Source organism: Micromonospora sp. NBC_01412 (assembly GCF_045040215.1).
Lineage (GTDB): Bacteria > Actinomycetota > Actinomycetes > Mycobacteriales > Micromonosporaceae > Micromonospora > Micromonospora rubida.
Genome location: NZ_CP109528.1, coordinates 5,089,376 through 5,146,533, shown reverse-complemented (window position 1 = coordinate 5,146,533; position 57,158 = coordinate 5,089,376). Strand labels below are relative to the sequence as shown.

Annotated in this window: 51 protein-coding genes and 2 pseudogenes (2 of these 53 running past the window's edge); 24 read left to right on the top strand and 29 right to left on the bottom strand. The window is 73.3% G+C overall.

From position 1 onward, the window contains the following. Positions 1-890: the 3' portion of an NADase-type glycan-binding domain-containing protein gene (locus OG617_RS23530; protein ID WP_405095150.1), read on the top strand. Its footprint begins 319 nt before the window's first position; 890 of the gene's 1,209 nt are visible here — the last part of the coding sequence; its start codon lies off the left edge, out of view; it ends in the stop codon at positions 888-890. On the opposite strand, the gene OG617_RS23525 is transcribed toward OG617_RS23530, so the two are convergent. The 7 genes from OG617_RS23525 to OG617_RS23495 form a co-directional block, all read right to left on the bottom strand. Then, positions 805-3,696: a BTAD domain-containing putative transcriptional regulator gene (locus OG617_RS23525; RefSeq protein WP_405095149.1), complete on the bottom strand. Its 2,892-nt coding sequence runs from the start codon at positions 3,694-3,696 to the stop codon at positions 805-807. The two genes, OG617_RS23530 and OG617_RS23525, sit on opposite strands and share 86 nt — an antisense overlap. 173 nt (positions 3,697-3,869) lie before the next feature. After that, the gene (locus OG617_RS23520; protein WP_405095148.1) at positions 3,870-4,766 is read right to left on the bottom strand and encodes a hypothetical protein; all 897 of its coding nucleotides are present in this window, start codon (positions 4,764-4,766) and stop codon (positions 3,870-3,872) included. Positions 4,767-4,791: 25 nt separating this feature from the next. Further along, on the bottom strand, positions 4,792-5,070 hold the full coding sequence (locus OG617_RS23515) for a hypothetical protein (protein ID WP_405095147.1): 279 nt from the start codon (positions 5,068-5,070) through the stop codon (positions 4,792-4,794). A 231-nt stretch (positions 5,071-5,301) separates the two neighbouring features. Continuing rightward, entirely contained in the window at positions 5,302-5,985 is a 684-nt protein-coding gene (locus OG617_RS23510) for a TcmI family type II polyketide cyclase (RefSeq protein ID WP_405095146.1), read from the bottom strand. A 107-nt stretch (positions 5,986-6,092) separates the two neighbouring features. Next, on the bottom strand, positions 6,093-7,319 hold the full coding sequence (locus OG617_RS23505; RefSeq protein WP_405095145.1) for a cytochrome P450: 1,227 nt from the start codon (positions 7,317-7,319) through the stop codon (positions 6,093-6,095). After that, positions 7,316-7,636, bottom strand: coding sequence for a putative quinol monooxygenase (locus OG617_RS23500; protein ID WP_396679949.1), 321 nt, complete (start codon positions 7,634-7,636; stop codon positions 7,316-7,318). The genes OG617_RS23505 and OG617_RS23500 overlap by 4 nt, the downstream gene beginning before the upstream one ends. 179 nt (positions 7,637-7,815) lie before the next feature. After that, entirely contained in the window at positions 7,816-9,033 is a 1,218-nt protein-coding gene (locus OG617_RS23495) for a helix-turn-helix domain-containing protein (RefSeq protein WP_405095144.1), read from the bottom strand. A 221-nt stretch (positions 9,034-9,254) separates the two neighbouring features. On the opposite strand from OG617_RS23495, the gene OG617_RS23490 reads away from it, so the two are divergent. The 3 genes from OG617_RS23490 to OG617_RS23480 all read left to right on the top strand — a co-directional run bounded on the left by OG617_RS23490 (position 9,255) and on the right by OG617_RS23480 (position 14,809). Continuing rightward, positions 9,255-9,740, top strand: coding sequence for a peptidase inhibitor family I36 protein (locus OG617_RS23490; RefSeq protein ID WP_405095143.1), 486 nt, complete (start codon positions 9,255-9,257; stop codon positions 9,738-9,740). 155 nt (positions 9,741-9,895) lie between these two features. Next, a complete protein-coding gene (locus OG617_RS23485) occupies positions 9,896-12,628 on the top strand; it encodes a CHAT domain-containing protein (RefSeq protein ID WP_405095142.1) in 2,733 nt (910 codons plus the stop codon). A 36-nt stretch (positions 12,629-12,664) separates the two neighbouring features. Then, positions 12,665-14,809: a hypothetical protein gene (locus OG617_RS23480; protein WP_405095141.1), complete on the top strand. Its 2,145-nt coding sequence runs from the start codon at positions 12,665-12,667 to the stop codon at positions 14,807-14,809. A gap of 12 nt (positions 14,810-14,821) precedes the next feature. On the opposite strand, the gene OG617_RS23475 is transcribed toward OG617_RS23480, so the two are convergent. From OG617_RS23475 to OG617_RS23465, 3 genes are read right to left on the bottom strand one after another with little or no spacing between them, the layout of a single operon-like run. Further along, the gene (locus tag OG617_RS23475; protein WP_405095140.1) at positions 14,822-16,810 is read right to left on the bottom strand and encodes a caspase domain-containing protein; all 1,989 of its coding nucleotides are present in this window, start codon (positions 16,808-16,810) and stop codon (positions 14,822-14,824) included. Then, entirely contained in the window at positions 16,807-18,111 is a 1,305-nt protein-coding gene (locus OG617_RS23470; RefSeq protein ID WP_405095139.1) for a hypothetical protein, read from the bottom strand. The genes OG617_RS23475 and OG617_RS23470 overlap by 4 nt, the downstream gene beginning before the upstream one ends. After that, positions 18,108-19,649, bottom strand: a complete 1,542-nt coding sequence (locus OG617_RS23465; protein WP_405095138.1) for a vWA domain-containing protein — start codon at positions 19,647-19,649, stop codon at positions 18,108-18,110. Before OG617_RS23465 ends, OG617_RS23470 begins: the two co-directional genes overlap by 4 nt. Before the next feature lie 133 nt (positions 19,650-19,782). Here OG617_RS23465 and grpE point away from each other — a divergent pair, with 133 nt between their 5' ends. The 7 genes from grpE to OG617_RS23430 are packed head-to-tail and all read left to right on the top strand — an operon-like array spanning position 19,783 to position 30,164. Beyond that, entirely contained in the window at positions 19,783-20,442 is a 660-nt protein-coding gene (gene grpE / locus OG617_RS23460; protein ID WP_405095137.1) for a nucleotide exchange factor GrpE, read from the top strand. 54 nt (positions 20,443-20,496) lie between these two features. Then, positions 20,497-22,167 (top strand): Hsp70 family protein, encoded by a 1,671-nt coding sequence (locus OG617_RS23455; protein WP_405095136.1) that lies wholly within the window; start codon positions 20,497-20,499, stop codon positions 22,165-22,167. Between the two features lie 4 nt (positions 22,168-22,171). After that, entirely contained in the window at positions 22,172-24,832 is a 2,661-nt protein-coding gene (locus OG617_RS23450; protein WP_405095135.1) for a hypothetical protein, read from the top strand. A 1-nt stretch (position 24,833) separates the two neighbouring features. Beyond that, positions 24,834-26,027 carry a hypothetical protein gene (locus tag OG617_RS23445; RefSeq protein ID WP_405095134.1) on the top strand — a complete coding sequence of 398 codons (1,194 nt, stop codon included), beginning with the start codon at positions 24,834-24,836 and terminating at the stop codon, positions 26,025-26,027. Then, complete coding sequence (locus OG617_RS23440) at positions 26,024-28,429, top strand: GTPase-associated protein 1-related protein (protein ID WP_405095133.1); 2,406 nt, start codon at positions 26,024-26,026, stop codon at positions 28,427-28,429. The genes OG617_RS23445 and OG617_RS23440 overlap by 4 nt, the downstream gene beginning before the upstream one ends. A 3-nt stretch (positions 28,430-28,432) precedes the next feature. Next, on the top strand, positions 28,433-29,986 hold the full coding sequence (locus OG617_RS23435) for a TRAFAC clade GTPase domain-containing protein (RefSeq protein ID WP_405095132.1): 1,554 nt from the start codon (positions 28,433-28,435) through the stop codon (positions 29,984-29,986). Further along, the gene (locus OG617_RS23430) at positions 29,979-30,164 is read left to right on the top strand and encodes a hypothetical protein (protein ID WP_405095131.1); all 186 of its coding nucleotides are present in this window, start codon (positions 29,979-29,981) and stop codon (positions 30,162-30,164) included. Before OG617_RS23435 ends, OG617_RS23430 begins: the two co-directional genes overlap by 8 nt. A gap of 2 nt (positions 30,165-30,166) precedes the next feature. Here the strand turns inward: OG617_RS23430 and OG617_RS23425 are convergent, their stop codons facing one another. The 7 genes from OG617_RS23425 to OG617_RS23395 all read right to left on the bottom strand — a co-directional run bounded on the left by OG617_RS23425 (position 30,167) and on the right by OG617_RS23395 (position 37,497). Then, positions 30,167-32,041 carry an AAA family ATPase gene (locus OG617_RS23425; RefSeq protein ID WP_405095130.1) on the bottom strand — a complete coding sequence of 625 codons (1,875 nt, stop codon included), beginning with the start codon at positions 32,039-32,041 and terminating at the stop codon, positions 30,167-30,169. Continuing rightward, the gene (locus OG617_RS23420; protein ID WP_405095129.1) at positions 32,038-33,261 is read right to left on the bottom strand and encodes a hypothetical protein; all 1,224 of its coding nucleotides are present in this window, start codon (positions 33,259-33,261) and stop codon (positions 32,038-32,040) included. Before OG617_RS23420 ends, OG617_RS23425 begins: the two co-directional genes overlap by 4 nt. Beyond that, positions 33,261-33,938, bottom strand: coding sequence for a 4Fe-4S single cluster domain-containing protein (locus OG617_RS23415; RefSeq protein WP_405095128.1), 678 nt, complete (start codon positions 33,936-33,938; stop codon positions 33,261-33,263). The genes OG617_RS23420 and OG617_RS23415 overlap by 1 nt, the downstream gene beginning before the upstream one ends. Continuing rightward, complete coding sequence (locus tag OG617_RS23410; RefSeq protein WP_405095127.1) at positions 33,935-34,981, bottom strand: hypothetical protein; 1,047 nt, start codon at positions 34,979-34,981, stop codon at positions 33,935-33,937. The genes OG617_RS23415 and OG617_RS23410 overlap by 4 nt, the downstream gene beginning before the upstream one ends. Beyond that, a complete protein-coding gene (locus OG617_RS23405) occupies positions 34,978-35,757 on the bottom strand; it encodes a protein phosphatase 2C domain-containing protein (RefSeq protein WP_405095126.1) in 780 nt (259 codons plus the stop codon). Before OG617_RS23405 ends, OG617_RS23410 begins: the two co-directional genes overlap by 4 nt. Beyond that, on the bottom strand, positions 35,754-36,509 hold the full coding sequence (locus OG617_RS23400; RefSeq protein WP_405095125.1) for a vWA domain-containing protein: 756 nt from the start codon (positions 36,507-36,509) through the stop codon (positions 35,754-35,756). Before OG617_RS23400 ends, OG617_RS23405 begins: the two co-directional genes overlap by 4 nt. A gap of 169 nt (positions 36,510-36,678) precedes the next feature. Further along, positions 36,679-37,497, bottom strand: coding sequence for a hypothetical protein (locus OG617_RS23395; protein WP_405095124.1), 819 nt, complete (start codon positions 37,495-37,497; stop codon positions 36,679-36,681). Positions 37,498-37,976: 479 nt separating this feature from the next. Between OG617_RS23395 and OG617_RS23390 the strand changes: the two genes are divergently transcribed. After that, complete coding sequence (locus tag OG617_RS23390; protein ID WP_405095123.1) at positions 37,977-39,077, top strand: hypothetical protein; 1,101 nt, start codon at positions 37,977-37,979, stop codon at positions 39,075-39,077. On the opposite strand, the gene OG617_RS23385 is transcribed toward OG617_RS23390, so the two are convergent. Beyond that, positions 38,997-39,266, bottom strand: a complete 270-nt coding sequence (locus tag OG617_RS23385) for a hypothetical protein (protein WP_405095122.1) — start codon at positions 39,264-39,266, stop codon at positions 38,997-38,999. The genes OG617_RS23390 and OG617_RS23385 overlap by 81 nt on opposite strands. Before the next feature lie 389 nt (positions 39,267-39,655). Between OG617_RS23385 and OG617_RS23380 the strand changes: the two genes are divergently transcribed. Next, positions 39,656-40,354, top strand: a complete 699-nt coding sequence (locus OG617_RS23380; protein ID WP_405095121.1) for a Crp/Fnr family transcriptional regulator — start codon at positions 39,656-39,658, stop codon at positions 40,352-40,354. A gap of 78 nt (positions 40,355-40,432) precedes the next feature. On the opposite strand, the gene OG617_RS23375 is transcribed toward OG617_RS23380, so the two are convergent. Next, positions 40,433-42,016 carry a mucoidy inhibitor MuiA family protein gene (locus tag OG617_RS23375; RefSeq protein WP_405103920.1) on the bottom strand — a complete coding sequence of 528 codons (1,584 nt, stop codon included), beginning with the start codon at positions 42,014-42,016 and terminating at the stop codon, positions 40,433-40,435. Between the two features lie 304 nt (positions 42,017-42,320). Between OG617_RS23375 and OG617_RS23370 the strand changes: the two genes are divergently transcribed. The 3 genes from OG617_RS23370 (at position 42,321) to OG617_RS23360 (ending at position 44,542) form a co-directional block, all read left to right on the top strand. Then, positions 42,321-43,820: a SulP family inorganic anion transporter gene (locus OG617_RS23370; protein ID WP_405095120.1), complete on the top strand. Its 1,500-nt coding sequence runs from the start codon at positions 42,321-42,323 to the stop codon at positions 43,818-43,820. After that, positions 43,820-44,269 (top strand): MerR family transcriptional regulator, encoded by a 450-nt coding sequence (locus OG617_RS23365; RefSeq protein ID WP_405095119.1) that lies wholly within the window; start codon positions 43,820-43,822, stop codon positions 44,267-44,269. Before OG617_RS23370 ends, OG617_RS23365 begins: the two co-directional genes overlap by 1 nt. Before the next feature lie 102 nt (positions 44,270-44,371). Further along, positions 44,372-44,542: a hypothetical protein gene (locus OG617_RS23360; RefSeq protein ID WP_405095118.1), complete on the top strand. Its 171-nt coding sequence runs from the start codon at positions 44,372-44,374 to the stop codon at positions 44,540-44,542. A gap of 120 nt (positions 44,543-44,662) precedes the next feature. Here OG617_RS23360 and OG617_RS23355 read toward each other — a convergent pair whose 3' ends face one another. From OG617_RS23355 to OG617_RS23340, 4 genes are all read right to left on the bottom strand, one after another. Further along, positions 44,663-45,196 (bottom strand): GNAT family N-acetyltransferase, encoded by a 534-nt coding sequence (locus OG617_RS23355; RefSeq protein ID WP_405095117.1) that lies wholly within the window; start codon positions 45,194-45,196, stop codon positions 44,663-44,665. Between the two features lie 211 nt (positions 45,197-45,407). Further along, complete coding sequence (locus OG617_RS23350) at positions 45,408-45,647, bottom strand: hypothetical protein (protein WP_405095116.1); 240 nt, start codon at positions 45,645-45,647, stop codon at positions 45,408-45,410. Between the two features lie 2 nt (positions 45,648-45,649). Then, complete coding sequence (locus OG617_RS23345; protein ID WP_405095115.1) at positions 45,650-46,852, bottom strand: helix-turn-helix domain-containing protein; 1,203 nt, start codon at positions 46,850-46,852, stop codon at positions 45,650-45,652. Further along, positions 46,839-47,009 (bottom strand): hypothetical protein, encoded by a 171-nt coding sequence (locus tag OG617_RS23340; protein WP_396683423.1) that lies wholly within the window; start codon positions 47,007-47,009, stop codon positions 46,839-46,841. Before OG617_RS23340 ends, OG617_RS23345 begins: the two co-directional genes overlap by 14 nt. Positions 47,010-47,150: 141 nt before the next feature. Here OG617_RS23340 and OG617_RS23335 point away from each other — a divergent pair, with 141 nt between their 5' ends. Then, positions 47,151-47,909 carry a helix-turn-helix domain-containing protein gene (locus OG617_RS23335; protein ID WP_405095114.1) on the top strand — a complete coding sequence of 253 codons (759 nt, stop codon included), beginning with the start codon at positions 47,151-47,153 and terminating at the stop codon, positions 47,907-47,909. 83 nt (positions 47,910-47,992) lie between these two features. Continuing rightward, the gene (locus OG617_RS23330) at positions 47,993-48,574 is read left to right on the top strand and encodes an HD family hydrolase (protein WP_405095113.1); all 582 of its coding nucleotides are present in this window, start codon (positions 47,993-47,995) and stop codon (positions 48,572-48,574) included. Positions 48,575-49,050: 476 nt separating this feature from the next. On the opposite strand, the gene OG617_RS23325 is transcribed toward OG617_RS23330, so the two are convergent. Further along, positions 49,051-49,272 carry a hypothetical protein gene (locus OG617_RS23325; RefSeq protein ID WP_405095112.1) on the bottom strand — a complete coding sequence of 74 codons (222 nt, stop codon included), beginning with the start codon at positions 49,270-49,272 and terminating at the stop codon, positions 49,051-49,053. Positions 49,273-49,480: 208 nt separating this feature from the next. Then, positions 49,481-49,891: a hypothetical protein gene (locus tag OG617_RS23320; protein WP_405095111.1), complete on the bottom strand. Its 411-nt coding sequence runs from the start codon at positions 49,889-49,891 to the stop codon at positions 49,481-49,483. A 359-nt stretch (positions 49,892-50,250) separates the two neighbouring features. On the opposite strand from OG617_RS23320, the gene OG617_RS23315 reads away from it, so the two are divergent. Then, the gene (locus OG617_RS23315) at positions 50,251-50,793 is read left to right on the top strand and encodes a toll/interleukin-1 receptor domain-containing protein (RefSeq protein WP_405095110.1); all 543 of its coding nucleotides are present in this window, start codon (positions 50,251-50,253) and stop codon (positions 50,791-50,793) included. Between the two features lie 170 nt (positions 50,794-50,963). Here the strand turns inward: OG617_RS23315 and OG617_RS23310 are convergent, their stop codons facing one another. After that, positions 50,964-51,398: a hypothetical protein gene (locus OG617_RS23310; protein WP_405095109.1), complete on the bottom strand. Its 435-nt coding sequence runs from the start codon at positions 51,396-51,398 to the stop codon at positions 50,964-50,966. Between the two features lie 155 nt (positions 51,399-51,553). Here OG617_RS23310 and OG617_RS23305 point away from each other — a divergent pair, with 155 nt between their 5' ends. Beyond that, positions 51,554-51,835, top strand: coding sequence for an LPXTG cell wall anchor domain-containing protein (locus tag OG617_RS23305; RefSeq protein ID WP_405095108.1), 282 nt, complete (start codon positions 51,554-51,556; stop codon positions 51,833-51,835). Positions 51,836-52,014: 179 nt separating this feature from the next. Here the strand turns inward: OG617_RS23305 and OG617_RS23300 are convergent, their stop codons facing one another. Further along, positions 52,015-52,752, bottom strand: a complete 738-nt coding sequence (locus OG617_RS23300) for a TioE family transcriptional regulator (protein WP_405095107.1) — start codon at positions 52,750-52,752, stop codon at positions 52,015-52,017. 54 nt (positions 52,753-52,806) lie between these two features. Here OG617_RS23300 and OG617_RS23295 point away from each other — a divergent pair, with 54 nt between their 5' ends. From OG617_RS23295 to OG617_RS23280, 4 genes and pseudogenes are all read left to right on the top strand, one after another. After that, on the top strand, positions 52,807-54,396 hold the full coding sequence (locus tag OG617_RS23295) for a DUF6194 family protein (RefSeq protein ID WP_405095106.1): 1,590 nt from the start codon (positions 52,807-52,809) through the stop codon (positions 54,394-54,396). A 326-nt stretch (positions 54,397-54,722) separates the two neighbouring features. Next, positions 54,723-54,803 (top strand): annotated as a pseudogene (locus OG617_RS23290) (site-specific integrase); the annotation flags it as partial. Between the two features lie 81 nt (positions 54,804-54,884). Next, positions 54,885-56,117: an IS4 family transposase gene (locus OG617_RS23285; RefSeq protein ID WP_405103918.1), complete on the top strand. Its 1,233-nt coding sequence runs from the start codon at positions 54,885-54,887 to the stop codon at positions 56,115-56,117. 208 nt (positions 56,118-56,325) lie between these two features. Beyond that, positions 56,326-56,748 (top strand): annotated as a pseudogene (locus tag OG617_RS23280) (tyrosine-type recombinase/integrase); the annotation flags it as partial. Positions 56,749-56,895: 147 nt separating this feature from the next. On the opposite strand, the gene OG617_RS23275 reads toward OG617_RS23280, so the two are convergent. Together OG617_RS23275 and OG617_RS23270 are read right to left on the bottom strand one after the other, a co-directional pair. Continuing rightward, the gene (locus tag OG617_RS23275) at positions 56,896-57,138 is read right to left on the bottom strand and encodes a hypothetical protein (protein WP_405095105.1); all 243 of its coding nucleotides are present in this window, start codon (positions 57,136-57,138) and stop codon (positions 56,896-56,898) included. Positions 57,139-57,140: 2 nt separating this feature from the next. Next, a protein-coding gene (locus OG617_RS23270; RefSeq protein WP_405095104.1) for a helix-turn-helix domain-containing protein crosses the window boundary here: on the bottom strand, positions 57,141-57,158 show its 3' portion. Its footprint extends 1,185 nt past the window's final position; the window shows 18 of its 1,203 coding nt (coding positions 1,186-1,203); the start codon falls outside the window, past its right edge — the gene reads right to left on this strand; its stop codon occupies positions 57,141-57,143.

Here is a 57,158-nt window from a genome sequence, read left to right as displayed (position 1 = left end):
AGCCGGGCAGGGACGAGGCGGGCAGGGACGAGCCGGTGCGCGCGGGCGACGGCACGCCCCAGGCACTGCAGCCCGGGCTACCGAGCACCACCCGGGAGGCGCCGAGGCCGGTCGACCCGGCGCCCCGGCCGCCGGAGCCGACCTGCCCCCACTGCGGCAGGATCAACCCGCCGGGCCGCCGGATCTGCCGGTTCTGCGGGGAATCGCTGACCGCCCCGGCCGCGCCGGAGCCGGAGCGCGCCACCTGGTGGGAACGGCTGCGGGACCGGTGGGTCCGGCTGTGGGACCGGTTGCGCCGCCGCGGGCCCCGCCGCTCCGCCCCGAAGGACCGCCGGGCCGCCGGGGCGGCCCGCCGGCTGCTGCTGGTCGTGCTCGTGCTCTGCCTCGTCGGCGTGCTGGCAGTGGCCGGGCCGCCCCTGGTGCGGCGGGCCGTTGAGGCGGTACGCGACCACACCGAGAACCCGACGTCGCTCGTCCCGGCGGCGATGAGCGCGTCGTCGGAGCGGGTCGGCGCCGGCGCCGCCCGGCTCACCGACGGGGCGAACAACCGCTACTGGGCACCGGTCGGCACGCCCGCCGACGCCTGGGTGGAGGGCCGGTTCACCGAGCCGGTGCGGCTGCTCACCGTCATCATCACCCCGGGCGTCGGCCTCCGGCGGCAGGCGTTCCTCGAAGCCGGTCGGCCGCGCGGGCTCACCGTGGTCACCGTCGACGCCGGCGGGAAGCAGAAGAAGACCGACATCGAGCTGCGCGACGAACCCGGGGAGCAGCATTTCCCCGTCGAGGCGTCGAACGTGGTGCGGATCAGGCTGGTGGTCCGCTCGACGTACGGGACCGGCTTGGATCCGGCCGTGGCGATCGGGGAGGCGGAATTCTTCGGTCGACGTTGACCATGGCCCCCGGTGGCACGGTCTCCGCGGGTGCCGGGTCGAGGCCGAGGGAGACGAGCACGTCGGCGTACCGGCGGCGGGCGTGCTCGGCGGCGGCGGCGTTGCCGGCCCGGTCGTGCGCCGCGATCAGCAGCCGCCAGCCGGCGTCGTGGCACGGGTCGATCTCGACGCAGCGGGCCGCCATCGCGCCCGCCCCCTCGGCGCCGGCGCGCAGGGCGGCCTCGGCGAGCTGCGCCGCCGCGTCTGCGGCCTGCCTGCGCAGCGTCTCCCGCTCGGCCACCACCCACTCCGCCGGGCCGTCCTCCGGCAGCAGCTCTCCGGTGTACGCGGCCACGGCCGCCCGCAGGTCGTCGAGCGCGCGCGGGTCCCCGGTCGCCCCGGGGCGGGACGCCCGTTCCAGCGCGAGCCGGAACTCGGTGACGTCGCACGAACTCCCCGAGGGCAGCGCCAGCAGGTACGCGTCGCCGTCACGGTGCAGCAGGCTCCCCCCGTCACCGGCGGGCAGGTGGGTGTCGAGGAACCGGCGCAGGCTGGACAGGGCGACGTGCAAAGTACGGGTGGCGGTGGCCGGATCGGTGTCCGGCCACAGCGCGTCCAGGAGCCGGTCGCGGTGCACGGCCCGGCCGGCGTGCATGGCGAGGATCCGGGCCACGGCCCGGGCCCGGGGGCGCAGCGGCGACCAGTTCAGCGGCTCGCCGTCCAGGCAGATCCGGAAGCCGCCGAAGCACCGTACGGTCAGCGGGGCGGTGTCCGGCGCGGCGCCACACTCGGGGGTGACCCAGGCCGTCACCACCGCCCGGGGCAGCCCGGCGTGCTCGGCGGCGGCGTGGACGGCGGACAGGCCCACCGCCCGGCCGGGCCCGGCGGGCACGCCCGCAGCGAGGGCGAGCACCCGCGCCCCCGGCACCCCGGCGGCCCGGGCGGTGCTCTCCGCGCGGCGCACCTCGACCTCGGCGTCGGGCAGCCGGGCGCGCACGGCTGCCAGCGCGAGCAGGGACTGCGACCAGGCGGCGAGCACCCCGCTGTCCACGCCCCGGGCCCGGTCGAGCAGCCGGCCGGCCTCCTCCACATCCGGCCCGCCGCGCAGGGAGCGGGCCAGCGCGGCGCAGCCGGCCGCGAGCAGGGCACCCCACCGGTCCCCGAGCCGGTCGCACTCCTCGACGACGGAGGCGGCCTCCTTGAGGTCGGCCTCCGCCCCGGACAGCGCGGGCACCGCCCGGGCGAGGCGGGCCAGCCAGGGCAGTCCGGACCGGTCGGCGTCCAGGCCGACGGCGCCGACCGCGGCGGGTGCCTGCGGGTCCCCGCCGGCCAGCGCGACGGCGGCGCGCAGCAGCCGGCAGGCCAGCCCGACCAGCCCGGCGTCGGACGGCACCCACCGGTCCAGCACGCGCGCTGCCTCTGCGGCGTGCCCGGCCAGCAGCAGCGCGCCCGCCCGTACCAGCGGGTCGGCCGCCCCGGTCAGCCGTTCCGCCTCGCCGACGACCACCATCGGGTGCCGCCGGGTGGCCGTGCGCAGCCAGCCGGACCAGTGCCCGCGCCAGTGCGGGCCGTCGGGCAGCCAGGCCGTCACGTCGGCGCGCAGGGACCGGCATTGCGACCGGGCCGGCTCGCCGCCGAACATCTCCTCGGCCCGGCGCAGCAGCGGCACCGCCGCCGCCAGCTGGCCCTCGTTGATCCGGTGCCGGGCGTCGGCGAGCACCAGCCACGGGTCCTCGGCGATGAACCAGGCGGGCAGCACGTCCGACCACGGGTCGAGGCCCCGCACGGCGACGTCGCCGCCGGCGGTGTCGAGCAGCCGGTGCACGTCGGGCCACTGCTGGGCGCGGGCGAAGCACCGGGCCGCCTCCAGCGCGGCGCCCTCCGCGGCGAGCAGCCGTCCCGCGTGGGCGTGCCAGGCCCGCGCCTCGTGCTCCCCCAACTCCTCGGCGAGGGCGGCGATCAGGTGGGCGCGCAGCACCTCGTGGTACGCGAAGGTCCGGCCGCCGTCGTGGGAGACGGTGAACGCCTGCCGGCGCTCCAGTTCCTCCAGCGCGGCCTGCCCGTCGCCGTCGCCGTCGAGCAGCCGGTCGCACCGCTGTGCCGTGAGCACCTCGAACACGCAGGTGCGGACGAGGAACCGGCGCAGGTCGGGGGCGAGCTCCGCCAGCACCGTACGGGTGAGGTAGTCCCGGGACAGCGCCGAGCGCACGCCCAGCGAGGCCACCGCGCGGCGCCGGTCGGCCAGCGGCTGGCTGCGGGTGGACAGGTAGTAGAGCTTCAGGCCGGCCGCCCAGCCGCCGAGCCGCCGGGCCAGGGCCGCCACGTCGTCGGCCGGCAGGGGCTCCCGGTAGACGTCGCGCAGCAGCCGCTCCACCTCCCAGGTGCGGAACCGGAGCTGCTCGGCGTCGACGACGACGCTGTCGGAGAACTCGTGCCGGGTCAGGATCAGCGGCGGCATGCGGCGGGTGCCGACCAGCACCCGGACGCCCTCGCGGGCCAGGGCGAGGGCCCGGTCCAGCAGCACGGACTCCCCGGGCGTTCCCTCGACCAGGTGCAGGTCGTCGACGACGAGCAGGCCGGCACCGGCGTCGGGCAGCGTCGCCTCCACGCGCTCCAGCGCCCGCGCCGGTTCCGCGTCGGACGGCACGACGCGCAGCCAGCCCACCGGACCGCAACCGGTGGCCGCGTACTGGGCGAGCAGGGTGGTCTTGCCGGACCCGGCGGGGGCGACCACCAGGCCGAGGGAGCGGGGCCGGACGTCCAGCGCGGCGATGAGCCTCGACCGCGTGAGGCTCAGCGAAGGGCTGCGGGCGGGTTCCGTCGGCATCGCGCACACCTCCCCGAGGTAGACGGCCGTCGAGCCGGCCCGGGACGAGCGATGCCACTGATGGTAGTCATCAATACGCCCTGGTAGCTGCCCGCGATCGGACACCTCGGTCGGATTTCGGCAGGGCGCAGCGTCACCGGCGGCAGCGAGGCGCGGGTGCGAGCAGCACCGGATCAGCCGTCCCGGGCCGTCCGCAGCGCCTCGTACAGCGCGCCGGCGACCAGGGCGGGCACGTCCTCGGCCCGGGCGCTGTCGATGTACACGACCCGGTACCCCTCGGCCGTGTACAGCGTCCCGCCGCCCTCGACCAGCCGGCGCTGGTTCTCCCCGGACATGGCCTGACCGGGGTTGGCGACCAGCCAGCGCAGCGCCGGGTCCCCCCGGAAGGCGTCCCGGACGCCGGGGAGCAGGGCCAGGTAGGAGTCGCCGCCCTTCGGCTCCGGCGCGGAGAACGGGTAGATGGTGACGACGCTCTTGCCGCCGGCCGCCCGCACCAGCGGGGAGTCGGCGACGAGCCGGGCGTACTCGGCCCGGGACAGCACCATCTTCAGCATGGTGAGCGCGAACCCGGCCTGCCGGGTGGACGGGTAGCTCTTGACCGTCTCGTCGTCGGGGATCAGCCGGCCCAGGGGCTGTCGGGCGCCGGCCAGCGGCACGGTGTCGAGGCTCTCGTCGTTGCCCATCAGCGGATCCAGCAGGTACTCCTCGCCGACGACGGCACGGGGCAGGGCCGGGCGGATGTCGGGGTGGCCGTTGTCCCGGGCCCAGGCGAGGAACGCGGCCATCTCGATCCGCATCGCGACCCTGGCCCTGGCCGCGGCCGCCTCGTCGTCGTACGCCATGGTGTTGGTCGGGGTGAAGCGGAACGCGCTGTGGTAGCCGGCGAGGCGGTCGACCAGGGCGCCGGCGCCACCCGGCGACGCGCCGGACCCGGCGGTCGGCAGGGGCGCGTCCCCGGCGGGCCGCGCGGCGTCGTCGCCGCATCCGACGAGCATCCCGGTCAGGCCGGCACCGGCCAGCCGGAGGGCGTGGCGCCGGCTCAGCGCCCGGCCGGCGGGACGCCCGGTCACCGGTCACCGCCGAACTGCCGCCGGATCAGCGCGGCGTACGCGGCCTCGGCGAGCACGGCGGCCCGGCGGCGCAGCGGTCGTACTCGTCACCGCGGCCCACCAGGCGGGCGACCTGCCCGCCGTCGGGCGGCAGGTCGTGCAGGGCGGCGCACGCCTGCACCTCACCCCAGTGCCCGAGGTTGTGGACGACGAACACCACGTCGCCGGCGCCCACCCCCACGGCCACGAGGGCGAGCAGCACCAGCAGGTGCAGCCAGCGCAGACCGCGGTCGGCCCCGGCGACGGCGGAAGAGGGCTGTCCCACCACGCTTCACCATCCGCTCCGCTGTCGACGGTGGTCGGCTGAGCGTAGGTGGACGAGGGCGAGAAGGCTGTCGGGTCCGCGATCCCCGGCGCTGGGTGTGGGGACCGGCGCGGCCGGGTGGCCGCCCGGGCCCCGACAAGAGCGACAAGGGCCGGCGACCTGGCGCACCGGCCCGGCGGGCCGGGCGTGGCCGCCGGGCCGCGGGCACCGCCACGGCGGTACGCGTGGACCTCAGTCCTCGGCCCGCCAGCGGTAGAACTCCTTGGCCACCGCGTCCTCCGGGCCGCGCCAGGTCTCCGGGTTGTACGGGGTGATGAACGTGTTCAGGTCCTCCATGATCTTGGCGAAGGCCGGCTTGGCGTGGCTCTCCCGCATGGCCTGGGCGAACGCCGCGTCGGTGCGCTCCAGCAGGTGCAGGTAGACGTCGTCGATGGAGTACAGCCAGCGCCCGGTGACGCCCAGCTCGACCGGCAGCGACCCCTCGTCGGACTCGGCGAACACGCGGGCGACGTTGGGCTCCGCCCCGGGCTTGATCCGGGCGACGATGACGGTCATGTTCCCGTCGTCCGACTCCGACGCGGGCACCGAGCCCTCGGCCGGGACCCAGCTGTAGAACTCCTTGGCGACGGAGTCGGACGGGTTCTGCCAGTTCTTCGGATACGGCGTCACGTACGGGGCGATGGCCTCGGCGATCTGCTGGAACGCAGGCAGTCCCCGGGCCTTGCCCAGCGACGCCTTCGGGTCCACGTTGCGCTCGATCACGTGGATGTACAGGTCGTCCAGCGACAGCAGGGTCCGGCCGATCACGCCGAGATCCTGCGGTCGGGTCGTCTTGTCGTAGTAGCCGAAGACGTCGCCGACGATGCCCTCACTGCCGGGGACGATGTGGCAGACGATCACGGACCGGTAGATCATGGCTGCTCCTCAGGTGGGTGGACACGGATCGGGTGGACATGGACCGGGTGGACAAAAACCGGGCGGACACGGATCGGGCGACTGGGCGGGTAGGGCCATCGGGCGCGTCAGGCGGCGAACCGGACCGGCAGCTCCAGCAGGCCACGGAACGGCGACGCCGCCGGCAGCCGGCGCAGCTCGTCGACCGGCACCCCGAGCCGCAGCCCGGGTAGCCGGCGCAGCAACGTCCCGAGGCCGATCTGCGCCTCCATCCGGGCCAGCGAGACGCCCAGGCAGTAGTGCACGCCATAGCCGAACCCGATGTGCGGGGCGCGCTCGCGGCGGACGTCCAGCCGGTCCGGGTCGGCGAAGTGCTCCGGGTCGCGGTTCGCCGAGTTGATCGCCACGCCGACGACCGACCCGCGCGGGATGCACACGCCCTGGTACTCGATGTCCTCGGTGGCGATCCTGGGGCTGGCCACCGGCAGCGGGCCGTCGAACCGCAGCAGCTCCTCGATCGCCGACGGCAGCAGCTCCGGCCTGGCCAGCAACAGTTCGAGCTGGTCGGGGTGGGTGAGCAGGGCCACCGTCGCGTTGCCGATGAAGTCCGCGGTGGTCTGGTGCCCGGCGAACAGCAGCAGGAAGGTGGTGGTGACCAGTTCCTGCTCGGACAGCTCCCCGTCGCGGTCGCAGGCGTCGACCAGCGCGCCGATCATGTCGTCGGCGGGGTGCGCGCGCTTGTCCTGCACCAGGTCGGCGAGGTATTGGTGCAGGCGTAGTTGGGCCTCCTGCACGGCGGCCCGGTCCTTCTCGGGGCTGCGGTTGGCGGACCCGGACGTCCTGATCACCTGCGTCCAGTCGAGGACCCGCTCGTGGTCGGACTCCGGGATCCCGAGCAGGTCGCTGATCACCAGCATCGGCAGCGGGATGGCGAAGTCGCGCATCAGGTCGCACCCGCCCCGCGGGACGATCCGGTCGAGCAGCGTGTCCACGATCTCCGCCACCCGGGGACGCAGCGCCTCGATCCGGCGCGGCGCGAACGCCTGCGACACGATCCGGCGCAGCCTGGTGTGCTCCGGCGGATCCGAGTTGAGCATGTTCTTGTTCAACCCCTCCGAGTTCGGCCCGAAGATCCGCAGGTAGTGCTGGCCGGGCCCGTAGAGGTCCTTGGACAGCCTCGGGTCGGTCAGCGCCGTCCGGGCGTCGTCGAACCTGCTGATCAGGTACGAGTCGAACCGCGGCGAGCTGACCGGGCAGACGGGCCTGTCCGCCCGCAGCCGGGCGTAGCTGGGGTACGGGTCGGCGGCGAACTCGTCGGTGTAGAGCTCCGACGCGGGGATGGGGTGTTCGGTCATCGCGACTCCTCGGGCTCGCTCCGCAGGACGTGCAGGACCTGGTACGTATGCCGCTGCGCGGACTCGCGAAGCTCACGGACCACGCGCAGCAGCCGGTCCCGTTGCTCGCTGCGGCCGAAGGCGTCCAACCGCTCCCGGTCCGCCCAGTCGCTGATGATCAGATAGCTGCGCGGGTCCTCGGCGTCGCGGACCAGGTCCTGACGCAGGCACCCGTCGAGCATGCGGATCTGCTCGGCGGCCGAGAGCCACTCGGCCTCGAACCGCTGCTCGCATCCTTCCCTGGTGCGCATCGCGAGCACCGTTCGTACGCCCGTCATCCCGTGCCTCCGGGCACCCGCCGCATTCCGATCATGAGGTCTCCTTCGCCGGCCCTGTGCGAATGGAGTCTGCGGGGCCGGGCGTCACCCCAGCGTCACGGTGCGCCGGGAACTGTGGGCCACCGGTGACAGCCCGTTGACGCCCGCTCTGCCCGGCCGCCGCGCGCCGGGCCCGCCCCTCACCCCCGGCTGGGATAGCGGCAGGCGGACCCGGCCGCCTCGGCCTGCTGCCGCTGGTCGAGCGTCACCGGCACCGCCCCGCGCGGATCCTCCGGCCGAACCTGATGGGCCCGCACCAGACCGGTCGGGCTGTCCCCGCCGAGGCAGGCGGCAGCGACCAGGACGACCGGCCCATGGGCCGAGGTGCCCGGCAGCGCGTCGAACCGGACGCTCGCCCCGACGGTAGGATCCCGCACGTCAGCCAGGCTGACCTGTCGCCAGGTGCGCTCGCCGGACGACGCCGGGGCCCCCACCGAGGTGGCGAAGCCCACGACGTACAGGTCCCTGCCGGTGGCCCGCAACGTCACGTTCCCCGAGCGGCCAGCCCCGGTGACGACGGACAGTTCGAGGCTGGTCGAGGTCGGACGGCCGTTGCGGCAGTCCGACGCCCGCAGGTCACGCGGCGGGTTGCCGTGCACGACCGCAGAGGAGACGACCCCGCCGCCGGCCACCTTGAACCAGCGCACGTCCGGCATGCCGCCGGTGTTGTCGTAGACCTTTTCACCGACGCAGAAGCCGGTGAAGCCGACCGTGCAGTCCGGCGGGATGGTGGTCAGCACGGACTCGTCCCGGGCCGCCCCGTCGCGCACATGGGCGCCGCCCCCGTACGTCACGGCGGTGAAGGCGGTCCCGTCCGGCACGGAGGGGCAGCGCGCCGCGCCGGGTGCCGTCGGACCGTCGTCCGGCAGCTCGACCACCGTGACGACGGCCATGACGGTGACGATCGCGGCGGCGACTGCGACGACGGGTACGACCCACCGCGGGCGCGGCGGCCGGGGCGGCCCGTTCCTGCGCCGCCGTACACCGGACGGCGCAACCGCCGGCTGGCCCGGGCCCTCCGTGCCCGCGCCGTCACCCTCCTCCGGGTCGCCGTCCCGTTCCCCGGCGACCTGCCGAACGGGCTCCGTCGGGCGCACCCGCGCCGCCGTCTCGTGCCAGCTCCGCCGCCACTCGTCGGGGTCGCCCCCACACGCGCCGACGTAGGCCAGCAGTACCTCCAGGGTCGGCAGTCGGGCTCCGCCGGCCGCCTCCGACAGCGTCGTCGCGCCGTAGCCGGCGGATCTGGCGAGCTGACGGTAGGTGGGGTTACCCGCCTCGGCGCGGAGCTTGCGCAACTCGTAGGCGAGGGCCTGCACCGGGCCAGCGGTCGGATCGATGGGTCTCTCCTGCCGAGCCACTCAACTCCCCTTCACCCAGCACTCCGAGCAACTCCGACTCATCGTTACCGATGCTGTCCAGCCGGGCCGGGCGGCTGTCGCATTTCCGCCAGCGGCCCCGCATTGTCCGAAGTTGATTGACCCAGGCCCGTGGGCGTCCCGATCAAGCGGACCGGCGACTAGCAATGAACACGGGACGTCATCGACGATCCGCACCCGTTCCCGAGACGAGGGAGAAGACGATGAAGGCACGAATGGTCACGGCGATCGGCACGGGCCTCGGCACCCTGGGCCTGCTCGGCGCGTTCGCCGCACCGGCCGCCGCAGCGCCGCAGCGCAACTGCGCGGTCAACCTCGACACCGGGGCGATGACCTGCGCGAGCAGCGAGGACCGGGCGCTGCGCGCGGTCGGCGCCCAGGCCAGTCTGGTCATCGCCCGCACCTACACCGGGGCGAACTACACCGGCACGGTGCTGGCCTGGGTCCAGGGCCGGGAGTGCACGCCGGCCTACGACGCCGAGTTGCAGTGGGACGACCTGCGCAGCACCGCGGCGGGCGACCTGAACAACAAGATCAGCTCGGTGCACACCTATCACCAGTGCGACGTCAAGCTCTTCGACGGCATCAACTTCACCGGGGCGTCGTCGACCTGGATCGACCAGGCGCCCGTGCTCGGCAGCATCGGCGACGGGTGGGGCAACCGGGCGGGTTCGATCAAGTTCTCCTGACCGGCCGGCGGCCGGTTGACGACCGCCGAATTCGCACCACCACCGATGGATCACCAAGCGGGGCTCCCGGACGGATTCGTCTCCGTCCGGGAGCCGTCGTTGCCTGCCGTCCGTCAGGTCCAGTCGTCGGGGCTGAACGTGGCGAGGGGGAACGCGTGGACGAGGCGGCCGGCATCACCGAACGGTGTGTCGCCATCAGCCGGGCGGCCTTCGGGCGGGGCGATCTGGACGCGGCGATCGCCGACCTGCACCGGCTCCCCGCCGGGCTGGCTGTCCGGGGCGTCCTGGCGGCCGACCTGCTGCCCGCGATCCTGAGGTCCGTCTCGCCTACGGACCGGGACCGGATCCGACAGATCACCGCCCTGCTGGAGATCGCCGAACGACACCCGCCCGACACGGCGGAGTGGCCACGGGTGCGCGCGGCCGCCCGCTCCGTGGTGCTGCTGCGGGCCGGCGCCGACGGGGAGGTGGCGGACGACCGGGCGATGCTCACGGAGCTGGGCTCCCTTTTCGACCAGGTCGGCGGTGACGACAACCCGGCGACCGCGCCGCTGGTCGGCTCGGTCCGGAGCATGCTCACGTACCTGCAGGCTCTCGAGAACGGCGACGAGGCCGCGCTGCGGCGCTTCCCGGACGAGGCGCGCCGGATCCAGGACCGGCTGGCCGGCAACCCCGCCATGGCGCACCTCGCGGACGCCTTCGCCGGTCTCGTGGACGTCATCGGGGCAAACCATCGAAACGAGGACCTGCGGCCGTCCCTCGACCGGCTCCGGCAGTCCGTCGAGCACCGGCCACCGGACGACCCGCTGCGGAGCGCCTTCGAGGAGATGTCGGTCCTCGCCGGTCCGCTGGCCGCAATGTACGGCGACGGCCCGGACGCCCCGGCGCCCGCCCTCACCGACGAGCAGCTCGCCGACGTGTCCAGCCTGACGCTGCGCCCGGAACTCGGCGCGGAGGGCCGGGCGTCGTACCACGGGGGCGTCGGCAGCGCGGTCGTCTACTCCGGCTGGGGGGCCGATCTGGCCCGCGTCGAGCAGGGCATCGAGCATCTCCGCACGGCGGTGGCCCTCGCCGGCCCCGACAGTCCCAAGCGCCCGGTCCACCTGCTGGGGCTCGCGGTCGCCCTGTACCACCGTGGCGAACTCACCAGCTCCACCGGGGACGTCGAGGAGGCGGACGGGCTGCTCGAACAGGCGCGAACGCTGGCCGGCGGGCCGGCACACCCGATGTGGGGGGCCATCAACGAGATGCTGTCGTACACCCGGCGGCGGCGCGGAGCCGTGCCGGACCCGCACAAGGTGGCCCTGGAGGGGCTCCAGGAACACGCCTGGAAGGTGTTGCTCCAGTCCGACCTGCCGGCCGCGAGCCTCGCCGCGCGGCGGGCGGCACGGGAAGCGGTCGACGTCGCCCGGCAGTGCCTCGTGTTCAACGACCCGGCCGACGCCATCCGGGCCCTCGACGCCGGCCGGGGGCTCGCCCTCCACGCGGCCACCGAGGTCCGCAACATCCCCCGTCGCCTCGACGACGCCGGCCGGCCCGACCTCGCGCGCCGCTGGCGGGAAGCTGCGGCGACCGGCTCGGCGGAGAGCCTCCCGACCGACCTGCGCCACGAGGTGCTGACCGTGCTCGCCGCCCCGGGTGGCGGCGGGGCACTGCTCGACGCGCCGGGTCTCGACGAGATCCGCACCGCCCTGGCCGCCCTCGACGCCGACGCGCTCGTCTACCTGGTGCCGGGGGACGGGCCGGTGCCGGGCTTCGCGGTCATCGCGCCGCAGCGGGGACCGACCGGTTACATCCCCCTGCCCAACCTGCACGTCCGCGACGACCTCGACGTCGAGCGGTACCTCAGGGCCCTGGCCCGGCGGGACGCGGCCATCGCGGACCCGGGCCGGGACCTGACCGCATTCGACGATCCGACCGACTTCGCCGCCAGCCTCGACTCGATGTGCGACTGGGCCTGGCGGGCGGCGATCGGCCCGCTGGTGGAGCGGTACCTGCCCACGCTCGCCCGTCCCGACGCCGGCCGGCCGCCACGGGTGGTCCTGGTGCCGATGGGGGAACTCGCCCGGTTCCCGTGGCAGGCGGCCCGCCGGTCGGACGGCACCTACGCGGTGCAACTGGTCGCGTTCTCGCAGGCCGCCTCCGCGCGCATGCTGTGCCTGTCGGCCGCCCTCACCCCCGTGCCGCCCGCACCGGTCGGCCTGGTGGTGGGGGACCCGGACACCGGACGGGTGGCGCCGGCCCTGGCCGCTGCCCGGGCCGAGGCGTACGCCATCCACCGGTCCTTCTACCCCGGCGGGAAGTACGTCGGCCGGCGGGTGGACGGCTCGACGAGCAGATCCGGGCCCGGCAGCGTCGACGAGGTCCGGGAGTGGCTGACCAGCACCAGCCCGGGCTCCGGCGCCATGCTGCACCTCGCCTGCCACGGCGTCATCAACACCGACCCGGAGTCCGCCACCTCCTACCTCCTGCTGGACGGCGGCGGGCGGTTGACCGCCGAGGAGCTGGTCGAGCTGACGGCACGGTCGCCGGACCGCGACATCGGCCTGATCGTGCTCGCCGCCTGCCGCACCGGTCTGGCGATCAACGGGTACGACGAGGCGTACAGCCTGGGCACCGCGTTCCTCGCGGGCGGGGTGCGGTCGGTGCTCTCGACCCAGTGGGCGATCCCCGACCGGGCCACCTCGGTGCTGATGTACATGTTCCACCACCACGTGATGGCCGAGGGGCTTCCCGCGTGGGAGGCGCTGCGGCGGGCGCAGATCTGGATGCTCGACCCGGAGCGGTCGCTCCCGGACCGCATGCCGGCGCGGCTACGCCAGCAGTTGCACCACGAGGAGCTCGCCCATGTCGTCGCCTGGGCCGGCTTCGTCCACTGGGGATGGTGAGCCGCCGGCTGGTGGCCCGATCAGGAGAGGGAGACCGTGGAAGAGGACACCGAGAAGCAGCTGCGGGCCCGGCTGGCCCGGCTGACCGGAGCCGCCCGCACGCGCCCGCTGCTTGAACTCTTCCAGATCCTCGCCGACCGGTACTGGCGGGCCGGCCCCGGGCGGCCGGCCGGCCTGCCCGCGCTCAACGAGGCCATCGACTGCCTGACCGAGGCGTACGGCTATCTCCCGCCCGGCGACCCGATGCGGGCACAGGTCGCCAGCCAGCTGGGGTGGTTCCTCGGCATGCGGCAGATCGCGCACGGCGGGCCGGAGGGCGACCGGCAGCGGGCGATCGGACTGCTGGAGGAGGGGCTCGCGGCAACCAACCTGCCACCCATGTTCACGTGCGTCGCGCGGATAACCCTGGGCCAGCTCTACCTGGCCGCGGTGGTCCGCGGGTTGCAGTCGCTCGACATGTCGACCCTGCTGGCGGGAGCGGACCACGGGCCCGCCCGCACGGAGGCGGAACGGGCCATCGACTGCTTCCAGCAGGTGCTGGCCGGCGACCTGCTCGGCACGGAGTTGGTCGAGGGAACGCAGGCCATGCTGACGTGTGCCGAGACGGTACGGGACCTGTTCGTCGGGCTCGACTCCGGCACCGGCACCGGCATCGACTTCGAGCCGATGATGCGGGCGATGGCCGCGCTGCAGGAGGTGCAGCGACGGATGGCGGACGGGATGGAAGCCGGCACGATGCCCCGGCTGCCGAACCTCCTCGGCGGGCGGGCGACGGCCACCGTGGACCCGCTGGACTTCCCCGTCACGGTCCTGCACGGGCCGGAGCCCGCGTCCGGCGCCGGCGACCGCCGCGGCGGAGGCGATGACCCTGGCCCGCCGCGCGTCGAAGAGCCGCAGCGCGCCAGGCGGTCGGCGGCACCCGTCGACCTGGCGGCGCTGCGGCGTGCCCTGCGGGAGCGGGTGGCGGGCGGCGGCGACCCGTACGCCGCCCTCGCGGCCCTGCTGCGCCCGGACGCACCGCCGCCACCGGCCGGGCTGGTCGACGACCTGGTGGGACTGGCCACCTCCGTCACCCACGCGGCGGGCGCCACCGCCACCGCCGCCGACCGGGTCGTGCTGGCCGTGGCGCTGTACCTGCGCGGTCGCGACGACACCGACGACGGGTGGGGGGACGCCGACGACGACGTCCGGGCCGCCGCCGTGGCGTTGTCGACCGCCGCGGACGCCCTGCCCGCCGACCCGTCCGGCGCCGTTCCGCTCGCCGTCGACCTGGCGGGGCTCCTCGACGGGCGCAACCCCGAGGGGCGGGTCGGCGACACCCTCCACGACCGGTTCGTCCCGGTGGCGCAGGCGCTGCGCGGCGCCCGGGTTCAGGCGCTGGCCTGGTCCCGGCCGGACGGGACGCGCCTGCTGCTGCACACGGACGACGGCAGGTTCCGCGACGGCCGACCCGACGGTGCCCTGCCGCCCCGGGTCGTGGTCGTCGGCGCCGAGCCCCTGTCCGACGACGACGCCGTGGTCTCCCACGTCGCCTCCGCCCGGCAGGCGGGCGAGTTGGCCGGGCGGGTACCGCTCCGGGTCACCGAGGCCCCGGTGCTCGTGGTGGACCCCCGGGGCGGCCACGACGAGGCGAGCCTCGTGCGCCTGTGCCGCCGCCTCTACCCCCGGGCGGTCGTCCTGGGCCGCGCCGACGGGGGCAGCGACGGCCCCGGCACGCCGGAGGAGGTGCGTCGCCGCCTCGACGCGTCGATGCTGCACCTGACCTGCGGCGTCAGCGCCATCGGGGCGCTGGAGCTGGCCGGGCCGGCCGACCTGGACCCCGCCGCGATCACCGGGCGGACGACGCGCACCGCGACCGAGGGCGGCCTGGTCGTCCTGCCGCCCGCCGGCGACGGGTCCGTGCCGCTCGCCGAGGCGTTCCTGGCGGCCGGCTTCACCGGGGTGGTGGGCTGGACCCGGCCGGTGCCCCGCCCGGTCGCCACGCTGATGCTGGCCGTCCTGCACACCGGGCTGGTCCGCGGCGGGCTGCGGCCGGCCGCCGCCGTCCGCTCGGTGCGCCGGTGGCTGGCGTCCCCGGACCGCAGGACGCCGGCCGGGCTGGCACCGGCCCCCATGGACGTCACCGGCCCGGCCCTCGCGGACCCGGTGTACCGCAGCGCCATGCTGTACCACGGGATCTGAGCCGGCGGCGGCTCAGTCCCCGGGGCCGGGAACCTCGATCACGAGGGGGACGGTGACGGTCGCCCAGTCGTACGCGCCGTCCTCGGCGGACGCCACCAGGTCGCGGTGCTGGACGGCACGACCGACCCGGTCGAGGAAGCCCCGGATGGCGAGCGGCCCCCGGGCCGCGCCGCTCGGGTCGCCCAGCGCCGGCATCTCGAACGGCTCCGGGCTGAACTGCTCCTCCGCCACCACCAGCTTCAACCAGTCCCGCGCCCGCCAACCCGGTTCGGGCACGGAGCCGGCCGGCGGGGACGCCACCACCCGGCGTCCCCGCAGGGCCGCCGCACGCCCGCCCGGGGCGACGTGGTCGCCCGGAAACAGGTCGGCGTGGACCCGGAACCGCTCGGTCAGGTCCAGCAGGACGCAGAACAGCCGCCGGTCGCTGCGGTTGTGCAGCCGGACGAAGAATTTGGGCGGCACCCACCCGGCCGGGCCGGGCTCGTAGCGGAGCCTGACCACGCCGTCCCCGTCCGCCTCGACGGGCGGACGGGTGAGGGGCGCGATCGCCTCCCCCGGTCGGGCCGCGACCACCTCGACGGCCACCGCGCCCGCCAACCCGGTCACCGGGTTGGTGAGGTCGCGCAGCTGCCGCCACCGGGCGATGTGCTCCAGCTCCCGGACAGCCCGCCGCGCCCCGCCGCCGACGATGTCGGTCAGGTCCCCGGTCAACCGGGCGCCGTGCCGGTCCTCCACCCGGGCCACGCCCGGGCGCGGCGTCCGTACCCGCAGTTCCGGGACCGTGTCGGTGCCCGCCGGGTCGACCGGACGCAGGTGCGCCGACGGCCCGCCGTCCGGCCCGGCCGTGTCGAGTGCGGCGAGCACGGCGGCCACGGTGGCACCGTCCTGGTCCGCGCCGCCCACCGCCACGGTGGTGGCGGGCAGCGGCACCCGGCTGAGCACCACCCGGTACTGCCTGTCCGGCTCGGGCCGCCATCCCACCGGCTCCACCAGGCTCCGTTCGGCGAGCACCTGGACGACCTCGGCCTCCCGCGCCGGCGACCCGCCGACGACGGCGACGCGGACCGCGCCCGCCGTGGCGTCGGGGGGCGGGAGCAGACCGTGACAGCTTCCGGCGTTGACCTCCCACCCGTCGCGGGCGTACCGCAGCACCAGGCCGGACGGCGGCGGCGCGAGGCGTCCACCGAGGAAGGGCCGGTCGGCGATGCCGCGACCGGGCGGAACGAGCTGCGGCACCTGCTGGTACGCGTTCTGCTCCACCTCGACCTGGGCGGCGATCAACAGGTCCCGGTACGTCGCCGTCGGGCCGAGCCGGCCGAGCGCGCGCAGCAGCGCCCAGCTGAACAGCCCTCGCCGCCGGCCGCCCAGGTCCATCTCCTGGGCCGCCTCGTGTGACCGGCTGGCGGCCAGGACGACGTGGTCCGGCGCGGGCGGCGACGGGGGCTCGTCACCCGCCAGCTCCGGCAGCAGCAGCTCCCGCGCCGGCTGGGCCGGCATCGGCTCCACCGCGCGGGCCCGCGCGCCCGGTTCCCGATCCTCAAGTTTCCGGGTGGCGCCCGCGGAGTGACAGCTGTCGAGCACCACGGCCACGTGTCCCGCCCGGCGGGCGACCTCGTCGAGCAGGATCGACAGCTCCTTGTCCAGCAGGTCGGGCACGCCGTCGTGGCGGCTGTCCGCGCAGACCAGGGTCTGCACCATGTGGGACGGTTCGGCGTACCACCAGCGCGGGGCGGGAGCCTGCGATCCGTGTCCGCTGAACCAGAACAGGGCGGTGTCCACGGAGCGGGCCCGACCGAGATGGGACCGCAGCGCCCCGATCACCGCCTCCCGGGTGGCCTGCCCGTCGGACAGCACGAGCGCGTCGAGGTCGACGCCGGGGGCCGTGCGGGTCTGCAGGTAGGCCAGGGCGTCACCGATGTCGGCCCGGCACCCGCGCAGGTCGGACACCGCCGGTGAGCGGTACCTGTCGATGCCGACCAGCAGGGCGTACAGGGTGCTCATCCGGCCTCTCCCGGGCCGACGTACAGCCAGCCGTGTTCGACGAAGTCCTTGGCCGGCAGGTCCACCGTGACCGGGACGAAGTCCGCCGGCATGGGCGGTTGGGTCGCGTGCGCGATGACGTCCTGGAACAGCACGTCGGGCAGCCCGAGGACGAAGTCGACGGCCGGTCGGGCGGCCAACGCCTCCCGCAGGGGCGGGCTGTCGAGGATGCGGTGCACCGCGACGGCCGCCACGCCGACCCAGCCGTTGGCCGCCGCCTTGACCAGTCCCCGGTGCAGCGCGACCCGCAGCCGCAGCCGGTCCGCCGGTTCCCGGCCGGTGTTCAGCTCCCGCAGGTGCCGCTCCAGGCCGCACACCAGACGGGAGATCACCACGGCCTCGTCGATGCCGACCGGCAGCACGGTGAACTGGCCGTCGCCCTGCGGTTGAGGGGTGACGTCGGAGTCCGACACACCGGCCGCCCGCCGGGCCAGTGACAGCAGCGCGACCAGGTCCCGCTGGACCTGCTCGGCGGCGGCGGTGCCGCGTCTGCTGTAGCCGGACACGTCGGCGGCCATGCACAGCCGGACCGCCGCGCCGTCCACGTGGCAGCCCGGGGAGAGCGTCTCGTCGAACCTCACCGACTCGCGCAGGCCGGCGCTGTACCGCTCCCGGCCACCGGCGACCCGCACCCGGACGTCGAGGGTTCCGGCGACCCGCGTCGTCCCGGCCGGCAGCTCCAGCAGCGCGTGCATGCCGTGGGCGCGGGGTACCAGCAGCTCGCCGCGCGGGTCCTCGTACGCCCAGCCGAACTCGTGGCGGTGGATTCCGAAGACGTGGGCGCGGGACGTTGCCGCCCGGCTCGCCAGCCTGCGCAGCCAGCCCGGGCGGGTCCGGGCCGCCGCCACGACGTGTGCCGCGGTCGCCGACGCCGGCTCGGCGTCGTCGCCCGGGTAGGTCAGGCCGAGCGCGCCGCCGTCGCCGTCCAGCCGCGCGGCCAGCGCCCGCACGTCGGCCAGCGTCACCTCGAAGTACGCGGACGTGTACCGCTGCCCCCTCGGCAGGGCGTCGAGGTCGAAGGCGAACAGCGCCCCGACGTACGACCCGCCCGTCGCCTCGGCCCGGCGGCGCAGGTACGCCGGCAGGTCCCGGACGGGCACGGGGTACAGCAGGGGCCGCCCGCAGCGCACCGGGATCGGGACGGTGGCCGACTCCCCGTCCGGGGCCCGGTCCCCGGTCGGGACCAGTTCGCCGTGGGCGAGCAGGTCGGCTTCCCGCAACTCGTCGACCGCGCCCTCGCACTGGTCGGCCGCGCCGGTCACCGGGCCGCCCCCGAGACCCTCGCGACCCCGCCGCGTCGCACGGGTGCGGCGTGCCGCCAGGTGAACGCCGCACCGCCCAGCTCCACGGTCTCGCCCGGGCCGCAGGTGCCGGCCTGCCGGCCGGCGGCCGAGCCGTCCGGGGAGTAGCGGATCACCAGGCGGATGTCGGAGGACGCGGCGGAGCTACGGGACGCGGTCACCTCGCCGTACCCGGGCAGCCCCGCCGATCCGGCGGTGAGCGCGGCCCGGCGGCCCGCCAGCGGCAGCTCGCGCTCCTCCCCGCCGGGTGCGCGTACCCGCAGCTTCCCGGCGAGGGGCGGGGCCAGCCGCCGCCGGCGCACCCACCACCCGACCCCGGCCAGGGCCAGCAGCAGGACGCCGCCGACTGCCCACCACCTGAGGCTGCCGCGCTCGGCGGAGAGGGACACCCGGGTCGCCCCGCCGTCCAGTCGCGGCGCGAAGGTCAGCCCGAGGTCACCGGTCAGCACGTCCGCCCACGGTGAACCCACGTCGCCGCCGAGGGTCAGCGTCGTGCTCACCGTGACCTGCGACATTGGCGCCACCCGGCGGGGTCCGGCGTCCCACTCGACGGTTACCGGCACGGTTGCGGTGCCGCCGGCGGGCAGCTCGACCGGGCCGGCCGGCACCGTGAACCGGAGGTCCGGCCGGTCACTGCGCACGGCGAGGTGATCGACCACCAACGGGATTCTCGTGGCGGTCGACCGGAGCTGGACCTCCAGCCGGGTCCGGCCGGCGGCGAGCCGGCCGGTGGCGGCGGGCCAGGTCACCTGGATGCCGTGGGTCACGTCGTCGCCGAGCACGCTGCGGGCCTTCGCCGCGCGGGCTGCGGACTTGGGCTGCTCCAGCTGCTCGCCCAGCCGGTCGATCGACGCGGGCGCGAGAATCCGGGCACCCGGGTAGACCCTGGCCAGCAGCGGCGCGCCGGTCGACCCCGCCAGGGGCACGGCGTACGCGTTCAGGGAGGTCTTCCGCAACGACCGGCCGGCCCCGGCCAGCTGGTTCCACGCGTACCCCTGCTCGAACGGGTACGCGCTGCCGGCCGGTGGTTCGTGCCGCCCGTCGGTGAGCAGGACGACCGTCGCGATCTGCGGCCTGCCCTGGCGGTTCAGCAGCCGCAGGCTCGTCTCGATCGCCGCGCCGATGTCGGTGTGCCGCCCGTCGGCGGTGGGCGGCAGCTTGCCGACGACCTGGTCGGGAGAACGGCCGGCCGGGCCGTCGTGGACCACCCTCGCCGAGTCCGCGAAGGTCACCAGGGCGATCCGGTCGTCCGGCGCGAGCGCGGCGAGGAACGACCGCAGCGACGCCTTCACCCGCTCGTACCGCCGGCCCTCGCGCATCGAGCGGGACACGTCCACCAGCACCACGTAGTCGCCCGCCACCCGGTTGACGCCGAGCGCCGCGTACACCTCGTCGCCGGTCGCCGGGGCCGCCGTCACCGGGCCGGCGGGCAGGCCCACGGCGGCCAGCGCCGCGAGCGCCGCCAGGAAACCCGCGGCCGTACGTCGAACACTGCCCACTGATGGTCCTCCCCCCATGCCGTCCGTCGACTGTGCCTGACGGACGGGACCGCCCGACGCCGGTGACGCGGTCCGTCAGACATGACCGAGACGCCCGCCGCGGCAGCGGACGGGACCAGGGAGGGAGCACGGGGTGCACGAGGAACCGCAGGGGCCCGCCGAGGAGGAACCCGCCGCCGGGGCGGGTCCGCAGGCGGTCGCCCCGGAACCCGCCACGGGCCCGGATCGGCTGGACGAACTGGCGCAGCGGCTGGGCGGCGAGCTGGCCGGGCTCCGGGCCGAGGTCGCCCGCGAACACCACCGCGCGGCGGCTCGCGAGCAGGTCATCGACCGGCTGCACGATGAGAACCAGCGCCTGCGCGCCGGCGAGCGGCTGCTTCTGCTCCGCCCGTTGCTGACCGACCTCCAGCGGCTGCGCCACGACCTGCTGCGCACCGCCGCGGGACTGCCCGCCGGGTTCGACACCGCCGCGGCGGCGGACATGCTGCGCAGCTATGCCGCCAGCCTTGAACTGACCCTCGAACGGGGCGGCGTCACCGTGCTGGTCCCGGTGCCCGGCGCCGCGTTCGATCCGTCGACGCAGCGGGCCACCGGGACGGTGCCGGCCGTCGACCCCGGCCAGGAGGGAACCGTCGCCGAGGTCGTCCTGGACGGCTACCACGACGTCGAGGCGGGGCGCACGGTCGTGCCCGCCGCGGTCAGGGTCCACCGCTGGCTCCCCGACCCGGATCCCGTCTTGGCCGGAACCGGGCCGGAGCCCACGAGCACCACCCAGCCCACGCCCACCCCGTGACAGCCCAGCGGAACAGCGGACCAGCGGACCAGCGGACCAGCGGACAGGAGCACCATGTCGGACGAGAACCTGACCTTCTTCGGCATCGACCTGGGTACGACGTACTCGGTCGTGTCGTACATCGACGAGACCGGCCGGCCCGCCGTCGTCCGCAACGTCATCACGAACAACGAGACCACCCCGTCGGTCGTCTACTTCGAGGAGGGCGCCGGCGAGGTGGTGGTGGGCGAGGCCGCCAAGCACGTGTCCCGGCTCTACCCGTCCCGGGTGGTCGAACGGGTCAAGCGGAGCATGGGCAGGGAGGCGCAGTGGGAGTTCGACGGCACCACGTACACCCCTGAGTCGATCTCCGCGCTGATCCTCAAGCAGCTCGCCCAGGACGCCGAGTACTACACGAAGCGCCCGGTGCGCCAGGTGGTGATCACGGTGCCGGCGTACTTCGGCCTACTGGAGCGGGACGCCACCCGCAACGCCGGCAGGATCGCCGGACTGGACGTCGTCGAGGTCGTGCCCGAGCCGGTCGCCGCCGCCCTGCAGTACGACCTCGACGGCGAGACCACCCGGACGGTCCTGGTGTACGACCTGGGCGGCGGCACCTTCGACACCACGGTCATCCGGATCGACGCGGACGCCGTCGAGGTGCTCTGCACCGACGGCGACCAGCAGCTCGGCGGCGCCGACTGGGACGCGCGCCTGGTCCAGTACCTGGTCGACGAGTTCGTGGGCCACGCCGGGCCGGCCGACGATCCGACCCTGGACGAGGAGTTCATGCAGGACCTCGCGCTGACCGCGGAGGAGGTCAAGCGGCAACTGTCGACCGTGATGTCGCGCCGGGTACCGATGCGCTACGCGGGCGCGTCCACGTCGGTGGAGGTCACCCGGGAGACGTTCGAGGACGTCACGCGGGACCTGCTCGACCGGACCGTCGAGTACACCGAGCGCACCTTGCACACGCTGGGCGACAAGCTGGGGATCGCCGAGCCGGCGGCCGCCATCGACGAGGTGCTGCTGGTCGGGGGCTCCAGCAAGATGCCGGCCGTGGCCCGGCGGCTGGCCGAGAAGTGGGGCTGGACGCCACGCCTGCACGACCCCGACCTGGCGGTGGCCAAGGGCGCGGCCCGGTTCGCGCTCAGCCGGGCGCTGTGGGCGTGGGACGGGCAGGGCGCGGCGCCGACCGCCGAGGAGAAGCAACAGCGGGCGTCGGCGCTGGCGCTGGCGCTCGGGATGGACGAGGAGTCGCTGACCGCCAGCGCCAACAGGCGGATCGTCACCGTCCTGCCGAAGTCCTTCGGGGTGAAGCTGCAGGACACCTCGGCGCCCGAATGGCGGTCGCAGCCGGAGAAGATGTACGTCGAGCACCTCATCCACGCGAACGAGGCGCTGCCCATCGAGGGCCGCGAGCTGGACGCCCGCACCATCGAAGACGGCCAGACCGCCGTGCGGATCGAGATCTACGAGCAGGCCGGCGCCGCCGAGAGCCCCGACCTGGCGGCGAACAAGCCGGTGGACCGGGGCGCGGGGGTCATCGGCGGCCTGCCGCCGCTGCCGAGGCACTCGCCCGTCGCCATCAGCATGGGCGTGAGCGTGGGGGGAGAGCTGAGACTGCACGCGGTCGAGCCGGGCTCCGGGCAGGAACTCACCATCGAGGTCCAGGTCAGCGTGCTCAGCGAGGACGAGGTGCACCAGGCCCGGGAGGTCGTCGCGGCACTCACGGTACGGGGCTGAGCTGATGGCGTTCGACCAGCGCGCGTACCTGCGGGACGTGATCATGCCGCTGCGGGACCAGCCCGGCGGACTGTCGCCCACGGACCTGGCCCGGCACTACGCGGTCACCCCGGACATGTCCCCGGCCCAACTCCGAGAGCAACTGACGGCGATCCGGCGGCTGTGGAACCAGCGTTCGGGCGGCGTCGACGCGGGGGCCCGGATCTGCGCGCAGCTGTTCAGCCGGGACGAGCAACTGCGCGCCGAGCACGGCGCGGACATGTTCGAGCCACGGTGGTGGCGGGAGCGGGCCGAGGAGCACGACCGGGGATCCCGCGCCGAGTCCGAGCGCTTCGCCCGGGACCTCGCCCGGTCGTACGGCGCGCTGGGCCGGATCACCCGGGACCAGCTCAAGGAGGTCGCCGGGCACTGGCCGGGCCTGGACCCGGGCCAGATCGACGAGGCGGTCCGGCGCGCCGGCCTGGCGGTGGTGGATCCGGTAGAACTGCCCGCCGGCTCCGGCATGGAACGCACGGCGTACCGCGCGCTGGTCCGGCTCCAGGACCTGCTCGGCGTGCCCACCGTCGTCCAGGTGGTGCACCCCGAGGGCGCTCCGTTCCGGTTGCTCGGCCCGGAGGCGGTGGCGCTCGACGCGGCCACGGTGCGTGCCCGCGCGCAGGAGGCGAACCGGTTGGCCGACGCCACCGCGGTCCGGACCCGCAAGGAGGCCCTGGGTCTGCTGGAGCGGGCCGTGGGCGACGGCGTGGACCTGCGGGCGCTCGCGATGTTCCAGGTCGTCGAGCGGCTCCGGGCCGGACGGGCCAGGGGAATCGCGGACGGCATGCTGGTGCCGATCGCCACCGACGCCGGGCTGGCGCAGGGCGACGCCCAGTCGGTGGTCGCCAGCCTCCCGGTCGACGCGGACCCCGAGGCCAGCCCGGCGGACAGGATCCGTGACCTGGTCGCCGACGGGCAGCTCCTGGCGGCCCGGCAGGCCCTGGCGGTGCTGCCGGCCGACGACCCGCACCGCGACGAGCTGCACAGTCAGGTCGACGCCCTGCTGAGCGAGGTCGAGTCGCTACGGCGGGCCGCCGACGAGGCGGCCCGGACGGAGCGCGAGGAGGAAGCAGCCCGGCTGCTGCGCTCGGCCCTGCGCATCGCCGGTGACGACGACGGTCTCGCCGACCGGCTGGGCGCGCTCGCGCCGCCGCCCCCGCGCGACCTGTCGGCGCGGGCGGTGGACACCGGTGTCCGCCTGACCTGGACGGCACCGCCCACCCCGGCGGCGGAGGTGCGCTACCGGGTGGTCCGCGCCGACCGGCCGCCCCGCTCGGCGACCGACGGCGAGGCGGTCGTGGAGGGCTCCCTGACGGAAACGACGGACGGGGCCCCGCCGCCCGCCCGGACCCTGCACTACGGCGTCTTCGCCAGCGTCGGCGGGGACTGGTCACGACCGGCGACGGTGCGGATCCTGGTGGTGCCGCCCGTGGCGGCCGTACAGGTGTGGGTGCGCCCCGACGAGATTTCCTGCGCCTGGCGGGCGCACCCGGCCGCGGAGGGCGTGCGGGTGCGGCGCACCCTCGGCCGGCCGCCGGTCTCCCCGCAGGACGGGGAGCCGGTGACCGCAGGCCACACCGGGCTCTCTGACGACACCGGCGACGGCAGGACCGACCGGTACTACGGCATCGTCGCGGTCTACCGCGACGAACACGGCGAGGAGGTCGCCTCGCCGCTCGTGGTGGCCCGCGCGACGCTGCACGGCACGGCCCCGCCACACGTGGAGCGGCTGCGGGCCCACGTCACCGCGGTCGACGCGCAGACCGCGACGGCCCACCTCGCCTGGCTCACCCCCTCCGGCGGCACGGTGTCGGTCCGCAGGTCCGAGCTGACCCCGTCGTGGGCGGCGGGAGAGCGAATCCGCCGCGACGAGATGGAGGGGTACGGCGAGGCGCTGGTCAGCGACCGGCTGGAGCAGGGGGCGGAGACCCTGCTGGAGGTGACCGTCCCGAGCGGGCGGTTCGTGTACGTGCCGTTCACCGTCGACGCGGCGACCGGTACCGCCGTGGTGGGCGAGCCGGTCCTGCTCGGGGTGGCCGAACCGGTCCAGCAGCTCGTCGCCCGCCGCACCGGGGACGAGGTCAACGTCGCCTGGGTGTGGCCGTCCTCGGTGCACCTGGCGGAGGTCACGTTCACGTCGCCGCACGGCCCGCCGGTGGTCCGGCGGCTGACCCGTAACCAGTTCACCGAGTCGGGCTGCCGCATCCCGGTCTCCTCCGGCGGCGGCAGGGTCTCCGTCCGGACGGTCGAGCGCGGCCCGGCCGGGGAGACGTTCTCCGTCCCCGAGTCCGTGCCGGTCGACCGCGTCCCCGTGGCGGTCGGGTACCACCTCCAGCGCGCCGGCGGGCCCTTCAGCCGCAAGCGGCTGCTGAGCGTCGACGTCGACCGGCCGTGCGAGGGGGTGGAGCTGCTCCTCGTGGCCGCGGCGGGCCTGGCCATGCCGGTACGACCGGAGCAGGGCACCGTGGTGGCCCGGGTGACCGGTCTCTGCCTCCAACCGGACGCGCCGTGGCAGATGCCCTTCACGATGCCCTCCGGCCTGGCCAGGCCGTACTGGCTGCGTTGCTTCGTGATCCGGCCGACCGGGGCCCGGGTCACCGACCCGATCCACGAGATGAAGGTGTCCTGACATGCCCACGCCCTCCTGCCCGTACTGCTACGCCAAGATCGACCTGCGGGCGCCGTGGTTCCGGTGCACGGGGCGCCGGTCGCCGGGCAAGGACCCCTGCAAGCCCCAGTGGGACGAGGCCAGGGACCGGGAGATCGGCATCAAGGAGCTGGTGCTGCCGTCGTTCCCGGGGCCCCGTCGCGCCCTGCGGGCGGTGACCGCCTCGGCGTGTCCGCACTGCGGCGCCGAGTCCGCGGTCAAGGTCTGCCCGACCTGCCACAGCCGGCTGCCGGCGACGTTCGGCGAGGGGCGCAGCCCGCTCATCGCCATGGCGGGCGCGCGACACACCGGCAAGAGCGTGTACCTCAAGGTGCTGTCGTACCAGTTGCGGCACGGCATGGGGCAGCGCTTCGGCGCCGACGTCCGGCTGGTCGGCGACAGCCAGTTCCGGGCCGAAACCGGTGGCGGCAGGGACTTCCTCGACCCGGCCGGCGCGCTCTTCCCCGACGGCGGGCTCTACCAGCGCACCAGCCAGGCGGAGTTCGGCCGGCGCGAGCCGATCGTGTTCGCCTGGCGGCAGAACCGGGGGATCACCGGCTACGAGACCACCTTCCTGTCCTTCTTCGACACCGCCGGGGAGGACCTGATCGACCAGGAGACGGTCGACAACCTGCGCTACCTCGGCGCGGCCGACGCCCTCATCCTGCTGCTCGACCCGTTCATGATCCCGCAGGCGCGGGACCGGATCCGGCTGCCCGCGTCGGCGGTCGACACGCACGCCAGCACCATCGACGTGGTCAGCCGGGTGACCGAGAACCTGCGGATCAGCCACCGGCTCGGTGGCCGCCGGAACATCACGATCCCGGTGGCGGTGGCGTTCGCGAAGATCGACGCATTCTTCGACGTGCTGGGCCCGGACCATCCGCTGGTCCGCCGTCCGGCGCCCGGTCCCTTCTACGACGAGCAGGCCGGGCGGGTCACCCACGAGCACGTCCGCGCGTTGCTGCACGAGTGGGGGGCCGACGACATCGACACCCACCTCACCCTCAACTACCGCCACTTCCGCTACTTCACCGTCTCGGCGCTCGGGGCCGAGCCGGACTACGACGAGAACAAGGTCGACGCGCGCGGGGTCCAGCCGTTCCGGGTCGACGAGCCGCTGCTGTGGCTGCTCAGCGAGTTCAACGTGGTGCCGCGCACCAGGGCCGCCCGATGACCGGTCGGTTCGAGACGTTGGTCTACACCGACTGCCGCCCCGGGCAGGGGCTCAAGGGTGGCGCGGGGTTGCAGTTCCAGGCCCGATCCTCCGACGAGGCCGCCGCGGGGGAGGATCTGGTCAGGAACAACCTGCTCTACGAGCCGCCGTCGTCGTGGATGGCCGACCGGCGGCCCGTCGCGCAGTACCCGCCCTCGTTCGCGCACATCCGGTCCGGCGGCCTCCTGGCCACGGCATCGGGGGTCTACCTGGGTCGCGAGGCCAACGGCACCCGGGAGGGCAACCAGCTCACCCACGCCGTCGTCACCACCGACCCCGCCAGCTACGACGACCTGCGGCCGGCGCAGCTGTTCCGCGCGGCGTTCTGGTCGACCGAGCCGGCGCCGACGACCCGCAGCGCGCCGGTGGAGCTCACCGGCGGGGTGGGTGCCGCCCTCTCCCCCACCCACGCGCGGGACTTCGTGCTCGCCCAGCCGGACGGGCCGATGACGCTGCTCGCCCTGGTCTCCGCCCTCGCCGAGGCCGGGCAGCCCGGCCGGCGGCGGGTGCTCTTCGTCGGCGACGACACGGCGTCGGTCGTGTCGTGGATCGTCGCGGGCACCCTCCTCGTGCCGCGTGAGCGGGCGCTGGAGTTGGGGTTCAAGGTGTTCTCGACCGACCCGGCGCGTTCCGCGCTGCCGATCGTCGCGGTGCTGCCGGAGTTCGCCGGCTCGGCCGGCCGGGTCGACAACGAACTCGGCTACGCGGTGTTCGACCTGTGCCGGCACGCGCACACCCCGGTGGCGCCGACCGCCGCCGCCCGCCGCTGGGTGGATCTGTTCCTCGCGGAGGACCCCCGGGACGTGGTGGACGCCCTGCACGTGGCGACCGAGTCCGGGATCACCGGCGCGGGCGAGCAGTCGGACGAGGCCGCCGCCGCGCTCGGGCTGGCCGCCATCCTGCACCGGAGACCGGACCCCCGGCACGCCGAGGCCATCGTGGGCTGGTTGCGCACCGGGCCGGCGCGGATGCGCCACGCGTACGGCGTCGACGTCGCCGACCTGTTCGCCGAGACCCCCGAGCGGTGGCCGCAGGAGGTGCTGGTGCTGCTCGACGAGGTCGGCTGCGACGGCCTCGTGCCCGGCCGGGCCGCCGAGGTCCGACTCGCGCTCATGATCAGCGAGGTTGAGGCCGCCCGGACCCGGGGCGTGGTGACGGATCGGCCGCTGCCCACGCTGCCGGCCGGCGAGTGGAACGCGGACCACGACGAGCAGGCCCGGCAGATCCTCACCGAGTCCCTCACCTCAGGGGTGCCGCCGCTGCGGTTCGCCGCCCTGCTGCGGGTGGCCGCCCGGTTCTGCGTCGACGTGCGGTGGGACGACATCCGGGACGCCGCCGAGCCGTTCGTCGGGTACTGGGCGGATCATCCCCGGGAGATCCGTCCTCGCGGCTGGCCGTGCGAGGCCGTGCTGCGCGCCCGGCTCATCGCTGTGCTGGGCGAACGCGCCCTGCTCGGCGAGGCGGCCCAGGCCGAGATCGGCGACACCTGGCGGGAGTCGCTGCTCCCCCACGTCAGCACGCTGCGGCCGCAACTGGCGGAAGCGGTGCTGGGCGCGACGGTACGACACGGCGAGAACCGGACCGCCCTCGTCGAGCGCCACCTCCGCGAGGCCCGGCACGAGCCCGGGTGGTTCTCCTGGACGGCGGGCGCACTGTGGAGTCAGGCCCCGCCGACGACCGCCGAGCTGGAGCTGGTGCGGGACCTCGCGCCGAGCGGCGCCCGGCCGCCCGCGCGGGTGTACCGCCGGCTCGTCGCGCAGGTCACCGGCAGCGCGGTGCCGACCCCACGGCTGCTCGACCTCTGCCGGGCGCTGATCGCCGGCGGGTTGATGACGGCCGGCCCGCAGGTGCACGGGGAACTGAAGGACGACGACACGCTGAAAACCATCGTCGCCGAGCTGCGCCGGGGCCCGGACGGTGAGCGCACCGCGACGCTGCTGCGGCACCTGCGCGGGTGCTCGCCCCGCCTCGTGGAGATGCGGCAGGCCGATGTCGCGGCGGCGCTGGCGCGGGTGGTCGCCTTCCAGTCCCTGGACGCGGTGCTCGACCGGCACCCGGCCCTGCTACTACCCCTCGTCACCCGGCTGGCCGAGGCGCTGCACCACGAGGACGCCGTGGCGCCCGCCGTCCTGTCCTACTACCTGCTCGCGGGCGCGGGCCAGCCCGCGCCCCCGCAGGCGACGCTGCTCGAACAAGCCCTCGGGCACTGGCTGACCCGGGCGCAGGACGAGCGGATCGAACGCGCCGGCCGGCACTTCGGCCAACTCGACAGCGCCTGGCGTGACGGCTGGCAGCGACACGTCGAGGCGTACCGCAGCCGGCGCCGGCGCTACCGACTGACCCACCCGTTCGGGCGCCGGTGACCGATGCCGTACATCTGGCTCTTCACCTACGTGGCGGCCTGCGTGGTGTGCCTGGTCTTCGTCTCCGCACCGCTGGCCATCGTCGGTTTCGGCGCCGCACTGGTCGGCGGCCTGGCCCTGGCGCTCGGGCTCGCCGGCGTCGTCCTGCTCGGCCGGGCGTCCTGGGCCCGGGTGCGCACCCCCGAGCAGGTCCGCCGGGGCATTCTGCTGGGGCGGGTGGCGCCGGCCTTCGTCCGCCGCGACCGGGCCTGGCCACAGTACTTCGCCGCCCAGGTGCTGCTCGACGTCCGCGCCGTGGCCGAGCGGGCCCTCGCGATCACCCGTCGGGTCTGGACCCGGCCGCTGCCGTGGGCGCGGGCCAACCCGGTCTGGTGGCCGCTGTACGTACCGGTCGTCGCCGTCCAGCTCGGCGTGTCGCTGGGCGCCGCCGCCGGTGTTCTGGGCGTCGCGCTGGTCGCGGCGGGGGTCACGGCGGCGGCCTGGCTGGTCGGCGGGGCCGTGGTCCGGCTGCTGCGCGGGGTGGACGCGGGCTGGCAGGCGGTGCGGCGCTCCCGGGCCAGTTGCCGGCACTGCTACGAGCTGGCGGTCGTGCCCGCGTACCGGTGCCTCGGGCCGCACCCGACGGAGGACCGCCTGGCGGGCGACGACCTGCACCGGGACCTGCGGCCTGGCCTGCTCGGCGTGCTGTGGCGGCGCTGCGGCTGCGGCTGGCTGCTGCCGACCACCGTCCTGCGGGCCGCCTCCAGCCGCCGGCTGGAGGCCCACTGCCCGAGCTGTGGGGAGGCCCTACTGCCGGGTGCCGGGGTGGTCACCGACGTCCGGATGCCCGTGTTCGGTCCCGCGTCGGCCGGCAAGACCCAGCTGATCATGTCGGCGCTGGTGGGGCTGCACCAACGCGGGGAGGACGCCGGCGGCGAGGTGTCCCTTCCCGACGAGCGCGACCGGCAGCGGCACGAGATGTACACCCGGCTCATGCGGGACGGCGGGTCACCGGCGAAGACGGACGCCGGCGGCCCGCCCGTCGCCGTCACGCTCCGGCTGGCCCTCCGATCGCGGGTCGTGCTGGTGCACCTCTTCGACGCAGCGGGTGAGAACCTCGTCGACCGGGAGCAGAACGCCCGGCTGGCCTACCTCGACCACGCCCGCTCGCTGATCTACGTCCTCGACCCGTTCTCGGTGCGGCGGGTGCGCGACGGGTACGCCGAGGGCGCGCCGGACGTCTTCGCCGCGGCGAACCCGGCGACGCACGACCCGGAGGACGCGTACAACGCCACCGTGCAGCGGTTGCAGGACTACGGGGTTCGCACCCGCCGCCGGCGGCTGGCGTTCGTCGTGTCCAAGGCGGACCTGCTCGGGAAGCTGTCGGCCGGCCCGGTGGAACCCGACGGGGTGCGGGCGTGGCTGGTGGACAACGGGCTGGGCAACCTCGTCCTGGCAGCCGAGCGCGACTTCGGCGAGGTGCGCTTCTTCCTGGTCTCCGGTCGATGCCCGGGCCGGGAGGGCGGTTCAGGGCCGGCGAGTTGGATCCTGGCACGGGAATGGGGCAGCCTTGACTGACGGCGGACGGCAGCAGTTCCCACCGGCCCACCGTGCCGCGCGGCTGGCGATCCTCGCCGCCCTGGCCGGCGTGCTGGTCGCCGGCCTGCTCACGGGCGGCCTGACCGGCGTCGTCGGCGCGGCCTGCCAGCGCGGCGCGAACATCATCGCCCAGCTCTGGGCGCCGCTGACCCGGTGACGTCAGGCGTCCCGGATCACCGTGCCGCGCGGCCCGACCGACAGGTGCAGGGCAGCCTGCCCGGGATGGTCGAAGACGTGTCCCACCAGAGGGTCCCGCACCAGGCGGTCCAGGGCGTCGCGGATGCTGCGCACCCCGAGCCGCAGCGCCTCCGGCCGGCGCATCACCTCCTGCACCCGCAGCACGACGGCCTCCTCGTCCATGGTCAGTCGCACGCCCCGACGGCCGGCGCTGGCGGTGAGCTGCGCCAGCAGCTTGCGGACGATGCGATCGACGAACTCCGGTCGCAGGATGTCGAAGACGGTGATGCCGCCGCCCAGCCGGCCGAGCAGCTCGGGCCGCCCGAGCCCGGTGGTGAAGTGCTCGCGCACGGCGCGTTCGAAGTGCGCGGTGACCGTGTCGTAGTCGGGTAGTTCACCGCCGTCGAGCCAGCCGTACGTCTCGGCGGCCCCCAGGTTCGACGTGAAGATGATGACCGTCTCGGAGAAGTAGGCGGTGTTGCCCAGCGCGTCCGTGAGCCGACCGTCGTCGAGCACCTGGAGGAACTTGTCGAACACCGAGGCGTGCGCCTTCTCGATCTCGTCGAAGAGCAGCACGCTGAACGGGCGCTGGCTCACCCGGTTCGTGAGCTCCCCGCCGCGTTCGTGGCCGACGTACCCGGGTGGCGCTCCGGTCAGCCGCTCCGCGGAGTGCGACTCGGCGAACGTCGACATGTCGAACCGGGCCAGCGCTGTCTCGTCGTCGAAGACGAACTCGCTCAGCGCCCGGGCGAGCTCCGTCTTGCCGACGCCGGTGGGCCCGACGAAGAAGAAGATCCCCTTGGGGCGCGACTCGGAGCTGTGCGGGTCGGCCACGAAGTCGATGCCGACGGTGGCGGCCGTCAGCGCCCGGCGGACCCGTTCGACCGCGACGGGCTGGCCGATGACCCGTTCCTCGACTGCGGGGGCGAACCGGGTGAGCCGGTCCCGGACCTGCCGCCAGGGGTCCCGCCGGGGGCCGAAGAGGGTGCGTTTCATCAGCGTCCGGGGCTCGTCCAGCGGGATGCGCTGGAGCTTGCTCATCCGCCACAGGCCGTCCAGCTCGGTGATCGCCATGCCCTCGCTGAGGTTGGCCAGCACCCTCAGGTCGTCGGAGGGCCGCCGGGCGTCGGCCGCCTGGTGGAAGTGGCGGGCCTGCTGGTGCAGGTACACGTGCCGCTCGTCGAAGGTCGGCAGCGCCGCCTCGACCACCTGGACGTACGGCCGGTCCCGGTAGAGCCAGGCCGGCAGGGTGCCCAGGTCGTCGGCGACCAGCACGAGCAGGTTGCGCACCGGGCCGGTCTGGGCCGCTTCGGTCATCGCCTTGGCCATGGTGCCCAACAGGCGGCGCTCGGCGTCCCCGCCGCGGTCGGGCGGGGCGAGCATCAGATCGACCAGGTCGACGATGAACGCCGACGAGGTGGCGCCCTGCCGCAGCACCGTACGGATCGCGGCCAGCGCGTCGTACGGGTTGCTCAACGTCGGCGCCGGGGCGTCGCGCAGGGCTGCGGCGAACCGGTTCCGGACCGCGCCGGCCCGGCCGGTCGACGCCGCCGGCTCGGGCTCGGCGGCCCGGTCGCCGCCTGCGGCGGTCAGCCGCTGGAACTCCCGCTCGTCGTCCGGGCCCGCGAAGCTCAACCCGTCGACCAGGTCGTAGTAGCCCGTCAGCTGGTAGCCGAAGACCGACAGCAGCCCGGTGACCGCGTTGCGCAGCGGCTGGAACGACCGGTCCCACCGGACCAGGTCGCGGACGTTGCCGTGGATGATCACGTGCCGGCCCCGGGCGATCTCCGCGGTGACCCGCTCGATCCAGGCCGCGGCCGGCCGGGCCGTGGGCCGGTCTGTCGTGCCGTCGCTCACTGCCGGCTCCGGTCGTCGTGGCCGGCGCGCTCCCGGGCCTGCCGGGCGGGCGGCCGGGGCTGGCCGGGTTTGCCCTCCCAGTGCAGGCCGTCGGCGGCCACACCCTGCCGGCCGAGCTGGGTGTGGAAGCGTTCGAGCAGTTCCTCGGTCAGGTCGCAGCGGAAGGTCTCGCCGTCCGGCGAGGTCTCCACGACCGTGTCGACCCCGTCGCTGCGGTACTCCAGCCGGTTGCCTCGGCCGTCACCGGCGTGCACGGTGAGCTCGATGGCCGATCCGTCGGCGCGCTGGGCGACGAAGACCACCGTCGAGTCCCGCTCCGCCAGGCTGCCCGACACCACCCGCAGGCCGGCGGCGGGCAGCGCGGCGCTGGCCGCCTCCACGATGACCGCCATCCGCTCCAGCTGGTCGAGGCGGGCGTCGACGTCGGCCGTCACGGCCTCGACGCGACGGCGCAGCCCGTCCACCCGGTGCTCCCAGCGGCTCAGGTTCCCGGCGTCCCGTTCCTCGCGCAGGTCGTCCACCTCGACGCGCAGCTCGGCCGCCTCGGCCACCGCGACCCCCGCCGCCTCGGCGTCGGTCAGCACGACGGCCAGCCGGCTGGCGAGCTCGTCGGTCTCCGTGGCCAGCCGCAGCAGCTGTCCCTGCCGGTCGCGGACCGTCTCCAGGTGCGCCCCGACGGCCGCGCCGAGCCGCTGGTGGGTCTCGGCGAATCGCCGGGCGTCCCCGGTGCGGTCCTGCGCCTCGGCCCGCAGCGCCGCGACGGACCGGTGCCCGGCCGGGTCGAGGCGTTCGCGGTCGACCAGCTCCTGGAGCGGTTCGAGGATGAGGTCCAGGGCGCGGCCGTGCTCCCGGCGGGTCAGCTCCCCCGCCACGGCGGCGGTCAACGCGTCCGCGCGGCGCTCCGCGCGACGCAGCTCCCCGCCGGTCCGGGCGAGGCCGGCCTCGTCTGCGGGCTGGGGCAGCGCGGCGAGCCGGGCGACCTCCGCGGTCACCTCGGCGCCCTGGGGCAGCGCCCGGGACGTGTCGGCGAGGTGACGCAGCCGCGCCGTCAGGGCGTCCCTGCGCGCGGTCGCGGCCACGATGCCGGCGTCGAGCCGCCGCTGGCGGGCCTCCTCCTGGCGTCGCCGACGTTCCTCCTCGCGTCGCCGCCGGGCGGCCTCCACCTGGGCGCGGCGCGCGGCGTCGAGCGCGACGGTCGTGTACTTCGGGCTTCCGGACATCATCGGCCTCTCTCGTCGGTCGGCGCGGGATCGCCGGACGGCTGCGGGGCACCATCGGACGGCGCGAGCACGACTCCCCGGGCCGCCATGCCGGCCTCGAACCCGGCGCGGAAGTCGGCCACCGGCGGAACACCGATCCACTCGACGCCGTCGCCGGTCAGGTGCAGCTCGATCCCCGCCGAGACGTCCCGGTCCGGCGGCGGGTGCCGGTCGGTGAGGAAGTGCAGCCGCTGGTTCGCGGAGCCGCGCCACCTCAGGTCGGCGTGCCGGGCCGCCACGTATGGACCGTCCACGAGGATGTCGAGCTGCCCCAGCAGCCGCCGCTGGGCCGGGTCGCCGTGCCGGCGCAGGTGCTCGATCGGGTATCCGCTGAACGACATCACCGACCAGTCGCGGCCGGACCGGATCCGGTCCACCAGCGCGCTGAGCCCCGCCGCCTGCGCCATCGGCTCGCCGCCGGAGAACGTCACGCCGGTGATCTCCGGCGGCAGGCCGCCGAGCCAGCCGGCCAGGTCGTCGACGGTGCGGGTGGTCCCGCCGGTGAAGGGCAGGTCTTCGGGCGCGACGCAACCCACGCACCGCAGCGGGCAACCCCGGACCCAGACGACCGCGCGCAGACCGGGACCGAGCACGGCGGTGCGGTCGGCGACCCTGCTGATCCCGATCGTCGTCGTCATCGTCCACCTCCGGGGAACGGGTCGGGTGCCCCGGCCTCGACCATCCGGCACCAGGGGCAGTGCCGGCCCTCGCGCGGGTACACGTGGGTCGCCACGGCGGGGCAGGGCACCAGGCTGTCCCTGGCGTACGCGAGGGCCGCCGCCCAGGACTGCGGGCCGGGGCGGGCGGCGGGCGCGGTGTGCCCGGCGTCGAGGGCATCGCCGAGCCTGCGGCGCAGCACCGCAGGCAGGGCCTCCGGCGGGACGGCGGCGGCGGGCACCCGGACGTCGGCGCCGAGCAGCCGGCACCGGCGGAGCCGGACGTTGTCGACCTCCTCGACCGGCCCGGCGGTCTCGCGGGGCACGCCCCCGAAGGGATGGAAGCCGAGGCAGGTGAGCTGAGCCACCAGCACGGCCAGGGCCCAGTGGTCACTGGCCGGTTCCCGCCTGCGCGACGGCTCGTCCAGGTGCTCGGGCGCCGTGTACTCAGGCCGGGAGAACGGGCACGTCAGGTCCTCCCCGGTCACCGGGTCGCGCAGCTGCCAGCCGTCCGCGTCGATGAGGCAGACGCCCCCGGACGCGGAGACGAAGACATTCGCCGGTGCGAGGTCACCGACCACGTGCCCACGCTGGTGCACGACGTGGACGACACGTGCCAGCTCCTCCGCCACGGTCAGCCACCAGGACCACGTCGCACCGGGCAGCATCCGGGCCCGGACGGCCGGGTTGAACAGGGTCGGCAGCGGGGCGAAGCGCGGGTGGGCGAGCCGGGGCGCGGCGTAGCCGAGCAGCTGGCCGTCGTCGCGCCGGTGCACCGCGGCGCTCGGCCAGGCCACCAGCGGCTGCCCGGACCCTCCGACCCATCCGGCCGGGTCGGCGAGCATGACCCGCAGCCGGTCGGCCAGGTGCACCCGGTCCGCGCGGTGCAGCACCTTCACCACCGTGTCCGGCCGGTCCCGCAGCCCGAAGACCCGCCCCTGGGAGCCGGCCGACCCGACTGGTGCGCCCAGGCTGGCGGCCGACCGGCGGCCGTCCGGGGCGATCAGCCACACGTCGAGGCTCATCGGGGCACCGCCAGCACGAGGGTGCGGTCGTCGTCGGTGAGGGTGCCGACCCTCCGGCCGCAGAGCAGCCGGGTCAGCGCCGTCGGGTCCGGGTCGGGCGCCTCGACCAGCGCGAAGAGCTGCCCGAAAGCGGCGGCGCCTGGCCGGCTGGGCCGGGTCCCGTCGTACTCGACGAGGAGGCTGTCCAGGCCGTCGGTGCACACGGCGAGGCCGGTCAGGTCGGGCAGCCGCGCGACCAGCCGGCGGGTGTCCGCCACGGCCCGCGCCGTCGGCAGCAGCGCCGTCGCGCCGGGTGGCCGACCGGCGGCGTCCGGCGGGGCGGCCAGCAGTGCGAGGTCGCCGCCGTCGGTGCGGACCACGACCACACCGTCACCGACGGCGAGCACGCCGACCCACGGCGGGTGGGCGACCACCACGGTCACCGTCGTGGCGAGGTCCTCGGGGCGGAACCCGCCGGCGGCCCGCGCCAGGGCCCGCGCCGCTCGCCGAAACCGCCGGAAGAGCTGGTCCCGCGCGGCGTCCAGCAGGGCGGACCAGGCGACGGCGGTCCCCGGTGGCCGGTCCCGGACGAGGGCGACGAGCACCTGCGTCGCCAGCGCGACGGCCAACGACGCGCCGGCTGCGGCGTAGCGGCGTCCGCCGGCTCCGTCGGCGACGACGAGCAGCAGGACGCCGTCGACCTCCCGCACCGCGTACGCGTCCTGGCCGCTCACCCCGGCGCGGGCGTGCGCCCCACCCGCGACGCTTCCGGCCAGGATCGACCACCGCGCCGTCACCAGAACTCGTCCCCGTACACCTGGCTGCGCACCTGCTCGAAGTCGACGTGCTCGGACGTGGCCACGAGGATCAGGTCGAGCAGCTTCCTCAGGTCGAGGTCCGCCAGGGGGAAGTAGCCGCTGGCGGTGGCGAGCGCCCGCATCACCTCGTCGTCGACGCCCGGCACGCCGAACGCGAACAGTCGCATCCGCCCGGTCGAGCGCCACTGTTCCAGCCGTCGGGCGAGGGGCCGCCAGTCGTCCGTCGGGTTGCCCTCGGCGTCGGTCGGCGCCCCGTCGCTGACCAGGATCAGCCGCGGGCCGCCGGTCTGCTGGGCGTGGACCGTCTGCACGTGCCGCCGCCGTTGCTCCACGAGTGACAGCGCCAACTCGACCGCCTCCACCATGGGCGTCGCGCCTCCCGCCACCAGCGGCGCCAGCTCCAGCCGCGACGCGGGCACGAAGGCCCCGCCGTCCTCGGCCGACGGCGTGCCGTCGCCGGACACCACGCCCACCCCGCCCGCGCCGAAGGTGACCACCACGAACTCGACGTCCCGGAGCGGACCACGGCCCTCGGCGCGCACTGTCGGCAGCCAGCGGGCCAACTCCCGGTTGAGCGCGTCGATGGCCACCACCCCGTTGCTCTGGGTGGCGGCCATCGAGCGTGAGGTGTCGATCAGCAGGGCCACGAACCGGCGCCGGTGCGTGTCGGTGACGAACTCCACCTCGTCCGGCTCGTCCGTGTCGTCCTCGAACAGCGCAAAGGGGTTCACCGGGGGGTCGCCCCCTCGGCCGGGTCCGGCGGCGTCGCCGTGGGTCGCCGGACCACGTTTCGGGCACGGGCCCCGCCTGCCCGCGACCGGGTGGGAAAGCTCTCCACGTCCCTATCTGACGGACCGCGCCGCCGTCCCGCCCGCACGTCGTCGTCGCCCGGCCGCCACGTCAGCCGTCCGGGCCGGCGGCGGCCCAGGCCACGCCGTACGCGTAGCCCTGTTGCAGGCCCTCGAAGGCCGACGACACCTCGCCGATGCCGTCCGGGCTGAGCCGGTCCCCGCCCGGCGCGCGGTCGTCCACGGAACGCGGCGGCACGCCGTCCAGGCGCCAGACCAGCGCGGGGCCGCCGCCGGCCGGGAACCGCAGCCGTACGGTGCAGCGGGCGCACGGTGCCAGCGGCTGGAAGACGTAGTGCTCCCGGATCGGCTGGCCCGCCGGAACGCGGTAGTGCAGGCACAGCTCGTGCCGCTCCCCGGGTGCCAGGACCCGGGGCAGGGTGAGGACGAGCCGGAAGAACTGCCCGTCGTTGTGCCGGGTCACCTCCCGGATCCGGGCTCCGTAGAGGACGTCGACGGCGACGTCGTGCTCCGGGCGGTCGTCGCCCGGTCGCCGGGGCAGGCTGAACTGCACGGTGATCTCCCCGACCGGCCGGATCGCCACGACGTCCCGCGTCTCGTAGAGCTCGGGTGACGGCGTGTCGAGCCGCAGCAGCGCGTGCATGCCGTGCAGGTGCCAGGACGGACCCGTGTCGGACGGGGCGTCCGCGACGGCGGCGCGCACCAGCCGGGCCACCGCCTCGTCGATCCGGCGGCGTGCCGTGCGCTGCTGGCACGTCAGCTCGCGCGCGAGTTGGTCCGTCCGCCGGTCCAGCCGCAGGTAGGAGTGCTCGGGATCGAGCGCGTACGCCAGCACGAGAGCACGACGCAGGTCGGTGGGCAGGTCGGCGGAGAGGGCCAGCAGGGTGGCCCGCACCTTCGCGCGTACCACCGGGTCGGGCTCCGCCGGCGAGATGCCGCACAGGTCGGCCAGTCGCGGCCCCAGGCGACGGAGCAGGGGGCTGCTCTGCAGACCGGGCCCCCGACGCAGCTCCAGCAGTTCCTGCCGGAGCCCGTCCTCGTACGAGGGGCGGGGTTCGCTCCCGGGGCGCAGGGTCGTCTCCTCTCTGCGGATGGTCCGTCAGGACGGTGGGGAGGCTACCGGTTCGCAACCGGCGGCGCGGCCCGTCCGGCTCCGGCTGTCCACTTCGCGACCATTATCTGACCAGCAGATTGGCAATCTTCTGGCCAGTGCCGATCGGGAATTGGCACGAGTATGGGCGGGGCCACGAACCGCCTCTTCACCGGCCGGGGGACAACGCGCGGCGCGCACATCCGACACATTGTTATCGATCACCAACAAACCCTTTTCCATCTGCAAATTGCAGATTACAACCCCCGTAGCTCGGTACCTGTTCCGGGAGGAGCGTCATGACGAACGTGAATGACACGGCCTCGCTGCCATCCCCGCGCGCCGCCACCGACAACGCGGCGGTGGGCACGACGGCTCGCGCGCTGCTGTCGTACCGCCCCCGGTCCGAGGTGAGGGAGCTGCGCGACCTGGCCCGCCGGGGGGACCTGGCGGCCCGCGCGGCGTCCGCGCCACCCGCGGCCCGCGCCCGGCTCGTCAGCGCCGCGTACGACATCGTCTGGCCGATCGTCTTCCACCGGGTGACCCGGCCGGTCGAACGCCGGCGGGGCCACTGGGCCTGCGCGACCGCGGTCCAGATGCTCGCCGACGACTGCCTCGACCGCCACCACGACGACGTGGAGGCCGTCGTCACCGACCTGATCACCAACGCCAGGGTGCCGATCATCGACGTGGAGCGCTGGGTGGCCGCCCGGCTCACCGCCGCCACCGTCGACGGTCACCGCCGCCGGCGCGGCCGGCGGGGCGCGCTGCAACGCCCCCGGGTGCCGGGCTGGCTCGCCGCCGAACTTGGCGAAGACCCCTGGCTGACCGACCTCGCCGTGCAGATCCTCACCTGGGTCGGCGTGGCCACCACCGCCGGCACTCAGCTCTGGCCGTTGGACAGTTGGGCGCAGCGGCGGGAGTCGGTGACCGGCGACCTGACGGGCAGCGACGGCCCGACGGTGTCCCGGGAGGTCGACCAGGTGCTGGCCGCCATGCGGCGGCGACCACGCTGGTACGCCGACTACGTGGAGCGTCCGCTCGGCAGCAAGCGCCCCCCGGTCCTCGCCGCAGCGGGCGACGGGGTGGCGGCCCCCCGCCCGCTGTTGCCCGTCGGCCCGCAGGACCGCGCCGAGGCCCAACTGGCCGACCTCGCGTCCGCCGCCGTGGCGGCGATCAGCCGAGGGCTGCGGTCCGGAGCGGACCCGGTGGCCACAGTGGTGGGGGTCCTCGGCACAGTTTTCGGCGCGGGCACGGGCACCGGGAGCGAGGAGATCGACCGGACGCCCGACGGCGCACCGCGCCCCGACGAGTGGGTCTCAGCCCTGCTCGACGACGCCGATGCCGTCCGGGGCGTCGTCGACGAGGTGCTGCGCGTCATCGGTGAGGCCCCCCAGTAGCCAGAGCGTCCAGGCCCGGTCGGTCACCAGGTCCGCGAGGGCTGCCGGGGGCACCCCCGCCGCCCGCGCGGCGCGCCACGCCTCGGTGAGTTCCCACTCAAGGAGCCGCCGGAGGCTCTCCCGCTGCCGGTGCGAGAGCTCCCCCGGCACCCGGGCAGGTTCGGGGCCCGCCGGATCGTCGGGGCTCACCGCCTCACCACCCGCCGGCCGGTGACCCCGGCCCCGCAGCCGCCCGCCGGCCGTCGCGCCCCGGCCCGGCCGCTCGACCGGGCGGCCGGACGGTCTTCGCCATCTGTCCTCCGATCCGTGCCACACCAGCCTGCGTCACCCGCCCTCATCTGACGGACGGCCGGGCCCACGGGCGCGGACAGCCGGCCCGCCGGTCATCGGGCGCGTCCCGGGACCGGCGGGCTGACGTGCGACAGGCTTTCAGCGGCAGGACTGCCCTAGGTGTGACTCCACGTCCCCTCCCCTCGACGTGCCGGACTGTCCGATGCGGGTATTGCATCCCCGTCGGGCGAGCGGTATTCCGGGAAAGGACGGGATCTCCCTCCCGCCAGGCCTCAGGAGGACATCGCATGTCTGCCGCACCGCCGGACGACGACGCAGCCTGGTCCGCCGGGTCGTTCATGGACCAGGTCGCCGCCACCACGCGCCGGGAACTGCTGGCCCTCGGCGTCACCCGCACGGTGTCCGCCGGCCGGCGCCTGCTGACCGAGGGGGCGCGGGACACCCACGTCGAGGTGATCCGGCGCGGCTTCGTCAAGGTCACCGCAGCCGTGGACGGGACGGAACGGCTGCTCGCGATCCGCCTGCCCGGCGACCTTGTCGGCGAGTTGGCGGCCATGACCGGTCATGGCCGCACCGCGACCGCTACCGCGTGCGGCGACGTGGTGTCCACCGTCATCAGACAGGCGGACTTCCTCGCCTACCTGGGCGGCCACCCCACGGTGGCCGCCCAGGTCACGGCCACCGTGGGCGAGCGGCTACGGTGGGCGAACACCCGCCGGGTGGACTTCGCCGCCTACCCGGTGCACGTCAGGCTCGCCCGGGTGCTCGCCGACATCGCGGCGCACTGCGGCCGGGCCGACGACGACGAACTCGTCATCGGGGTCGAGCTGAGCCACACCGAGCTCGCGACCCTGGTCGGGGCAGCGACGGACACGACCCAGCGGGCGTTGCGGACCCTGCGGGCAGAGGGACTGATCCGCACCGGTTACCGCCGGATCGCGGTTCTCGACCTGACGGGCCTCCGCGCGCTCGCAGCCCCCCGATGAGCAGCCGAGGCCGTGCGGAGACGGGTGCCACGAGGTCTCCGGTATCGGGTTCCGAAGAAGGGGCCCTTCCTTACCCGGTCACTCCCGCCAGCCGGCCAGCTCGACCCCCTTCGCGAGTTCGACCCGGAAGCCCATGGTGATCTCGCCGCTCTCTCCCGGCGCGAGCCGCAGCCGCCAGGTCAGCTCGCCCAGCTCGGTACGCTCGGCCGGCGGCGGGACGAGGGTGGGTTCCCGTACGACTACTGCCTCGTCGCGGGACACCGGCAGCTGGTCGCGTACCTCCACGCTCGCCGGCCGGGGCGTGTGGTTGGCCACGCTGATCCGGTACTCCACGTCCCGCCGCCGGGTCGAGCCGAGCGTGGCCCGGGTGTCGGCGCGCCGGCCCAGTTTCCGTTCCACCCGTACCCGGTCGTCCACCCCGAGCGCCAGTTCGGTCTCCTCACCGGGCACCCACATCGGCAGCCGGGTGGCCGCGACGAAGTCGGCACCGTGGAAAACCGCCGCCGCGCCGGGGAGCAGCGTGTGCTCCGAGGTGTTGCGTACCGTCGCACGCAGGTGCGCCTCGGCCGCGCGGACCGGCACGGTCACATGGTCCAGCCGGGCCGGCAGGTCCAGTACGGCGATGGTGGCCCGGTACGCGCTGCCGTCCGCCGGCACCGCGACCGGGCGGGCCGGCCGGTAGGTGGCCGCGGTGACCCCCTGCTCGACCGCGGCGACGCTCTCCCGCACCTTGGGGCGCGACGGGCCGGACCGGGCCGCCCCGCCCATGGTGGGCGGCGGCGCGCCCGGCGCCGGGGGTGCCGGCCGCGCGTCGTAGCTCGCCGCCAGCATGGCCGTCTGCGGCGGCGCCGGCCGGACCCGGTCGAGATACCAGGGCGACAGTTCGGGTACGCCGGCCGCCGCCGCCGGGCGGGCGGTCGAGAGCTGGAGTACGCACTCCGGCCAGTCCTCGCCGGTGTCCTGGCTGACCAGACCGAACCAGGTGACGTTCATGGTGTCGTCGACCAGCCGCAGGTCGTAGGAGGGCTGCCAGCGGGCCCCGTCGACCAGGTAGGTCAGCTCCAGGTCCAGCTCGGCGTCGTCGGCGTCCACCGACACGGTCACCTCGGCGGCCAGCCGGTCCGGTTTCCGCTTGCCCTTCGCGGCGTCCAGCTGCCGCTCGACAGCCGCCAGTTCCTCGGTCAGATCGGTACGCCGCCGGGCCAACCCGCGTCGGCGGCTCTGGGACTCGGCAAGCTGGCCAGCCATCGAGTCGGCGAAGGTGGCCACGTCGGTCGGGCCGGCGTCCCCGGAGGCCAGCGCGCGGGCGTACGTGCCGCCGGCCCGCTCGGCCAGCCGGGCGAGGAACTGCCCCCGCTGCGCCTCGATCTCGTACGTGTCGTTGACCTCGGCCAGCTCGTCGGCCAGCTCCCGGCTTCGCTGCTCCAGGCCGCGGACCTGTCCGTCGGCGCTGCGCGCCTGCCGCCACGTTGTCACGTCCACACCGAGCACGGTGGCCGCGCCCCGGCCGCCGACCCGTAGCGAGTCCCGCCGCAGGCCCAGCGGCAACGGTGCGATACGTACCCGGTGCTCACCGGCGGCCAGCCGGGTGCTGCCCCGGCGGGTGATCCGGGCCCGGTCCGGGTAGACGGTGACACCGACGATGGGTGCTTCGATCTCCATTGCCTTCACGGCGGCGAGGGTAGTCGGACCGCGCTCGCACCCCGGCGCCCCGTCACGGGATGCGAGGCTCGGCCTCGCCGACCACCCGGCCAGCCGAACTCCCGGCGCGGCGATGCCGCCCCGGCACCTCCGCCGCCCGACGTGATGGCCGGCACTTGCCATCCGACTCTCCCCTTACGGAAGGGTAGGCTCCGCCGAGGTCGCCGAGGTATGGCGGGCAGCCCGACCGTTCCGTAACCGCCCGTCCCGACCACAGGACGGTGGTATGGGCCCTCGCTGAGCGCGCCTGAGTGGAAATGACCGTATGTCTGCTGCGTTTCCTCCGGTCACCCGGCCGCGCCTGTCCCGTCCGTCCTGGCTGTCACCGAAGGTGTTCCGCACCGAGGTCCTCGCTGGCCTGGTCGTCGCACTCGCGCTGATCCCCGAGGCGATCTCCTTCTCGATCCTGGCCGGGGTTGACCCCCGCGTCGGTCTGTTCACCTCGTTCACCATGGCCGTGGTCATCGCGATCTGCGGCGGACGTCCAGCGATGATCTCCGCCGCGACGGGCGCTGTCGCCCTCGTCGTCGCCCCACTGGTGAAGGAGCACGGCCTGGAATACCTGATCGCGGCGGTGATCCTCGGTGGCGCGATCCAGGTCCTTCTCGCGGTGCTGGGAGTGGCGAAGCTGATGCGGTTCATCCCGCGCAGCGTCATGGTCGGCTTCGTCAACGCCCTGGCCATTCTCATCTTCGCCGCGCAGATCCCTCACCTGATCGGCGTGCCGTGGCTGGTCTACCCGCTCGTCGCGGTCGCGTTGGCGATCATGGTGGGGTTGCCCCGGCTCACCCGCGCGATTCCCGCACCGCTGGTCGCAATCGTCGTGCTGACCGTCGTCACGTTGGTCGCCGGCGTGGCCGTGCCGACCGTCGGCGACGAAGGCGCTCTGCCGGACAGCCTGCCCACCCTCGGCGTGCCGCAGGTTCCCTGGACCCTCGACACTCTCAGCCTGATCGCCCCCTACGCGTTGGGTGTGGCGCTTGTCGGGCTGATGGAATCACTGATGACCGCCAAGCTCGTCGATGACCTCACCGACACCCACTCCGACAAGACCCGCGAGTCCTGGGGCCAGGGTGTCGCCAACATCGTCACTGGATTCTTCGGCGGCATGGGCGGCTGCGCGATGATCGGCCAGACGATGATCAACGTGAAGGCGTCCGGTGCCCGTACCCGGTTGTCGACCTTCCTGGCCGGCGCGTTCCTGCTCGTCCTGGTCGTCGCGCTCGGTGACGTGGTCGCGGTCATCCCGATGGCCGCCCTGGTCGCCGTGATGATCATCGTTGCGGTGTCGACGTTCGACTGGCACTCCGTCACCCCGAAGACGCTCAGGCGGATGCCGTACGGCGAGACCGTCGTCATGCTGGCCACCGTCGCGACCACCCTGGCCACCCGCAACCTTGCCGTCGGTGTTGTCGTCGGCGTGCTCACCGCCATGGTGATCTTCGCCCGCCGGGTCGCCCACCTGGTCGAGGTCACCAGCGTCCTTGACCCGGACGGCACGACCCGGATCTACTCCGTGCGTGGTGAGCTGTTCTTCGCCTCCAGCAACGACCTCGTCGGTCAGTTCGACTTCGCGAACGACCCCGACAACGTGGTCATCGACATGACCCACGCCCACGTCTGGGACGCCTCCTCCGTCGCCGCCCTGGATGCGATCAGCATCAAGTACGCCGCCCGGGGCAAGACCGTCGAGATCATCGAGCTGAACAAGCCCAGCGCCCGAATCCACGACACCCTCGCCGGTCAGCTCGGCGTCGACCACTGATGGCCGTCACCAGCCGCGGCCCCGGGTTGGAGCACACCTCCGGCCCGGCCCCCGGTCGATTGATGCAGATCGGGGAGGCCGCCGAGCGGGTCGGGCTGAGCATCCGCACCATCCGCCACTACGAGGAAGCCGGCCTGATCGTCCCCTCCGCGCGCAGCGAGGGCGGCTTCCGCCTCTACACCGAACCCGACCTCGACCGGCTCGCCGTGGTCAAACGGATGAAGCCCCTCGGCTTCACCCTCGACGAGATGCGCGACCTCCTCGACGTCCTCGACGCCCTCCACACCGCCACCGCCACCGACCGCCGCGAACTGCTCGACCGGCTCGGCACGTTCCACACCGCCGCCGTCACCCGCGTCGGCGCACTACGCGACCAACTCGCCATGGCCGAAGGCTTCGCCGGCACGCTCCGCGACAAACTCGACCAACACGGCGGCCCAACCGCCTGATCTCCCGTCTGGGAACGGGCGGCCGGCTGTCCGGGATCTCGGAGCTACTTCGTCACCTATCGGCCCGATCTGCAGGAGGCCCTTGACGACCTGCGGGCGCGGGTGTTCGCAGACGGTGACCACCGGCGACGCCCGGCGCTGCGCGGGTACGAGGTGTTGACCCGCGAGCACGTGGTGGCCATAGGCGGGTTGGCCGAACAACGCTGGTTCGGCCGGTGCGCGGTCCTGCACGACGTCACCGGCCGACCCGACGAGATCTACTTCTGGGGCTGATCCGGCGACTGACGACCATCTTTCGCCGCCTCCTCGCTGCTCCGCCGTGGTCGTCATCCCGGCCTTCCTCGTGCCACAGCCGGTTCAACGCCGACAGTTAGGCGCGTATGGCGGTTGCGGTCAGTTCGCGTCCCACTCGGTAGCGAGTAACCCGAGAATGGCCTCATCAGCGAAGTCCCCATTCACCCAGGCCGCCCGGCGCAGGGTGCCTTCGGGCACGAACCCTGCCTGGGTGGCTGCTCGTATCATCGCGGCATTGTCGGTCAGCGTCTCGACCTGCAACCGATGTAGGCCGCGCACCACGAGGCCGTAGTGGCACAGCACCCGGATGACGTCGGTGCCCAGCCCACGGCCGCGGAAGGCCGGCCGCAGCGAGATTCCGATGTGCGCCATTCTGTGATTCAGGTCGATTCCCCACAACAGCGCCTCGCCCGCCAGTTCGTCATCGGCGAGCTGCACCACCGAGAAGCACGCGGCATTGTCGGTGGGGTCGGAAACCGTGAATGGCGACGCGGCGGAGCCCGGTGCGATCGGACGCCATGGACGGGAATCGGCCTTTGACCAGGTCGCGACGTCGTCGTAGAGCTCAGATTGCAGGACGGGAACGTCGGTTTCGTGTCGGGCCCGCAGCCCGATCCTGTCGCCACGTAGCATGCCGTATTCCTACCCGACGCGACCTATGTGATCAACCTAGTTGTTCGCTGGACACCTCGCGAACTCCGGCACAGCTTCGTGTCGGTCATGGAAAAAGGCCCGGAGCATCAGTGTGATCTGGCCTTCCCTGCGTGGGCGATACTGGTTTCGAACCAGTGACCTCTTCGTCCCGAACTGGCGGCGGGCGGGTCGGATCGGGTGTCGTCCGAGGTCATCCGGTCTGCTGGGGGTCGTTCGGGTCGGGTGTGGTCGGCTCGGTTGCTGTACTCCACAGCTGTACTTGCTTGGCTGCGTGCAGGACGTCATGGGCGGCGGCGGCCACCGGGCAGTTTGCCGTCCGGCAGATCGGGCAGCGGCCGTCGGGTCCGGGTTGATGGTCGCGGAGGACCCAGCGGGCGGTGAGGATCAGCCGGTTGCGGATCTGGGCCAGGGAGAGGAACGGCGCGGTCATCCTCAGCCGATCCCGAGGGTGGCGGCGAGGTGGATGAGCGTCGTTGGGGCGGTGGGGTCGCGGGCGACCTGGGCGAGCACGTCCCGGACGGCTGGTCGGTGGCGGATCTCGGCCGGCGCAACGCGGTCGGCCTCCATCAGTGCCCGGCCGGCACTGATCGGGTCGTCGGTCTGGAGGTACGCGCGGGCGGCGTCGATCAGGTGCGCGGCGCGATGTTCGGCGGGCAGCCACCGCCAGCCGTCCCGGGTGGTCGCTTTCTCGTGCCAGGCCACGGCGTCCCCGCCGTAGCCCAGCTCTACCGCTGCGGCGACCCGGGCCAACTCCACCGCCGTCGGCCCGAACCCGGTGCGGTGGTGGTCATGCCCGTCGCCGACTCGGGCGGCCAGGGCGGCGGCCTCGTCGAGCAGCTCGGCCACCGCCGCGTCGTCGCCGTGACGGGCGGCGGCCAACGCCGCCTGGAGGAGCAGTGTCCCGCACAGGGACAACTCCGGGGGTAGGCCGAACTCGATCACCGGTGGGGCGATCCGGTAGGCGGCGGCCAGCATCGCCGACTTCGCCACCCGCACCTGCCCCGACGCGCGCAGCACCTGGCCGAGCTGCGCCGCTGCGGCGGCCACCAGCACTCGGTCACCCGTGGCTGCGATCATCGCCCGGTCGACAGCAAGCCACGCCAGGTCCGGGGCACCCAGCTTGACCAACAGCGAGGCGGTGATCCGGTACGCCTCCACCAGCGGCATCCGACCCGCCGCCGGGTCAGTGGCGTGGGTGCGTTCCACGTCGGCCAGCAGATCCGGCAGCAGGTCGACCAGGCGTGGGTAGCGTGCGTGCTGAAAGGTCGTCCAGGCGTGCGCGACCTGGCGGGCCATCTGGACTGCCGGCAGCACTGGCCGGCTGCCTGCGGGTCTGCCGAGGGGAATCTCGTACCGGGACAGCGCCGCCCGGATCCGCTCGACCTCTGCGGTCCGCTCGATCACCGCGGCGGGCTGGACGTCCCGACCGAGCAGCACCGCAGTGTCGATGCGCAGGACGGTGGCGACCTCCTGGAGGGTCGACACCTTGTCCAGAGAGCGGACACCGCGCTCGACCTTGTCCACCCAGCTCTTCGACTTGCCCAACCGGTCGGCGAACACCTGCTGCGACAGCTTCCGCCGCCCCCGCCAGTACGCCACCCGCCGCCCGACCGGCAACACCTCAGCGCTGCTCACGACGCCACCGCCGGTCCGGCATCGCCCGGGTGGTCTCCTCCGCCGGTATCCGATCCGCCTGAGCCTGGGCGAGAAGCCGCTGCTTCGCCGCCTCTCGCTCAGCAGCCTGAATCTGCTCGCCCCGGCTCACCGCCGGCTCGTTGCCATCACCCTGCATCCCCACCTCCATCAGCAGAAGCGCGGCGGTAGACCGGCCGTCGCATGTCCACATTGACGCTGGAACGTCACCAACCGCGACGGCACAAGATGCGGCAAACCGACCACATAGCTGGCGACATTCAGACGACATACCGCTATCGTGGCGGTCATGACCGTCCCGAACACCGCCCTACGCGCAGTCCGTACCGGGATGCGCATGAGTCAGGACGATTTCGCTCGCGCACTCCAGGCCGCCGGCCAACGCGTCGGCGAGCCCAACGACGCCAACAAGAGACTCGTCCAGCGATGGGAATCCGGCGCGATCGCCGCACCACGACCCGTCTACGCCCGCGCGTTGGAGGTCGTCACCGGCCTACCCATCTCACTGCTCGGCTTCGCCGCAGTGCCCGGCGAACATGTCGCTCAAGACCAGCACGGTGGTCACGACCTGACATCTCCCATGTCCAGCCTGGCCACGCCGACGCCAACGTCCAGGCCAGCCACAGTCCACAGGTCATACGAGGGCGTGTGGCTCAGCCGCTACCAGTACTACTCCAGCGGTCGGGGTGACTCCTTCGCCGGGCAGCACTTCGTAGTTGTGCTTCAGCACGGCGACCGGCTGACCGCGCGCAGCTTGCCTGGCTCGGCGGCATCGTCTCTGTCACTCGATCTGACCGTTGACGGTGCCGTTGTCACTGGCACCTGGGTGGAACAGACCGATTCGGCCGGCTACTACCGAGGCGCCCGCTATCACGGCGCGATCCAACTCCTGGCCGAGCCCACGGGCCGACGGATGGCTGGAAAGTGGATTGGGTTCGGCAAGGACATGGACGTCAACACTGGCCCGTGGGAGCTGGTTTTCCGGGATGCCTCGACCTCCAAAGCGACGCTCGATCGGTACAACACGTCGACGACGTAGCGCGCGGGCTCTTCCTGCCCTGCTCCGCAGGAGTTCCGATCCCTGCCCTGCCCGAAGGCAGCAGTCTCCACGGAAAGAGTCAGATGAGCGAGGACCAGTACTCCGCCGCGATGAGGTTCATCTTCGAGGCTGGCGTCCTGAAACGTGCAGCTCCTACCGGCTGGTGGTTCGCCGGGGTCAAGCACCCCGAAACCATCGCCGAGCACTCCCACCGCACCGCCCTGATCGGCATGATCCTCGCCGCCATGGAAGGAGCCGACCCCGCCCGCGTCACCATGCTCTGCGTCCTGCACGACACCCAGGAAACCCGCACCACCGACCTGCCCCACATAGCCAAGCGCTACCTCACCGCCGCACCCAACACCACCATCACCGCAGACCAGATCGCCGACTGCCCACCCGCCGTCACCGACACCATCACCGCCGCCGTCACCGAGTACGAAGCCGGCGAAACCCTCGAAGCCGTCGTCGCCCGCGACGCCGACAAACTCGAATGCCTCGTCCAAGCCGTCGAGTACCGCCACCAGGGCATCGACAACGTCCAACGCTGGATCGACAGCAGCCGCGCCGCGCTAAAGACCACCTCAGCGCACCGACTCGCCGATGCGGCATCGATCGGCCAACCCCTCGCCTGGCTCACACCACCGCCGCAACCGACGAGCTGACCCCTCGGTTGTAAGTTCTGGGCGCTTCGTCCAGCCCAGTCCGCACGTGCTTCTAACCTCGGGTGGTAGTCCATCGCTGTTCGGCTTCGGCCCGGGGCCTGTCTGGCCCTGTTGCTGTCACCGTTGCTGTCGACAGTGCAGGGCGACGGGCACGGCTGACTCAGCGCCTACGATACGCCCGTGGAGAGCCTTGGGGCGGTCGCACTGGTGCTCTGCGGCACGCTGAGTTGCCTGTTCGTCTGCCTAATGCTGTGCGCCGTCGCTGCGGCATGGGCCTCTTGGCCCAGCCGTCGCCAGTGACCCGTTGCCCGTCACACCAACTACAGAGGTTGAAAAGGAACTGAGAACAGCTATCCCGCTACCAGCGGCGACACCGTCCGACACCTGCTCACCCGGCGTCTCAGGCTGTCATGGTTGTTCCCTGGTTGACGACATTTCACGGTGTCTTGTGCCCCCTGTGTGCCCCGGGACCCCCGCTACCACTTCCGACGCCATTCGAGGCGACCTCGATGCGCCACCGCCGGGGCGTCCCCTCGCTGGACGTACAGCACCTCGTCCTCAACCCACCAGACGTCGCCGACGCGGAGGAAGACCGGAACTTCCAACGTCAGGGCAAGGAGACAGCCGTCCGAGCTGCCAGGCAGCCCTTCCAGGTCATCCACTAGCTCCATCCGGCCTGCGGCGACGGGCTCGGTCATCACGCCACCATTTTGCCGATCCCCGTGCGGCCCGGACGACTCCTTGACCCCCAGGCAACCAACACAACCGCCCGACCTGCTCCCCTGCGATACCTGTGCTGTGGGAACGGTCCTCCGGTGTCCACGCTCGTCCGCTGGCGTCCGCTCCGATCGTCACTCAGTTAGTCCCTCAGGTCCTGCCACTCGCGCTGTTGCCGAGTACGTGCCGTCACTCGCCGCGATCAGACCGTCGTACGAATGGGGCCAACCGCTCCCCCTCCTTGAGGTCCTCCCGCCAGTAGCGGTAGACGAGCCCTGTCACGATCCCGACAGAGGCCGCCGCAACAACACAGGGGACGATCCCGCAACCGCCCTCGGCGTCAACGTCAAACGCCACAACCACAGGCGGCTCTTCACCGACGTAGCGGCGTACGGTCTCACGCTCGCCGGACGTGGGCTTCCGAAACCGGGGATCAGAAAAGCGGGTCGGGCAGGCCAGGTAGTCGACGTCTGTGAAGACCAGCTCCAAGCCGTGGTGGTACGTCAGGTCGTACCCGGCGGCGAGCCGCAACTCCGACCCGTTCCACCCAAGCACCTCCCAGTCCCACCACGAACCCTCTGGCAACCGCACGACCGTCACGCCCACGATGGTCCCATGAACCGGAGGTCAGCCCTCCCGCCCAGCGACCCACATTGGATCGCAATTGGCCCCTCGTGTCATCGACCCGTCCTTGCGGGGAGCAGGCCGCCACCCGGCCCGCCACGTCAAGCAGACCTTGACGCACTTACGGACGCTGCCGGAACAGACCGAGCCGGCTCTCGTGTCACGGACCGCGCCCCCAGCGGACACCGCCACAGTGGCGCGGTTGACCCAACCTCGCCCGGCACGGACCCGGCCCCCGGGGTCGGAGCTGGCCACCGGCGGCCACCCCTCCCCCTCCTAGGTGAGTAGTTGACCTGCCCCTGAGCGGCTGCGGAGCCGGCTCCTGGACGACCAGCGTGCCGTCGCGCGGCCGCCGCCCCCATGCTTGGGGCTTGCCGCGCGGACCCGGAACGCCCTTCCCGGCGCCACGCAGAGGCGCGGCGCGGCCGGCTGCCGGCGACGAACCTCCATCACTCTCTCCGCTATCCGTCTACGGCGGCCCCGAGCTCCCTTGCCATGCCTGGGGTGACCGGCTCGGCGCCGCGAAGGAGTTGCACGACCTGCTCGAGTCCCTTGACGTGACGGTCTGGTTCAGCGAGAAGGACGTTGGCCTCGGTAAATCGTTGGTCCGTGAGATCGACAAGGGACTGAGGCAGTCCCGGATCGGCATCGTGCTGGTGACACCGGCGCTGTTCACCAGCCTCGAGGCTGAGGGGGTCGCTGACAAGGAGCTCTCCGCATTGCTCGCGACCGACCGCGTCATTCCTGTTGTGCACGGTACGACGTTCGAGGCTCTCCGGGACGTCAGCCCCTTGCTTGCCGCGCGTTCCGGATTGAGCACCGAGGCGTCATCACTGGAGGCCATCGCCGCCAAGATCGCCGACACGGTGCGTGTCTAGGACCTGTTCCGGGCGCTCCGCCCGGTGCGGCACGGGGCGTCGGGCGACCGCTCATCGACACGTCAGCATGCTCTGGCGCCGAAGCGCCGCTGGCCGCCAACAATCTGCTGCGACAGGCTCGCGGCCAGTTGCGCGGGCGCAGCCTGCCGCAGGTGGAGATGGTTGCAGAGTTACGCCTGGCTGAGAAGGTGACGTGAAGGGCTATAGTCGATCTTCGTGTCGGCGTAGACGCCGAGAGTGTCGTCCTTCAGGCACCTGAGGCCGACACTGACCCAGCGCACCTCGCCGTCGTCAAAGAGCGCATAGCCAACCGCGACGGCGAACTCCTCACCTCCGCAGGGGCAGGAGCAAGACTCGTGGTCAGTCCCGGCCCAGTGTTCGGCGCTGTCGCCGATGAAGGCGACCGCGCCGCAGGTAAGGCATGCCCGCTGGGTCGCTTCCTCCTCGTCGATGCTGACGCGGAAGGTACAGCCGTCGCACCCGCTGCATCGGGACTCCACCACCGTGGCTACCGGATAACCTCCTGCCCTGAAGTAGCGGATGTACTCGGCGAGGTCGTCGAAGTTGTCCCCACGCCACAGCTTTCCGGACTTGTCGAGCGTCACCCCAGCATTCTGCCTGGTGCCGGGCCGTTTGCCGTATCCGCTCATCGGCACGACCGCGCACAAGTGCCACCGCACGTTTTGTCACGGGCCGTGACGCCCGTCGGCGGCATGAGCGGGTACCCCGTCCAGATGCGAGCTTCTTCTACCGTGATGACATGCAGTGGTATCTCTTGCTCGCTGGCATCGGGCTCGCGACGGGCATCACGGTCCTGATCTTCAAGCGCAGACGTCGTCGGCCACAGAGCGTCGAGGAGAAGGCGGCTGCCGCGCGAGCCGCCATGCGATCCATACGCCGTAACTCGCCGCGCTCTGGTCGCGACATCTTCCAGCGGGGCCAAGGCGTTCCCGACCGGCACTCCGCCGCCATCGCGGAGAACGCCGCCTATGGAGACGCTGCGAACTTCGATACTGGCGGTGGCGGCGGGGGAACGGACTGAAACCCCACCGTCACCCGCCCAGCCGTGCTTGCCGGACTGCCGAACGCACCCTTCTCGGCACGGCCGTTACACCTGACGCCCGCGAACCCGATCTCGCTCCGTTGGGGTCGGATCAACGGCTACCTGTAGAGGCCCTCGTAGCTTGTAGTAGCAGGCGGCGGGCAGCGATCAGGATCAACTCAGCCGTACGTGGGCCTGACGCCGCTGCCGAGGTAGTCGGCGAGCCGGGCGGCCCCGGTGAGCATGGCCTTGCCGCGCTCGGTGAGCCGTTCCCGCCACTGACGCAGCGACGCGGCGAGCGGTTCGGCGCCGCCAGCGTCGCGTACCCGACGCAGCACGCCGGCGATGTGGTCGAGCCGGTACCCCGCGCGGCGCAGCAGGTGAGCGAGCTCTGCGTCGCGGATGTCGTCTGGTGAGTAGGCGCGGTAGCGGGTCGCCGGATCGCGTACCGGCTGCAAGATCCCGGCCCGCTCCCACTTGCGCAGGGTCGCCGCCCGTACGCCGAGCCGGTGTGCCAGTGCGCTGATCGGGACGGCCTTGCGGCTCTGCGGTTCACGCTGCGTCCCGGTGAGGATAGCGACCGCCGCCTCGACCGCGTTCAGGGTCTCCCGGTCGCGCTGTAGCAGGGCATGACTGTCGTCGATCGCGCGCAACGCCGTGTCGATCTCGCCCCGGTTGACCGCGCGCATGATCTCGCCGCTGGTCGCGTAGCCATGGCCGGGTATCAGCGCGAGATAGGCGCTCAGTGCCTTGGCGTGTACCTCGGTGAACCGGCGGTAGCCGTTCGAGCTGCGCTCGGCCGGCGGTAGGACGCCGTCGCGTTCGTAGTTGCGCACGGCCTGCGTGGAGAGGCCGTGCACGCGGGCGAGGTCGGTTGGTCGGCGTACCCCGGTGTTTGAGGGTTTCGAAGCCTTCATCACGCTCAATCGGTCAGAAGTCTCGATCGGTAGTTCAACGATACCGTCAATGCAATGATGTCCTTTCTTGACCTGCTTGCCGTACCGCCGGCCCTGCTCGCGCTCGGCGAGCCGACACATGGCGAGTCTGCCTTCCTGCAGATCCGCAACGACGCCTTCGCCTCGCTGGCCGAGCGCGGCTACCGGTCGATCGCGCTGGAAAGCGACCGGGCCGCCGGGCTGATCGCCGACGAGTTCGTGCAAGGCGGCGCCGCCGTGACGCTCGACCGCGCGCTCGCCGAAGGGTTCAGCCACCAGTTCGGTGCCGCCCCGGCCAACCGCGACCTGCTGCTCTGGATGCGCGACTGGAATACCGGAAGGCCGGCTGCCGAACGCCTGACGTTTCACGGCTTCGACGCCCCGCTGGAGATGGAGGGTGCCCCGAGTCCGCGGCGCTACCTTTCCCAGGTGTGCGACTTCCTCGGCTGCGACCGGGCGGAGGAGATCGACGGCCTGATCGGTGACGAGGCCCAGTGGAGCGATCCGGCAGCGATATGGGAACCGGGAAGGTCGATCGGGCGCTCGGGCGCCGCCCAGCGCCTGCGGGTGATCGCCGACGACCTGCTGACCGAGCTGTACCTGCAGGCGCCCCGGCGGGCCGACGGCTGTTGGGCGGCTTTCGTACAGGCGACGAGCGCGGTCGCACTGCTGCGCTACCACGCCGAGGCCGCAGCGCCGCTCCCGCAGGAGGAACGCTTCGCCCGCCTGGCCGCGGTCCGGGACGCGCTGATGGCCGAGAACCTGCTCGCGATCCGCTCGGCCGAGGCGCACCGCGGGCCGACGCTGGTCTTCGCGCACAACGGGCACCTGCAGCGCCACCCGAGCACGATGACGATGGCCGGAATCGAGCTGTCCTGGTTCAGCGCCGGCGCGATCGTCGGTTCCCTGCTCGGCGACCGCTACGCGGTGATCGTCGGCAGCCTCGGCGCGAGTCCCGCGCTCGGCATCGAGGAGCCCTCCCCTTCGACGTATGAAGGCAAACTCCAGCAAAATACTTATCTGCCCCGATACGTCCGCACGTCCGATGTGCAACCGGCCGAGCAGAGGACACATGACTACCGCTACTTCCCGCTGGATCAGGCCACCATCGAGCACGCGGATGCGGTGCTGCACATTCCGACCGGGATCGACCCGGCTGTGCTCACCGATCGGATTCTCGCGCTGCCTGGCGTCGAGCAGCTCGTGTCGAGCGAGGAGAACGGGTCGCCGGAAGTCGCCTGGGGCGACCGGCTGTTCTACGTCGGCCCGGACCGCCGCCAGCCGTTCGCCACCATTGTCGAACACGACGTGCCCGGTTTCGACGAGGCCTCCCAACTCGACCGCCCTGGCGTCTTCCGGCTCAACCTGGACCTGGGCCGAGCCGAGTTCGAGAGGCTTTTCGGCTTCCCGCCCAAGGACTTCGAGGAACACCGGCACGGGTTCGACTTCGCCCGGTTGGACACCTTCGTGCCACACCCGGGCTACGCGCTCTACGGCTTCGGCAGCATCATCATGCCCGGCCCGCAGATGCTTCCCGAGATCGACCGGCTGCTCACGATCGCCCACGCCCGAGCGGTCGACCGCCACGAGCGCGCAGCACGCCGGACGACCGACCAGCGAGGCTGACACCACGAGGCCCCGCAGCGGACCAGCGCGGCACGGCTGATCCCAACGTCATCACCAGCATCGGCCCGATGGCGCGCGTCCGCAGACACACTCATCTCGACATGACAGGACGTTTGGCCGGAGGCTGACCTGCCGCCCCTAGATCGCCGGACCCTGTCGCACATCACCTGGCGGAACCGCGTCGCACATCAGCTGACCGATCACATCTACTTGCTCAGGGTCGGTGCCGCCGCTCCATGCCGAGCCACCCAAGGCGCTCTACGCCGCGTAGACGACCATCGCGTCATCGCGCTTGTTGCGCGGCCAACGCGCGCCCTGCGGGTCGGCGCCCCGACGGTGACCCGCCGGTCCCGCCGTCCATCGCGGTATGGCACTCGGTCCGCGCTGGCGGCGACACCAAGACCCAATGCCGTTCAGATAAGGCAGTGGTGCTGGTCAGCGTGGTGTGCTGACGGAGGCTGATCGGGGCCGTACGGTTGCCGGTCGTGATGCCACTGGTGCAGCCCTCGGGCCGGTTGACCGACCACATCGGGTTGGGGGTGCTCTCGGCGCGGTTCCACCGCGATCTGATCGAGGAAGTGATCAACCGGACCGGGTGTCGGGAGAAGCGTAGCCGTCGACTGCCGGCGCACGTGATGATCCGGTACGTGATCGCGATGGGCCTGTACGCCCAGGAGTCTGCCGAGGAGGTGATGCGTCGGCTGGTCGGTGGCCTGCGCGCGATGGGTTCGTGGTCGGATGACTGGGAGGTCCCGACCGGCTCGGCGATCAGTCAGGCCCGGCGACGTCTCGGTGTGGCGCCGGTGAGGGAGCTGTTCGATCGGGCGGCGGTGCCGGTGGCGGGCTCGGGCACCAAAGGCGCGTGGTTGGCCCGACGTCGCCTGATGGCCATCGACGGGACCAGCTTCGTTGTGGCCGACACGTCGGCGAACGTGGAACGATTCGGCCGGATGGGATCCGGGCCGGCAGCGTCGGCGTATCCGAAGGTGCAGGTCACCGCGGTCGTCGAGTGCGGCAGCCGGGCGGTCATTGGGGCGGTGATCGGGGCGTGTTCGACTGGGGAACGCACCCAGGCCGCTGACCTGACGCCGGTGGTGGAGCCGGGGATGCTGCTCCTGGCTGACAGCGGCTTCTACTCCTTCGAGTTGTTCGACCGGTTCGCCGCCACCGGCGCGGACCTGGCCTGGCGGGTCGGGGCGTCGGTGTCACTCGGACTGGTGCGGTGGCTACCCGACGGTTCCTACCTGGCGTTGATCTACCGACCCGGGCTCGCCGCCGAGCGGCGCCGCCGGCTGGCCCGGACGGTGACCGACGGTGGTGAGGTTCCCGCCGATACCGCCCGCCTCGTGCGGGTCGTGGACTACACCGTGCCCGACCGTCATCCCGACGGCGAACTGATCACCGTGATCACCACCATCCACGACCCACACGAGGTGTCCGGAGTGGACCTCGCCACCGCCTATCACGAACGGTGGGAGCAGGAGTCCGCGTTCAACGAGATCAAGAGCGACCTGCGTGGCCGTGGTGAGGTTGTCCGCTCGAAGACCCCTGACCTGGTCGAACAACAGATGTGGGGGCTGCTGTTGGCGCACTACGCGATCCGGGCCCTGCTGGTCGACGCCGCCGACGAGGCCGGCTACGACCCCGACCGGCTCTCGTTCATACGCGGCCTGCGCCTCGTCCGCCGCCAGGTCACCGACCAGGCGGCCATTTCCCCCTGAGCGCCTGATCAACGCCATCACCGAGGCCCACACCGAGATCCTGCGCCACCGGCTACCCCCGCGTCGACACCGCACCTGCCCACGAACGATCAAACGCGCCCGCCACAACTCCTACCGCGTCAAACGACCCACAGACCGCATCATCCGCCACGACGGCCCACCCACACCCACCCTGGCCTGCCCAAACGCCTTACCTTAACGGCATTGCACCAAGACCCGGAAGTCTCGGCGCACTCTCGCACTGCCGCTGCGATGCGTGGTCGCACTGCGGCGGCACCGGGCACTACAACACCGGGACCGGGAAAAGGCGGGCAAGGATTGGCAGCCCGGAAACCTCGTATTCGCCAGTTCGACCGGCAGCGCCCTGGACGCGGCCAACGTCCGGCGAGCGTTCCGGCGGGTCGCCGCCAAGGCCGGACTGACCGCCGCCGACTGGACGCCCCGAGAACTGCGGCACAGCTTCGTCTCGGTGCTGTCGAGTAGCGGCGTGAGCTTGGAAGACATCGCCGACCTGTGCGGGCACTCCGGCACCACGGTCACGGAGAAGGTCTACCGGCACCAACTCCGGCCGGTGCTACTCAGCGGCGCGGTCGCCATGGATCGCATCTTCGCGCTGACCCCGGAAGGCTAGTCACTCAGTTAGATACTCAGGACGTGAAAGAGGGCACATCCGTCGATTGGATGTGCCCTCTGACCTGGTGGGCGATGCTGGTATCGAACCAGCGACCTCTTCGGTGTGAACTCTCGGCAGCGCGGTCGGATCGGGTGTCGTCCGAGGTCATCCGTCCTGCTGAGGGTCGTCGCGGTCGGGTGTGGTCGGCTGGGTTGCTGTACTCCACAGCTGTACTTCCTCGGCTGCGCGGAGCATGTCACGGGCGGCGGTGGCCACCGAGCAGTCGGCGGCTGCCCGGCAGATCGGACAGCGGCCGTCGGGTCCGGGTTGATGGTCGCGGAGGACCCAGCGGGCGGTGAGAATCAGCCGGTTGCGGATCTGGGCCAGGGAAAGGAACGGCGCGGTCATCCTCAGCTCACCCCGAGGGC

Excerpts from the sequence above, each read along its gene's own strand:
- OG617_RS23525 (WP_405095149.1), bottom strand. The coding sequence starts at position 3,696 with ATGCCGACGGAACCCGCCCGCAGCCCTTCGCTGAGCCTCACGCGGTCG.
- OG617_RS23510 (WP_405095146.1), bottom strand. The coding sequence starts at position 5,985 with ATGATCTACCGGTCCGTGATCGTCTGCCACATCGTCCCCGGCAGTGAG.
- OG617_RS23505 (WP_405095145.1), bottom strand. The coding sequence starts at position 7,319 with ATGACCGAACACCCCATCCCCGCGTCGGAGCTCTACACCGACGAGTTC.
- OG617_RS23500 (WP_396679949.1), bottom strand. The coding sequence starts at position 7,636 with ATGACGGGCGTACGAACGGTGCTCGCGATGCGCACCAGGGAAGGATGC.
- OG617_RS23490 (WP_405095143.1), top strand. The coding sequence starts at position 9,255 with ATGAAGGCACGAATGGTCACGGCGATCGGCACGGGCCTCGGCACCCTG.
- OG617_RS23475 (WP_405095140.1), bottom strand. The coding sequence starts at position 16,810 with ATGAGCACCCTGTACGCCCTGCTGGTCGGCATCGACAGGTACCGCTCA.
- OG617_RS23455 (WP_405095136.1), top strand. The coding sequence starts at position 20,497 with ATGTCGGACGAGAACCTGACCTTCTTCGGCATCGACCTGGGTACGACG.
- OG617_RS23450 (WP_405095135.1), top strand. The coding sequence starts at position 22,172 with ATGGCGTTCGACCAGCGCGCGTACCTGCGGGACGTGATCATGCCGCTG.
- OG617_RS23445 (WP_405095134.1), top strand. The coding sequence starts at position 24,834 with ATGCCCACGCCCTCCTGCCCGTACTGCTACGCCAAGATCGACCTGCGG.
- OG617_RS23440 (WP_405095133.1), top strand. The coding sequence starts at position 26,024 with ATGACCGGTCGGTTCGAGACGTTGGTCTACACCGACTGCCGCCCCGGG.
- OG617_RS23435 (WP_405095132.1), top strand. The coding sequence starts at position 28,433 with ATGCCGTACATCTGGCTCTTCACCTACGTGGCGGCCTGCGTGGTGTGC.
- OG617_RS23420 (WP_405095129.1), bottom strand. The coding sequence starts at position 33,261 with ATGTCCGGAAGCCCGAAGTACACGACCGTCGCGCTCGACGCCGCGCGC.
- OG617_RS23415 (WP_405095128.1), bottom strand. The coding sequence starts at position 33,938 with ATGACGACGACGATCGGGATCAGCAGGGTCGCCGACCGCACCGCCGTG.
- OG617_RS23410 (WP_405095127.1), bottom strand. The coding sequence starts at position 34,981 with ATGAGCCTCGACGTGTGGCTGATCGCCCCGGACGGCCGCCGGTCGGCC.
- OG617_RS23390 (WP_405095123.1), top strand. The coding sequence starts at position 37,977 with ATGACGAACGTGAATGACACGGCCTCGCTGCCATCCCCGCGCGCCGCC.
- OG617_RS23380 (WP_405095121.1), top strand. The coding sequence starts at position 39,656 with ATGTCTGCCGCACCGCCGGACGACGACGCAGCCTGGTCCGCCGGGTCG.
- OG617_RS23375 (WP_405103920.1), bottom strand. The coding sequence starts at position 42,016 with ATGGAGATCGAAGCACCCATCGTCGGTGTCACCGTCTACCCGGACCGG.
- OG617_RS23370 (WP_405095120.1), top strand. The coding sequence starts at position 42,321 with ATGTCTGCTGCGTTTCCTCCGGTCACCCGGCCGCGCCTGTCCCGTCCG.
- OG617_RS23365 (WP_405095119.1), top strand. The coding sequence starts at position 43,820 with ATGGCCGTCACCAGCCGCGGCCCCGGGTTGGAGCACACCTCCGGCCCG.
- OG617_RS23355 (WP_405095117.1), bottom strand. The coding sequence starts at position 45,196 with ATGCTACGTGGCGACAGGATCGGGCTGCGGGCCCGACACGAAACCGAC.
- OG617_RS23350 (WP_405095116.1), bottom strand. The coding sequence starts at position 45,647 with ATGACCGCGCCGTTCCTCTCCCTGGCCCAGATCCGCAACCGGCTGATC.
- OG617_RS23340 (WP_396683423.1), bottom strand. The coding sequence starts at position 47,009 with ATGCAGGGTGATGGCAACGAGCCGGCGGTGAGCCGGGGCGAGCAGATT.
- OG617_RS23330 (WP_405095113.1), top strand. The coding sequence starts at position 47,993 with ATGAGCGAGGACCAGTACTCCGCCGCGATGAGGTTCATCTTCGAGGCT.
- OG617_RS23325 (WP_405095112.1), bottom strand. The coding sequence starts at position 49,272 with ATGACCGAGCCCGTCGCCGCAGGCCGGATGGAGCTAGTGGATGACCTG.
- OG617_RS23305 (WP_405095108.1), top strand. The coding sequence starts at position 51,554 with ATGCAGTGGTATCTCTTGCTCGCTGGCATCGGGCTCGCGACGGGCATC.
- OG617_RS23300 (WP_405095107.1), bottom strand. The coding sequence starts at position 52,752 with ATGAAGGCTTCGAAACCCTCAAACACCGGGGTACGCCGACCAACCGAC.
- OG617_RS23295 (WP_405095106.1), top strand. The coding sequence starts at position 52,807 with ATGATGTCCTTTCTTGACCTGCTTGCCGTACCGCCGGCCCTGCTCGCG.
- OG617_RS23285 (WP_405103918.1), top strand. The coding sequence starts at position 54,885 with ATGCCACTGGTGCAGCCCTCGGGCCGGTTGACCGACCACATCGGGTTG.
- OG617_RS23275 (WP_405095105.1), bottom strand. The coding sequence starts at position 57,138 with ATGACCGCGCCGTTCCTTTCCCTGGCCCAGATCCGCAACCGGCTGATT.